Annotated in this window: 42 protein-coding genes and 4 tRNA genes (1 of these 46 running past the window's edge); 37 read left to right on the forward strand and 9 right to left on the reverse strand. The window is 65.3% G+C overall.

The window, feature by feature from the left end:
- Positions 1-77 precede the first annotated feature (77 nt).
- The 11 genes from U5709_RS07670 (at position 78) to U5709_RS07720 (ending at position 17,050) form a co-directional block, all read left to right on the forward strand.
- Positions 78-154: transfer RNA gene (locus U5709_RS07670), tRNA-Asp, on the forward strand.
- A gap of 127 nt (positions 155-281) precedes the next feature.
- A complete protein-coding gene (locus tag U5709_RS07675) occupies positions 282-968 on the forward strand; it encodes an HAD family hydrolase (protein ID WP_321972212.1) in 687 nt (228 codons plus the stop codon).
- 104 nt (positions 969-1,072) lie between these two features.
- Positions 1,073-1,921, forward strand: a complete 849-nt coding sequence (locus U5709_RS07680) for an adenine glycosylase (RefSeq protein ID WP_321972213.1) — start codon at positions 1,073-1,075, stop codon at positions 1,919-1,921.
- A gap of 323 nt (positions 1,922-2,244) precedes the next feature.
- Positions 2,245-3,564, forward strand: coding sequence for an O-acetylhomoserine aminocarboxypropyltransferase/cysteine synthase family protein (locus tag U5709_RS07685; protein WP_321972214.1), 1,320 nt, complete (start codon positions 2,245-2,247; stop codon positions 3,562-3,564).
- 300 nt (positions 3,565-3,864) lie between these two features.
- A complete protein-coding gene (gene glgB, locus U5709_RS07690; RefSeq protein WP_321973131.1) occupies positions 3,865-6,186 on the forward strand; it encodes a 1,4-alpha-glucan branching protein GlgB in 2,322 nt (773 codons plus the stop codon).
- A gap of 144 nt (positions 6,187-6,330) precedes the next feature.
- Entirely contained in the window at positions 6,331-8,766 is a 2,436-nt protein-coding gene (locus U5709_RS07695; protein WP_321972216.1) for a glycogen/starch/alpha-glucan phosphorylase, read from the forward strand.
- 69 nt (positions 8,767-8,835) lie between these two features.
- Positions 8,836-9,984, forward strand: coding sequence for a glucose-1-phosphate adenylyltransferase (locus U5709_RS07700; protein ID WP_321972217.1), 1,149 nt, complete (start codon positions 8,836-8,838; stop codon positions 9,982-9,984).
- Between the two features lie 2 nt (positions 9,985-9,986).
- On the forward strand, positions 9,987-11,081 hold the full coding sequence (glgD, locus tag U5709_RS07705; RefSeq protein ID WP_321972218.1) for a glucose-1-phosphate adenylyltransferase subunit GlgD: 1,095 nt from the start codon (positions 9,987-9,989) through the stop codon (positions 11,079-11,081).
- A 24-nt stretch (positions 11,082-11,105) separates the two neighbouring features.
- Positions 11,106-12,605 (forward strand): glycogen synthase GlgA, encoded by a 1,500-nt coding sequence (gene glgA, locus U5709_RS07710; protein WP_321972219.1) that lies wholly within the window; start codon positions 11,106-11,108, stop codon positions 12,603-12,605.
- Positions 12,606-12,668: 63 nt separating this feature from the next.
- Positions 12,669-15,878: a 4-alpha-glucanotransferase gene (locus tag U5709_RS07715; RefSeq protein WP_321973132.1), complete on the forward strand. Its 3,210-nt coding sequence runs from the start codon at positions 12,669-12,671 to the stop codon at positions 15,876-15,878.
- A 245-nt stretch (positions 15,879-16,123) separates the two neighbouring features.
- Positions 16,124-17,050, forward strand: a complete 927-nt coding sequence (locus tag U5709_RS07720; RefSeq protein WP_321972221.1) for a hypothetical protein — start codon at positions 16,124-16,126, stop codon at positions 17,048-17,050.
- 151 nt (positions 17,051-17,201) lie between these two features.
- Here the strand turns inward: U5709_RS07720 and U5709_RS07725 are convergent, their stop codons facing one another.
- Both U5709_RS07725 and U5709_RS07730 read right to left on the reverse strand, forming a co-directional pair.
- Positions 17,202-17,966, reverse strand: a complete 765-nt coding sequence (locus U5709_RS07725; protein WP_321973133.1) for a ChbG/HpnK family deacetylase — start codon at positions 17,964-17,966, stop codon at positions 17,202-17,204.
- Between the two features lie 72 nt (positions 17,967-18,038).
- Entirely contained in the window at positions 18,039-18,347 is a 309-nt protein-coding gene (locus tag U5709_RS07730) for a hypothetical protein (RefSeq protein WP_321973134.1), read from the reverse strand.
- 274 nt (positions 18,348-18,621) lie between these two features.
- Here U5709_RS07730 and mfd point away from each other — a divergent pair, with 274 nt between their 5' ends.
- From mfd to U5709_RS07805, 15 genes are all read left to right on the forward strand, one after another.
- Entirely contained in the window at positions 18,622-22,083 is a 3,462-nt protein-coding gene (mfd, locus tag U5709_RS07735) for a transcription-repair coupling factor (protein WP_321973135.1), read from the forward strand.
- Between the two features lie 327 nt (positions 22,084-22,410).
- A complete protein-coding gene (locus U5709_RS07740) occupies positions 22,411-26,400 on the forward strand; it encodes a penicillin-binding Tp47 domain C-containing protein (RefSeq protein WP_321973136.1) in 3,990 nt (1,329 codons plus the stop codon).
- A gap of 116 nt (positions 26,401-26,516) precedes the next feature.
- The gene (locus U5709_RS07745; RefSeq protein ID WP_321973137.1) at positions 26,517-28,418 is read left to right on the forward strand and encodes an FMN-binding protein; all 1,902 of its coding nucleotides are present in this window, start codon (positions 26,517-26,519) and stop codon (positions 28,416-28,418) included.
- Between the two features lie 79 nt (positions 28,419-28,497).
- Positions 28,498-28,893, forward strand: a complete 396-nt coding sequence (locus tag U5709_RS07750; RefSeq protein ID WP_321972228.1) for an FMN-binding protein — start codon at positions 28,498-28,500, stop codon at positions 28,891-28,893.
- Position 28,894: 1 nt separating this feature from the next.
- Positions 28,895-29,920 carry a 4Fe-4S binding protein gene (locus tag U5709_RS07755; protein WP_321973138.1) on the forward strand — a complete coding sequence of 342 codons (1,026 nt, stop codon included), beginning with the start codon at positions 28,895-28,897 and terminating at the stop codon, positions 29,918-29,920.
- Between the two features lie 14 nt (positions 29,921-29,934).
- Positions 29,935-31,026: an FAD:protein FMN transferase gene (locus U5709_RS07760; protein WP_321973139.1), complete on the forward strand. Its 1,092-nt coding sequence runs from the start codon at positions 29,935-29,937 to the stop codon at positions 31,024-31,026.
- 9 nt (positions 31,027-31,035) lie between these two features.
- Complete coding sequence (locus U5709_RS07765) at positions 31,036-31,440, forward strand: NusG domain II-containing protein (RefSeq protein WP_321972231.1); 405 nt, start codon at positions 31,036-31,038, stop codon at positions 31,438-31,440.
- 13 nt (positions 31,441-31,453) lie between these two features.
- Positions 31,454-32,710: a Gx transporter family protein gene (locus U5709_RS07770; protein ID WP_321973140.1), complete on the forward strand. Its 1,257-nt coding sequence runs from the start codon at positions 31,454-31,456 to the stop codon at positions 32,708-32,710.
- Positions 32,686-33,522 carry an energy-coupling factor ABC transporter ATP-binding protein gene (locus U5709_RS07775; protein WP_321973141.1) on the forward strand — a complete coding sequence of 279 codons (837 nt, stop codon included), beginning with the start codon at positions 32,686-32,688 and terminating at the stop codon, positions 33,520-33,522. The genes U5709_RS07770 and U5709_RS07775 overlap by 25 nt, the downstream gene beginning before the upstream one ends.
- Complete coding sequence (locus U5709_RS07780) at positions 33,519-34,253, forward strand: energy-coupling factor transporter transmembrane component T (protein WP_321973142.1); 735 nt, start codon at positions 33,519-33,521, stop codon at positions 34,251-34,253. The genes U5709_RS07775 and U5709_RS07780 overlap by 4 nt, the downstream gene beginning before the upstream one ends.
- Before the next feature lie 174 nt (positions 34,254-34,427).
- A complete protein-coding gene (locus U5709_RS07785; protein WP_321973143.1) occupies positions 34,428-35,477 on the forward strand; it encodes a hypothetical protein in 1,050 nt (349 codons plus the stop codon).
- A gap of 201 nt (positions 35,478-35,678) precedes the next feature.
- Complete coding sequence (gene mazG, locus U5709_RS07790) at positions 35,679-36,665, forward strand: nucleoside triphosphate pyrophosphohydrolase (protein ID WP_321972236.1); 987 nt, start codon at positions 35,679-35,681, stop codon at positions 36,663-36,665.
- Between the two features lie 86 nt (positions 36,666-36,751).
- Positions 36,752-37,369, forward strand: a complete 618-nt coding sequence (locus tag U5709_RS07795; RefSeq protein WP_321972237.1) for a hypothetical protein — start codon at positions 36,752-36,754, stop codon at positions 37,367-37,369.
- Positions 37,370-37,420: 51 nt separating this feature from the next.
- A complete protein-coding gene (locus U5709_RS07800; protein ID WP_321972238.1) occupies positions 37,421-38,458 on the forward strand; it encodes a phosphatase in 1,038 nt (345 codons plus the stop codon).
- Positions 38,459-38,482: 24 nt separating this feature from the next.
- Positions 38,483-38,567, forward strand: a tRNA-Leu gene (locus tag U5709_RS07805).
- 704 nt (positions 38,568-39,271) lie between these two features.
- Here U5709_RS07805 and U5709_RS07810 read toward each other — a convergent pair.
- The 5 genes from U5709_RS07810 to U5709_RS07830 form a co-directional block, all read right to left on the reverse strand.
- Positions 39,272-40,552: an IS256 family transposase gene (locus tag U5709_RS07810; protein WP_321973144.1), complete on the reverse strand. Its 1,281-nt coding sequence runs from the start codon at positions 40,550-40,552 to the stop codon at positions 39,272-39,274.
- A gap of 101 nt (positions 40,553-40,653) precedes the next feature.
- On the reverse strand, positions 40,654-40,923 hold the full coding sequence (locus U5709_RS07815) for a hypothetical protein (protein WP_321971335.1): 270 nt from the start codon (positions 40,921-40,923) through the stop codon (positions 40,654-40,656).
- Positions 40,924-41,148: 225 nt separating this feature from the next.
- Positions 41,149-41,225 (reverse strand) — tRNA-Glu (locus U5709_RS07820).
- A 226-nt stretch (positions 41,226-41,451) separates the two neighbouring features.
- Positions 41,452-42,420 carry a hypothetical protein gene (locus U5709_RS07825; RefSeq protein ID WP_321971336.1) on the reverse strand — a complete coding sequence of 323 codons (969 nt, stop codon included), beginning with the start codon at positions 42,418-42,420 and terminating at the stop codon, positions 41,452-41,454.
- Positions 42,421-42,433: 13 nt separating this feature from the next.
- The gene (locus U5709_RS07830; protein WP_321973145.1) at positions 42,434-43,555 is read right to left on the reverse strand and encodes a response regulator receiver protein; all 1,122 of its coding nucleotides are present in this window, start codon (positions 43,553-43,555) and stop codon (positions 42,434-42,436) included.
- A 333-nt stretch (positions 43,556-43,888) separates the two neighbouring features.
- On the opposite strand from U5709_RS07830, the gene U5709_RS07835 reads away from it, so the two are divergent.
- The 5 genes from U5709_RS07835 to U5709_RS07855 all read left to right on the forward strand — a co-directional run bounded on the left by U5709_RS07835 (position 43,889) and on the right by U5709_RS07855 (position 50,729).
- Positions 43,889-45,103, forward strand: a complete 1,215-nt coding sequence (locus tag U5709_RS07835; protein ID WP_321971338.1) for an iron-containing alcohol dehydrogenase — start codon at positions 43,889-43,891, stop codon at positions 45,101-45,103.
- 264 nt (positions 45,104-45,367) lie between these two features.
- Entirely contained in the window at positions 45,368-46,210 is an 843-nt protein-coding gene (locus U5709_RS07840) for a PRD domain-containing protein (protein ID WP_321973146.1), read from the forward strand.
- 81 nt (positions 46,211-46,291) lie between these two features.
- Positions 46,292-47,698, forward strand: coding sequence for a PTS transporter subunit EIIC (locus U5709_RS07845; protein ID WP_321971340.1), 1,407 nt, complete (start codon positions 46,292-46,294; stop codon positions 47,696-47,698).
- Between the two features lie 82 nt (positions 47,699-47,780).
- Complete coding sequence (locus tag U5709_RS07850; protein ID WP_321971341.1) at positions 47,781-49,199, forward strand: glycoside hydrolase family 1 protein; 1,419 nt, start codon at positions 47,781-47,783, stop codon at positions 49,197-49,199.
- Between the two features lie 75 nt (positions 49,200-49,274).
- Entirely contained in the window at positions 49,275-50,729 is a 1,455-nt protein-coding gene (locus tag U5709_RS07855) for an FGGY-family carbohydrate kinase (RefSeq protein ID WP_321973147.1), read from the forward strand.
- A gap of 321 nt (positions 50,730-51,050) precedes the next feature.
- Here the strand turns inward: U5709_RS07855 and U5709_RS07860 are convergent, their stop codons facing one another.
- A complete protein-coding gene (locus tag U5709_RS07860) occupies positions 51,051-52,601 on the reverse strand; it encodes a UDP-N-acetylmuramyl-tripeptide synthetase (protein ID WP_321973148.1) in 1,551 nt (516 codons plus the stop codon).
- A gap of 147 nt (positions 52,602-52,748) precedes the next feature.
- On the opposite strand from U5709_RS07860, the gene U5709_RS07865 reads away from it, so the two are divergent.
- From U5709_RS07865 to nagB, 4 genes are all read left to right on the forward strand, one after another.
- Positions 52,749-52,824 (forward strand) — tRNA-Val (locus tag U5709_RS07865).
- Between the two features lie 61 nt (positions 52,825-52,885).
- Positions 52,886-53,638, forward strand: a complete 753-nt coding sequence (gene rph / locus U5709_RS07870) for a ribonuclease PH (protein ID WP_321971344.1) — start codon at positions 52,886-52,888, stop codon at positions 53,636-53,638.
- A 117-nt stretch (positions 53,639-53,755) separates the two neighbouring features.
- The gene (rdgB, locus tag U5709_RS07875) at positions 53,756-54,358 is read left to right on the forward strand and encodes an RdgB/HAM1 family non-canonical purine NTP pyrophosphatase (protein WP_321971345.1); all 603 of its coding nucleotides are present in this window, start codon (positions 53,756-53,758) and stop codon (positions 54,356-54,358) included.
- A gap of 285 nt (positions 54,359-54,643) precedes the next feature.
- Positions 54,644-55,378, forward strand: a complete 735-nt coding sequence (nagB, locus tag U5709_RS07880; protein ID WP_321971346.1) for a glucosamine-6-phosphate deaminase — start codon at positions 54,644-54,646, stop codon at positions 55,376-55,378.
- 234 nt (positions 55,379-55,612) lie between these two features.
- Here the strand turns inward: nagB and U5709_RS07885 are convergent, their stop codons facing one another.
- A complete protein-coding gene (locus tag U5709_RS07885; RefSeq protein ID WP_321971347.1) occupies positions 55,613-56,704 on the reverse strand; it encodes a Xaa-Pro peptidase family protein in 1,092 nt (363 codons plus the stop codon).
- Positions 56,705-56,888: 184 nt separating this feature from the next.
- Here U5709_RS07885 and U5709_RS07890 point away from each other — a divergent pair, with 184 nt between their 5' ends.
- Entirely contained in the window at positions 56,889-57,188 is a 300-nt protein-coding gene (locus tag U5709_RS07890; protein ID WP_321971348.1) for a Veg family protein, read from the forward strand.
- Positions 57,189-57,215: 27 nt separating this feature from the next.
- Positions 57,216-57,671, forward strand: the 5' portion of a protein-coding gene (locus U5709_RS07895) for a 4-diphosphocytidyl-2C-methyl-D-erythritol kinase (RefSeq protein WP_321971349.1). It continues 426 nt past the right edge of the window; the window shows 456 of its 882 coding nt (coding positions 1-456); it begins with the start codon at positions 57,216-57,218; its stop codon lies beyond the right edge, outside the window.

A 57,671-nucleotide genomic window follows, 5' to 3' on the forward strand; every position in this document is an offset into this window, starting at 1 on the left:
TCTCGCAAAGTATTTTGAAATTCCTACTAGACATCGTGTCGCGAGGTGTGTAATAATAATCCTCGCGCAAGGCGCACGGGGTGTTAGCTCAGCTGGTTAGAGCGCCGGCCTGTCACGTCGGAGGTCGAGGGTTCGAGTCCCTTACATCCCGCCATTGCACTGAATGGGGCCCTCTTCGGAGGGCCCTTTTTCGTGCTGAAAAGACGAGAGGAATGTCCCTCTGTCTTATCTGGCGCGGTATGATTACGTGCAAGTCGCAGCTCACGAGACAAGGCCCTCGCATGCAGGCAGGTTTCACTACAACCAAGATCGCCGTGTTCGACTACGACGGCACCTCCGTTGACGGGCAGTCGGGCTCGCTTTTTACCACGTACCTGCTCACGCACGGCATGATGTCGCTGCCGCGCGCGCTGCGCCTCGGTTGGTGGGGCATCCGCTACAAGCTGCACCTGCCGTTCAGACAAGACGAGGCTCGTGAGCTTGTCTTCGGCGCCCTGGGCGAGATGACGCCCGAGCGAATCGCGCAGGTTATGCGCGATTTCCACGACGAGGTCCTAGGCAAGAAGTACCGTAAGGCGGCTATCGCCGAGGTGACGTGCCGCCGCGAGGAGGGTTGCGTCACGCTGCTCGTCTCGGCCACGTTTGATATCATCGCCGACGCCGCGGCCGAGGTGCTGGGCGTCGACGCCGTGCTGGCCACCCACATGGAGCGCGACGAGCAGGGCCGCTACACCGGCCGCGTCGAGGGTACCGTTGTGGCGGGCGATCAGAAATTCCGCGCCGTCGCCGATTGGTGCGATGAGAAGTTCGGCGCGGGCGCGTGGAAGCTCGCTTACGCCTACGGCGACCACCACACCGACGAGGACCTTCTTGCCCGCGCTGGCACCGCGTTCGCCGTCTGCCCCGGCCAGTCCCTCAAGTCCATTGCCAAGAAGCGCGGCTGGCAGATCCTGGATTGGGACGACTAGTGCCGCAAGGCAAAAAAACGCAGCCGTACGAAGGCGATAAATCGCCGGTAAACGAGGTTTCGGCGACTTTTGGCGATACTGAGCTCGAGGCTTTTCGGACCCGTGTGCGCGAGCAGGGGCGCGAGCTGTACCGCGACCTGCCATGGCGCCGCACGACCGATCCGTACAAGATCTGGATCAGCGAGGTCATGCTGCAGCAGACGCAGGTGAGTCGCGTGGATGGCCGCTGGCAGCGCTGGCTCGCGCGGTTCGACAGCGTAGGTGCGCTGGCCGCGGCCGACGTGGCAGACGTGCTCGACGAGTGGCAGGGACTGGGGTACAACCGGCGTGCGCTCGCCGTGCATCGCGCGGCGCAGGCGATTGTGGCCGCGGGCGGGGAGTTCCCGCAGGAGGCGTCGGCGCTCACTTCGCTGCCGGGAATCGGCCCCGCGACGGCGGCGGGCATCCGCGCTTTTGCCTTTGACCTGCACGGGGTTTATCTGGAGACGAACGTGCGGACCGTCATGCTGCACGAGCTCTTCGCTGGGCGCGAGGACGTTTCGGACCGGGAGATCGTGCCCTTGGTCGAGGCGACGTGTCCGCCTGACGGCGGTTTTGCGCGCGCAGGAGGCGGCGTCGGTGACGTGGACGGTGTGGACGACGCAGACGACCCGCGCAGCTGGTATTACGCGCTGCTCGACTACGGCGCCTACCTCAAGCGGACGGTGCCGAACCCGTCGCGTCGGTCGAGCGGCCACGCGCGACAGTCGCGCTTCGAGGGATCGCGCAGACAGAAGCGCGCCGCGCTTGTGCGGGCGCTTCTTGCCAGGCGAGAGGGCGCGAGCATAGACGCGCTGGTAGATGCCGTGGTTGCGGAGGGCATCGAGCTCGACGCCGCTCTTGCCGCAGACCTCCTCGTCGAGCTTTCCGCCGAGGGTTTTTGCCACGAGACAGACAATCTCTGGCGTCCCTAGCCGCTGCACCGGGTGACAGGTTTCTGGTGCGGACAAAGGGGCAGCCCCTTTGCCCACGTTCCTGGTGGACAAAGGGACTGTCCCTTCTGTCCGCACGTAGAACCCGTCACTACATGCTGCACAAAATGACAGGTTCGGTGTGCCAACGGCGGATTCTCCTGTCGCGGCATCCGGGTTATCGCCTTAAGCGATAATGAATTGCCACAATCGCGGGGCTACGCTCGCGTCGCGCCGCGCCGTACTATTCAAAACATCGAAAATACGCGCCGCCGAGCCCGAAACCAAACCAAAATCAGCGGCGGCTCAACGAAAGGAATCTCAAAATGACGTTCAAGCTCAACCCCACCTTTGCCCAGGACCCCGCCAAGCACTTCGACACCCTGCAGATCCACGCCGGCCTCGAGCCCGACCCCGTCACCGGCTCCGCCGCGCTTCCGATCTACGCCTCCGCGGCCTTTCAGTTCGACTCCGCCGAGGACGGCGCCGCAAAGTTCGCCCTCTCCAAGCCGGGCAACGTCTACGGCCGCCTGACCAATACCACCACCGACTCCATCGCCGCCCGCGTGGCCGCCCTCGAGGGCGCTGCCGGCGCCGTCGCCGTCGCCTCCGGCCACGCCGCGGAGATCCTCGCCCTCACCAACCTGGTGGGCGCTGGCGACCACATCGTCGCCTCCGACTCCCTCTACGGCGGCACCTGGAACATCTTCCTTCACACCCTGGGCGACCTGGGCGTCGAGACCACCTTCGTCGAGAACAACAACATCGACGCCTTCGTGGCCGCCACCAAGGAGAACACCAAGCTCTGGTACGTTGAGACCATCGGCAACCCGCTGGTGGACGTGGCCGACGTGCCCGCCATCGTCGAGGCCGCCAACTCCCTGCCCGAGCCCGTGCCCGTGTTCGTGGACAACACCTTCGCCACGCCGTACCTCTACCGTCCGGCCGACGACGGCGCGGCCGTGGTCATCGAGTCTCTCACCAAGTGGATCGCCGGCCACGGTGTGACGCTGGGCGGTGCCGTCATCGATGCGGGCAAGTTCGACTGGAAGAAGACCCCGGGCAAGTTCGCCACCCTCACCGAGCCCGACCCCTCCTACCACGGCGTCGTCTTCGCCGACGCCGCCCCCGCCGCGCCCTTCTCCACGCGCGTCCTGGCCAACAAGCTGCGCGACTTCGGACCGACGCTTTCGCCGTACGCGGCCCAGCTCATCGGCCTCGGCATCGAGACGCTCAGCCTGCGCGTCCAGCGCCACTGCGACAACGCCCTGGCTGTGGCCAAGTTCCTGGAGGGCCACCCCAAGGTCAGCTGGGTGCGCTACTCCGGCCTGGAGAACGATCCCAGCCACGAGGTCGCGTCCCGCGTGCTCAAGAACGGCTTCGGCGGCGTGGTAGTCTTCGGCGTCAAGGGCGGCCGCGACGCGGGCCTCAAGGTCGTGGACAACGTCAAGCTCTTCACGCACCTGGCCAACGTTGGCGACGCCAAGTCGCTGATCATCCACCCGGCCACCACCACGCACTCCCAGCTCACGGCCGAGCAGCTCGAGGCCGCGCACCTCTCCGAGGACCTCATCCGCCTGTCCATCGGCATCGAGAACGCCGACGACATCATCGCCGACCTTGACCAGGCCCTCGCTAATGCGTAAGCGACTCCGCCAGCAAGAATAAACCGCGCGTCAGCCCCCGGAAGCCTCGGCTTTCGGGGGTTTCGCGCTCGCCAAAGGTCTGTCCCCAAACCGCTGCAGAAAGGGGACTGTCCCCAAACCGCTGGCACAAAATGACGGGTTCGCGGCGGTGGGGTGTTGCGCCTACCAGCTGCAATGCAGCGCTCGCGGAATGTCGCGGACGCGGCCCGCGCCGAACTGGTAAAACTGACTATATGTCAAAACGCGTTGGAAGCCGCAGGCGCCGGCCCGCGGCCAGGAATAAGCGATAGGAGCGCATCGATGGACACCCTCGACAGCAGCCTCTACCTCAGCAACGACGACCTGCACCTGCTCGGCAACGGCAACTGGTATCGCAGCCACGAGAAGCTCGGCGCTCACCCCGCCGTGGCCGAGGACGGCACCAAGGGCTACCACTTCGCCGTTTGGGCCCCGCACGTGCAGTCCGTCGCGGTCGTTGGCGACTTCAACGACTGGAACGAGACCGCCTTCTACCTCAACCCCGCCTCCTCGGGCGACGTCTGGGAAGGCTTCGTCCCTGGCGTCAAGGCCGGCCAGCTCTACAAGTACCTGCTCGTCTCCCACAGCGGCGAGAAGATTTACAAGGCCGATCCATATGCCTTCTTCTCAGAGCTGCCCCCGGGAACCGCCTCCATCACCTGCGACCTTGCGGGCTACGCTTGGAAGGACGCCTCCTACATGGCCGAGCGTGCCGAGCGCCCCATGCTCAAGAGCCCGCTCAACATCTTTGAGGTGCACCTGGGCAGTTGGAAACGCCATGGCGACGAGCCGCAGGGCGAGCCTCGCGAGGACGGCACATGGCCCGGTCCCGGCGATCCCTTCCCCGCGCAGCGCGGCACCCACTACACCTATGACGACCTCTCAAAGGAGCTCGTCGCCTACGCAAAGAAGATGGGTTACTCCCACATCGAGGTCATGCCCCTCTCCGAGCACCCCTTCGACGGCTCCTGGGGCTACCAGTCCACCGGCTACTTCGCGCCGACCTCGCGCTACGGCAACCCCAAGCAGCTCATGCACTTCATCGACGCCTGCCACAAGGCCGGCATCGGCGTCATTATGGACTGGGTCCCCGGTGGTTTCTGCGCCGACTCCCACGGCCTCGCCAAGTTCAATGGCGAGATGCTCTATGAGCACGAGATCCACCCCAACTGGGGCACCCACAAGTTCGACTTCAGCCGTGGCCAGGTCCGCAGCTTCCTCGTGTCCAATGCGCTGTACTGGGTCGAGACTTACCACATCGACGGTATCCGCATGGACGGCGTCTCCTCGATGCTCTACATGAACTTCGGCATCGACGACCCCGGCCAGAAGAGGTTCAACAAGTACGGCACCGAGGAGGCGCTCGACGCGTCCGCCTTTATCCGCCAGACGAACTCCGCGATGGGCCAGCTCCACCCCGACGTCATGATGATCGCCGAGGAGTCCACCGCCTGGCCGCTCGTCACCTATCCGCCTTCGGACGGCGGCCTCGGCTTCCACTTTAAGTGGGACATGGGCTGGATGAACGACACGCTTCATTACATGCAGACCGACTTCCCGTGGCGTCCGGGCAACCACCGCATGCTCACGTTCTCTTCCATGTACCAGTTCAACGAGAACTTCATACTGCCGCTCTCCCACGACGAGGTCGTCAACGGCAAGTGCTCGCTCATCACCCGCATGCCGGGCGACCAGTGGCGCCAGTTCGCCGGCCTGCGCGCGCTCGCCTTCTACCAGATGACGCACCCCGGCGGCAAGCTCAACTTCATGGGTAACGAGATCGGCCAGTACATTGAGTGGCGCTACTACGAGGGCATCGAGTACTTCCTCACCGAGTACGACACCCACCGCAATGAGCAGGTTTTTATTGAGGCGCTGAACAAGTTCTACAAGAAGAACCCCGCCCTGTGGCAGCGCGGCTACGAGTCCTCCGGCTTCGAGTGGCTCGACGCCGACAACTCCGACCAGTCCATCATCAGCTTCATCCGCCGCGGCGACGATCCCAAGGACGACCTGGTCATCCTCATCAACTTCGACATCAACCCGCGCGAGGACTTCCGCTTGGGCGTGCCGGAGTGGGGCGTCTACGCCGAGAAGTTCAACTCCGACGCCGCCGAGTACGGCGGCTCCGGCGTGGTCAACGAGGGCCGTTTGCGCTGCGAGGAGGTTGGCTGGAACGGCCGCGCGCAGTCCGTCGTCGTGCGCATCCCGCCTTTGGGCGGCATCGTGCTGCAGAAGGTGGCCACGCAGGCGAGGCCCAAGGCAAAGGGCGCCGCGGCCGTCAAGCACAAGGTGACCGCCAAGAAGGCTGCGGCCAAAGCCGAAAAACCTGCCACGACCACCACAAAGGCCGCAAAAACCGCTGCTAAGGCAACGCCCGTCGCAGAAAAAACGTCCGCCGCGGCAAAATCCGAACCCGCCGCAGCTCAGAAGGCCAAGACGCCCGCATCAGCGAAGAAGGCTCCTGCAAAGCCCGCGGCCCCCGAAACCAAACCCGCCGCAGCTAAGGAGCCTGCGAAGGACAAAGCAGCCGCGGCCGCCAAGCCGGCCAAAAAATCCGCAACCGTTAAGAAGACGGTCAAGGCTTCCGCAAAAACCAAATAATCGATGTAAAATCACGGGGCTGTCCTGCACAAGGGCGGCCCCGTTTCGTGTGTATCGGCACTCTGCCGCCGCAGCCACGATACCGCGCCGCGCACCCCAACCCGCGGCCACCAGTACCGCCAACGACCATGCAAAGGGAGAGAAATGGCCACTTACCAGCAGATTTTCAAGGACAAGAAGGACTTTGAGGAGCAGTACCGCGCCGCGTGCCAGGCCGAGCTCGGCAAGACCTTCGAGCAGTGCTCGCTGCTCGAGCAGTTCCAGGTGCTCGCCAAGCTCGTCGCCTCTAAGGGCAACGCCCAGCTTCCCGTGTCCCACACCACCGACGAGAAGAAGGTCTATTACTTCTCCCTCGAGTTCCTCATCGGCCCGCTTCTGGACAACTACCTCATCAACTACGGCGCGCGCGACCTCGTGGCCGACGCCATGAAGGACATGGGCTCCGACCTCGATGCCGTCTGCCGCCAGGAGGTCGACCCCGGCCTCGGCAACGGTGGCCTCGGCCGTCTTGCCGCGTGCTTCCTCGCTTCCATGGCCCACAACGGCATCGCCGGCTACGGTAACGGCATGCGCTACCGCTACGGCCTGTTCCACCAGGACATCGAGGGCGGCCGCCAGGTCGAGACCACCGACAATTGGCTCGCCAACGGCTTCCCCTGGGAGACCCGCAAGGACGCCTCCGCCGTTCTCGTGCGCTTCAACGGCCACGTCGTGCGCCACGAGGGCGCCGACGGCAAGTACTGGTTCACCGAGGAGGGCGGCGACCTCGTTCGCGCCGTGCCCTACGACGTGCCCATCATCGGCTACGCTGGCAAGGTCGTGAACAAACTTCGCCTGTGGTCGGCCGAGCCCGCCTCCGAGGACTTCGACCTCGACGCCTTCAACGACGGCGACTACGCCAAGGCCAACAAGTTCCGCTCCGACGTCGAGGCCATCTCGACCATCCTGTACCCCAACGACGCCGGCGAGCACGGCCGCCTGCTGCGCCTCAAGCAGGAGTACCTGTTCGTCTCCGCCGGCCTGCAGACCATCCTGCGCACCTATGAGAAGGAGTATGGCCCCAAGTGGGAGGACCTCGGCAAGCACGTCTGCGTCCACACCAACGATACCCACCCCGCCATGTGCGGTCCCGAGCTTATGCGCATCCTCGTCGATGAGAAGGGCGTCGACTTCGACCTCGCCTTCAAGATCGCGCACGAGACCGTCTCGTTCACCAACCACACCGTTATGCCCGAGGCCCTGGAGAAGTGGCCCATCAACACGTTCCGCAACCTGCTGCCGCGCCTCTACATGTTTATCGAGGAGATCGACCGCCGCTGGCGCGACGGCCTCTCCGAGAAGCTCGCTGAGGGCGCCAACTGGAACGACGTCCTGCGCAACACCGCCATCCTCTGGGACGGCCAGGTCCGTATGGCCAACCTCTCCATCATCTTCAGCCACTCCGTCAACGGCGTCTCCGCGTTGCACTCCGACATCCTCAAGCGCGAGACCTTCCACGACTTCGCCCAGATGGAGCCCGGGCTCTTTAACAACAAGACCAACGGCGTGACCCACCGCCGATTCCTCCGCGAGGCCAACCCCTCCTATTCCAAGATCATCACCGAAGCCATCGGCGAGGGGTGGTTGAACGACGCCGACGAGCTCAAGAAGCTCGAGGCTTTCGAGTCCGACGCCAGCTTCCTGTCCTCCATGGACGAGGCCAAGAAGGTCAACAAGGAGCGCCTCGCCGCTTACGTCAAGGAGACCTCCGGCATCGTCCTGGACACCAACATGGTCTTCGACGTGCAGGTCAAGCGCTTCCACGCTTACAAGCGTCAGCTCCTCTCGGTCTTTAAGGTCCTCGACCTGCGCAATCGCATCCTCGACGATCCGAACTTCGAGATTCAGCCCACGGCCTTCATATTCTCCGGCAAGGCCGCCCAGAGCTACACCTTCGCTAAGGAAGTCATCCGCCTCATCAACTCGCTCGCTGACGTCGTGAACAACGACTCCCGCGTCAACGAGAAGATCCGCGTCGCCTTTGTGCCCAACTTCGCCGTGTCCAACGCGCAGTATATCTACTCCGCCGCCGACATCTCCGAGCAGATCTCGCTCGCCGGCACCGAGGCCTCCGGCACCTCCAACATGAAGCTTATGATGAACGGCGCCCTGACCCTGGGCACCCTCGACGGCTCCAACGTCGAGATCTCCGAGCTCGTTGGTCCCGAGAACATCAAGATCTTTGGCATGAAGACCGAGGAGGTCGAGGAGCTCCAGCGCTCCGGCCGCTACTATGCCTGGGATATGTACAACAACGATCGTGGCCGCACCGGCCGCATCGTCGACCAGCTCACCGACGGCACCCTCGCCAACCTCTCCGGCAACTTCGAGTCCGTCCACGACCACCTCATGGTCGAGAACGACCCGTACCTCGTTATGGCCGACTTCCACTCCTACGTCAGGGCTTGGGAGGAACTCACTGCCGGCTACTCCGACCGCGCCGCTTGGAACAAATCCGCCCTCCACAACACCGCTAACGCTGGATTCTTCTCCAGTGACAGAACTATCGCGGAATACACCGCAGATATCTGGCACATTTAAACTTAGTTCGCAAACGGGGGGATGAGCCCTCATCCCCCCGTTGAAATTAGGTCTGAAAGGAGTGGGGGAATGAGCAAGAAGGAGTGCATTGCCATGCTCCTTGCCGGCGGGCAAGGCAGCAGGCTTGGTGCGCTGACGAGCAACGTAGCAAAGCCCGCGGTGTCGTTTGGTGGCAAGTTCCGCATCATCGACTTCGCGCTTTCTAACTGCGCCAACTCAAACGTCGACACGGTTGGCGTGCTCACCCAGTATCGTCCGTATCTACTGCACAGCTATATCGGCACTGGCGAGGCGTGGAACCTCGACGAGCGCGACGGCGGCGTTTCGATTCTGCCGCCGTACGCCACCCAGACCGGCGGCGCCTGGTACGAGGGCACCGCTGACGCCGTGACGCAGAACCTCGGTTATATCGAGCAGAACGATCCCGAGTACGTGCTCATCCTCTCGGGTGACCAGCTCTACCGCATGGACTACGCGGACATGCTCGCCACCCACAAGAAGAACAACGCGGACCTGACCATCGCCGTCATGCCCGTGCCTTGGGAGGAAGCGTCCCGCTTCGGCATCATCACCGCCGACGACGAGGGTCGCATTACCAAGTTCACCGAGAAGCCCAAGAAGCCCGATTCAAACCTCGCCTCCATGGGCATCTACATCTTTACCGCCGACCTGCTGCTCAAGGCTCTGCGCGAGGATGCCGTCGACCAGCAGTCCGAGCACGATTTCGGCAACAACATCATCCCGAAGCTGCTTGCCGACGACAAGCGCCTCTTCACCTACGAGTTCAACGGCTTCTGGCGCGACGTTGGCACCATCTCCTCTTACCACGAGACGAGCATGGACCTGCTGGGGCCGAACCCCGCGTTCGACATCTTCGACGACGACTTCCCCGTCATGTCCAACACCTCCACCCGTCCGCCCTCGTTCGTGGGCCGCAACGGCGAGGTCGACGACTGCCTCGTCTCCAACGGCTGCACCATCCTGGGTAAGGCCAAGCACTCCATCCTCTCGACCGACGCCTACATCGGCGAGCGCGCCACCGTTGAGGATTCCGTGCTGCTGCCCGGCGCCGTGGTCAAGGACGGCGCGCACGTCGTCCGCGCCATTCTTGGCGAGAACGCCGTGGTAGAGGAGAACGTGAGCCTCGGCTCCGTCGACGCGACGAAGGACACTGCCGTCATCGGCAACGACGTCGTTGTCGGGAAGGGGGAGAACTAATCATGCAGAAGGTCATTGGCCTCATCACTTGTAACTACTCCGCCAAGGCCACCGGGCCCCTGACCGAGTACCGCCCGATCGCCTCCATGCCGTACCTCGGCCGTTATCGCTTGGTTGACTTCCCGCTGTCCAACATGGTCAACGCCGGCATCCGCACCGTGGGCATGGTTATGCCGTACAACTACCGCTCCATCATCGACCACGTCGAGTCCGGCAAGGACTGGGGCCTGGACCGCAAGAACGGCGGCCTGTTCATCCTGCCCGGCAGCGCCTTCGGCACCTCCCGCACCGGTGCGCGCTTCCTGCTGCGCGACCTCGTGCACAACAAGGTCTACTTCAACCGCTCGAACGCCGACTACGTCATCTTGTCGTCGGCCAACTTCGTCTACAACTTGGACCTCAACGATATGCTCGAGGCGCACAAGGCTTCCGGCGCGGACATCACCGTCCTCACCGCCACCGCCCCGCGCGTCAACGAAGACGTCGTCGGCTTCAACGTCGAGAACGGCCGCGTCCAGTCCTCGCACAACGGCGTCAAGTTCGGCGACACCGCCTTCCTCGACTGCTTCATCATCAGCCGCTCGCTGCTGCTCGACATGTTCGACTGGTACGCGCCCACCGACTACCTCGATCTCTTCGAGGCCATGGCCGGCGACTTCGGCCGCGTGAACGTCCAGTCCTACAACTTCGACGGCTTTGTGGCTCCGGTCTTCAACAAGAAGGAGTACTTCGAGTCTAATATGGACTTCCTGGACCCCAAGGTCTCCAACGAGGTCTTCCCGGCCGACCGCATCATCCACACCAAGGCGCACGACAACGCCCCCGCCAAGTTTGAGATCGGCTCGCGCGTCACCAACTCCCGCATTTCTTCCGGTAGCCGCATCTATGGCTCCGTGAGCGACTCCATCTTGGGCCGCAGCGTCGTGGTCGAGGCCGGCGCCACCGTGCGCAACGCCATCATCATGCAGGGTTGCGTCGTCAAGAGCGGCGCCCGCGTCGAGAACGCCATCGTCGACCGCGGCAACGTGGTCCCCGCCGGCACCGAGCTGCGCGGCACCCCCGACGACGTCCTTGTCAAAGAGAAGGCACGCGACTAGCACTACGCAGAAAGCGAACAGAACATGACTAACTCCGCCAAGCGCAGGAAGATCAGGGTGCTGTTCGCGGGCTCCGAGGCCGTCCCGTTCTCCAAGACGGGCGGCCTCGGGGATGTCGCGGGCTCGCTCCCCCGTGCTCTGAAGCACGCGGGTGCCCGCGCCGCCGTGATCACCCCGCTCTACGATTCCATCCCGCAGGAATACAAGGACCGCATGAAGCACGTGGGCGATTTCTACGTGCCTCTGGCCTGGCGCTCTATCTACTGCGGCATCGAGAAACTCAGCCTTCAGGGGCTGGACTTCTACTTCGTCGACAACAAGGACTACTTCGGTCGCGACGGCCTCTACGGCTACTTCGACGACGGCGAGCGCTTCGCCTACTTTGCCAAGGCCATCTGCGAGGCCATCGCCCGCATCCCCGAGCTCGAGTGCGATGTTCTGCACTGCAACGACTGGCAGACGGCGCTTTGCCCCGTCTTCCTTCGCGAGTTCTACCGCGACGTCCCGCAGTGTAACAACGTGAAGACCGTCTTCACCGTGCACAACGTCAAGTTCCAGGGTCAGTACGGCGATAAGGTCCTCGGCGAGATTTTGGGCCTCTCGCACATCCCCGCGGCTGCTGATCAGCTCCGTAGTGACAAGGACTCCATCAACTTTATGAAGGGCGCCCTGTGCTATACGGACTGGATCACCACCGTGAGCCCGAGCTACGCCAACGAGCTGCAGATGCCGTTCTACGGCGAGGGCATGGATGGCATCTTCCGTCGCCGCTCCAGCATCCTGTCCGGCATCCTCAACGGCATCGACCAGACCATCTGGAACCCGGCGTCCGACGCCATGATTCCCGCCAACTACTCGCAGGGCGAACTGGCCAACAAGGCCGAGTGCAAGCGCGCGCTGCAGGAGGAGTGCGGCCTGGATCAGGACCCGACGCGCCCGCTCATCGTGTCCATCGGTCGTCTTACCGACCAAAAGGGCTTGGGCCTCGTGCGCTACTCCATGGATCGGCTTATGTCCCGCGGCGTGCAGGTCATTATCCTGGGCACCGGCGACCACGACCACGAGGAAGCCTTCAAGTACTTCCAGTCCAAGTACCCCGGCAAGATGTGCGCCAAGATTGCCTTCGACAACGCGCTTTCTCACCGCATGTACGCCGGCGGCGACATCCTCCTCATGCCGTCCGAGTTCGAGCCCTGTGGCCTTTCGCAGATGATCGCCATGCGCTACGGCACCCTGCCTGTAGTGCGCGAGACCGGCGGTCTGCGCGACTCTGTGGCTCCGTACAACAAGTTCACCGGCGAAGGCACCGGTTTCTCGTTCGCCAACATGAACGCCGACGAGATGGCCGACACTTTGTTAGGTGCGTGCGAACTCTTCTGGACTGATAAGCCCGCTTGGGATAAGTTGGTTGATAACGCCATGAGCGCCGACTTCAGTTGGCGCCGCGCGGCGAACGACTACATGGACATCTACCACTGGCTCCACCCGGAGATCATTCGGTACAACAAGAGGAGAGATAGGTAACCTTTGAGAGCTCGTCATGTTACCTCAGAGAAGGAGTATAGGACTCCATTCGGCGCCGCCCAGTTGGGCGGCGTCGTTACGCTTGGCATCGATATTTGGGACGACGACGTCACGTTCTGCACGCTGAGGGTGTGGACCGATGCCCACGGAGAGCAGCTCATCGAGATGCGCGGCGAGGAGCACAGCGACCACCTGCACTTCTCGGTGGACTATAAGCCCGCCGAGACCGGCATCGTGTGGTACAGCTTCGACATCGAGGCCTCCGACGGCTCGGTGTGGCGCTACGGCGCCCGCCCCGGCTGGACCACGGGCGAGGGCGCCTTTGCATACGGCGACCCGCCTTCTTTCCAGCTCACCGTGTTCGAGCCGCGCGCGACGCAGCCCGACTGGTACAAGAACGGCATCGTCTACCAGATCTTCCCCGACCGCTTCGCGCGCGGCGAGGGTTGGCGCGAGCTTGCCGAGAAGGCGCTGGAGAACCACCAGAGCGGCCCCGAGCGCGTGCTCGTGGAGGACTGGGACACCCCGGTGACGTACAAGCGCAAGTCCGAGACCAACCTCGCCATTGCGCGCTGGGACTTCTACGGCGGCACGCTGGACGGTATCCGCAGCAAGCTCGGCTACTTAAAGGGCCTGGGCATCACGGTGATCTACCTCAACCCGATCTTTGATGCGGCAAGCAACCACCGCTACGACACGGCCGATTACCTGCGCATCGATCCGATGCTGGGCGACGAGGCCGCCTTCGGGCGCCTGTGCGACGAGGCCGCCGAGATGGGCATCTCCGTTGTTTTGGACGGCGTGTGGAACCACTGCGGGCGCGATTCCAAGTACTTTAACCGCGATGAGAACTACCCCGAGCCGGGCGCCTGGCAGGCGCACAAGGACGGGGCGGACTCGCCGTACGCCAACTGGTTCACCTTCAACGACGACGACACGTATGCCGGCTGGTGGGGCAACCAGGACATGCCGGCCTTCCGCGCCGATAGCGAGGACTATCACGAGCTTATTTGCGGCCGCGACGGCGTGGTGCGCAAGTGGCTGCGCGCCGGCGCCGCCGGTTGGCGCATGGACGTGGCCGACGAGCTCACCGACGAGTTCATCGCGCAGATTAAAGACGCCATTCTTGCCGAGAAGGAGGACGGCGTCTTGATCGGCGAGGTGTGGGAGGACGCGTCGAACAAGACCGCCTACGGCAAGCTTCGACAGTACTTCGAGGGCAAGGAGCTCGACGGCGTCATGAACTACCCGCTGCGCGCGGGGCTTCTCGACTACGTATGCGGGCACATCGGCGCCTCTGAGCTGGCCTCCCGCCTGGAGCAGCTGCGCGAGAACTACCCGCGCGAGGCCTTCTACAGCTGCCTGAACCTTTTGGGCAGCCACGACCGCGAGCGCCTCTTTACCATGCTGGGCAACGCGCCGGACCCCGACTCCATGAGCGAGGCGGAGCGCGCGGCGTACAAGCTGGACGACGGCCAGGCGGGGCTTGCCATGAGCCGCCTTTGGCTCACCGTGCTGCTGCAGATGACGCTGCCCGGCGTGCCGTGCGTGTATTACGGCGATGAGCTGGGCCTCGAGGGCCTGCGTGACCCGTTTAACCGCGGGACCTTCCCGTGGGGCGGCGGCCGTCGCGACTGCTTCAACATCGTGCGCAACTGCATCGCCATCCGCAAGACCCTGCCGGTGCTGACCGACGGCGACTTCGAGCCGTTTTCCTCGGGCGACGACGTCTTTGGTTTCTGGCGCCGCGGCGAGGACGGCAGCCAGGTGTGCGTGCTCGTCAACGCGAGCCTCTCCGACTCGCACACGGTGCGCGTGCCGATGGTCGACGAGGGCGTGAGCGACGTCGTCTCCGGCATGGGCCCCAAGGTCGAGCACGGGCAGGCCGAGGTGTTCCTCTGGCCGCTCGGCACGGCGATCCTGCATTTCCACAAGGAGCAGCGCCTCCAGGCCCCGCTCGAGCGCGGTATGGGCGTGCTGTGCCACGTGACCTCGGTGCCCAACGGCGGCAAGCCCGGCACCATGGGAGCGCCGGCCAAAGCCTTCGTGGACTGGCTGGCCGCCGCCGGCGTGCGCTACTGGCAGGTCCTGCCCGTCACCCCGCCCGACAGCTTCGGCTCGCCGTACGCGGGCCTCGGCGCCTTCGCGGGCTCGACGGCGCTTCTTGAGCAGGACGAGGCCGCGACGCTCGCCGCGCTCAAGGGCTGCGAGAAAACGCGCGAGTACCAGCGCTTCTGCGACAAGAACGAGTACTGGCTCACGAGCTACGCGTGCTTTATGGCCATCAAGGACCTGCTCGGCCCCGGCGAGTGGCAGAAGTGGCCTGCCAAGTACCGCAGCTATACGCCGAAGCTGGTCAATGACCCGCAGCTCAAGGCCGGTGTGGCAAAGCACATGAAGCTGCAGTTCGCGTTCGACGCGCAGTGGAGCGAGCTGCGCGCCTACGCCAACGAGCGTGGCATCAGCATCATTGGCGACATGCCCATGTACGTCTGCGGCGACTCCGCCGACACCTGGGCCGAGCCGGACATCTTCGACCTCGACGCCGACGGCTACGCGGGCGCCCAGGCCGGCGCGCCCGGCGACGCCTTCGCGCCCGAGGGACAGATGTGGGGCAACCCCACGTACAACTGGGACGCGTTGCGCGAGCAAGGATACGGCTGGTGGCTGTGCCGCTTTAGCCGCGCGTTCGACGTGTACGACTACGTGCGCCTGGATCACTTCATCGGTTTCTCTTCGTACTACTCTATCCCCAAGGGCAAGAAGGCCTCCGAGGGCGACTTCAACTTCGGGCCGGGGGCTGACCTCTTCCGTGCGGCACACAAGCAGTTCGGGCCGCTGCGGTTTATCGCCGAGGATTTGGGCGCCATTACGCCGGCCGTCCGCGCTCTCGTGGCCGAGACGGGCATTCCCGGCATGGACGTCGTGCAGTTCAGCGACGGCGACGTGCGTGAGGGCTACGAGCCCAAGCCCGAGACCATCGTCTACGGCGGCACGCACGACAACCAGACCCTGCTCGGATGGGCCAAGTCGCGCTTCGGCGTGGAGGGCAGCGAGGCCAAGGAGCTGGTCTGTCGCCTTAGCCGCGACGTGCTGGCCACCGACGCCGACGTTGCCGTGCTGCAGCTCCAGGACGTGCTGGGCCTCGACGACGATGCCCGTATGAACGTCCCCGGCGTGGCCGAGGGCAACTGGAGCTGGCGCGCCGACGAGGCAGACGTGACGGCCGCGGCCGATTATCTCGCCGAGCTCGTGCGAAGAAGCGGGCGATAGGGGCGTCGTCCGATGCGTTTGCGCGGTCATCCGCGGCCGCGTGCAACAAACCCTGCAGTTAGGGTCAGAATCGAGGCTGATTTTGACCCCAATTGCAGGGTTTTATCTTTGGGAGGGAAATCGCTGGCCGTTCCCCGAATATTGGTGGCGCTTTTGCGCCCGCCGGGAAAAATCAGATCCCACTACAGCAGCTGAGCGGGGGCGATGCGATGGGCAGAGAGGTTGACGAGAGGGTGGCGCGGTGGATGGCGGCGTCCGAGCGCGACAAGACGTGCTACGTGCCGCAGAGCAAGCCAGAGGCGCGGTGCCTGAACCGCCGGGTTGGGCGTGATGTCGTGCGGCCGGCGAGGGGGCTGTTTGCCGGCCGGGAGATCTGGGAGTCTTTGGAGCCGGACGAGCAGGCGCTCCGCGTGATCCGCGGCATGGCGGGGCAGGCGCCGGGCATCGTTTTCTGCGGCCCGTCGGCGGCGCTTGTCCACGAGCTTGACGTGCCGTGGAGGGCGCTGTCGCAGATCCATGCCGCGCAGGCGCCGGGAAGGCATTCCCGCTCGTCGGACGAGGTCGTGCGGCATGAATACGCTGGCAAGACGCTCTTGGCCGACGGGGTGGAGGTCACGCCGTTTTGGCGCACGGTGGTCGATTGTCTGCGCTGGCTTCCGTTCGCCGATGCGCTGGCCGTCGCGGATTCCGCTTTAAAGCAGATGGGCTGCTCAGCGGAGCGGCTGGTCGAGATCGTGGAGGAAGAGGGCTTCGGGCTGCGCGGCAAGGAAGAGGCGCTCGAGGTGGCGCGGCATGCCGATGCAAAGAGCGCGAACGCCGGCGAGTCGCTCGCGCGCGGGACGATGATCGAGTGCGGCTTCGCTCCGCCCGTGCTGCAGTTCGAGGTGCCGGACGCCCTCGAGCCGTGGACATCGTACTTCGTCGACTATGCGTGGCTCTCGGAGGACGGGCGGCCCTTGGTTTTCGGCGAGCTGGACGGATATCGCAAGACGGAGAACCCAAGGTACATGGGCGGGCGCAGCGCGGAGCGGGTTCTTCTCGACGAGCGGAGGAGGGAGTCGCGGATTTCGCTGACCGGGGTTCCCTTGGCGCGGTTCACGCTCGCCCAGGCGCTCGACGAGTGGGGCTTCTCGCTGTTTTTGCAGTCGTACGGGGTGCCTACGGCCCGGTGAGGGCAGGCACACGCAACAAACCCTGCAGTTGGGGTCAAAATCGGGGGCGATTCTGACCCTAATTGCAGGGTTTGTTGTGGAGCGGGGCGATGAGGGGCGCGGCGGGCCGCTGGCGGGGTCTCTGGGAGACGCGGTGGGACGCCGCGGGCGCCTACAGGTCGCGGTAATCGATGAGGCGCAGGTCGGGTTGGGCCTCGAGCCACGCGCGGAGCTCGGGGTCGATGAGGGCGTCGACCTCCTGCACGCGCGGCGTGGTAAGAGACGAGTTCTGCAGGATGAAATTGTCCAGGTAGCCGGGGTGGCAGACGACCACGACGGTCTCGCCGTCGGTCATCGCCTCGACCGTGCTGCGGATAAACGCCGCGGGGTCGTAGTCTGGGGCCATCGAGCCCATGACCATGCGGACGGGCGTGTTTGCGCAGGTCACCACAGCCATCGGGTCAAAGCTCGCCACCTGTTCGCGCAGGCCGAGGTCGGCCGCGACGTCGTGGATTGCCTGGTTGAGGTTCTTGCTGAGGACGGCGTGGGCCTCGAAGTAGTCGGGCTCGCGCCCCACGACCTCGACGAAGCGGTTGTGCTGCGCGCGGATCTCGATGCAGGCCTCGTCGTAATCGACGAGCTCCTCGCCGGCCTTGAAGTGCTCGCGGAACTCGCGGCTGCTGTGGAAGCACCCGTCCGCTCCCAGCAGGCTGGGAATGCGCGCCGGGTCGGCGCAGGGGCGCCCCAGGCAGACGTTGGTGTGCTGGCCGATGGCGATGTCCGCGTCGGCGATCCAGCTGACGCCGCGGGCGGTCTCGGGCATGTTGGGCATGACGCCCACCGAGCGCACGAGACCGTCGTGCACGGCGCGCGCGATGCCGAGGTCGACGGCGTACGAGTACCCGATGTCGTCCGCGCGGATGAGCAGCTGTTTCATGTGGAACGCTCCTTGGAAAGGAGCGCGACGGGTCGCGTGGCCCGTCGCGCTCGGGGGGTCGTTAGTCGGATTCTACTTGCTTGCGGCGGCCTCCTCGGCGTCGGCGTCGAGCTCTTCCTTGGTGAAGCCGAAGAGGAACGCGATGGCAGCGGCAGAGATAAACGCCGCGGCGGAGGCGATGCAGCCCCAGACGAGGTTCGCGGTGCCGCCGGCATCGTAGCCGGTGATGCCGAGGATGTTCGTTGCGCCGAGCACGTAGGTGGTCACGTTGGTCAGCGCGGCGATGAGGCCTCCGATGTGGGCCAGGACGCAGGGGGCCACGGGGACCATCACGAACATGGTGTTGACGGGCACGAAGACGTTGGAGAGCATGTCGGGCACGATCATCACTTCTCGCCCGTTGCTTTCATTGTGAGTGTAACCCAGGCGCAAAAACGGGCGGATGCACCCCTTTGGGTGGCCGATGAGCGGGGTGTCAGCGGTCTTGCGGATCAAACCCTGCAGTTGGGGTCAAAAGTGGGGGCGATTTTGACCCCAACTGCAGGGTTTGTTGTGGAGCGGGGCGATGAGGCAAAGGGACAGTCCTTTTGTCCACGGGGGATGTTGCGGCCGGCGGGTAAAATGAGGCGGGAAAATCGTGGGAGGGTGCCGCTTTATGCTGATCAACCGGGTTTCTCGCCAGATTATGAACACGCCGGAGCTCGAGCCGCTGGTGCGTGCGCTCGGCGCGGGCGATGACGCAACGCTGGCCGTCGCGCAGTCGGCGCGGCCGCTCATGCTGGCCGCTATCTGGGCAAACGCACCGCGGCCGTGCCTTTTTGTGGTGTCCGGTGAGGAGGCCGCCGACCGCGCGGCCCGCGCCCTCGCGGCGTGGCTCGGCCAAGACGTCGTCTGTCGCTACCCCGACCGCCGCGACTACCCGTGGAGCGAGAAGGCCCCTGACGACGCCGTCATAGGCGCCCGTTGTCGGGCCGTCGCGCGCCTGGCCGAGGGCGAGCGCTGCATCGTGGTGGCCTCGGCCCGCTCGCTGCTGCGCCGCGTGCCGCCCGTGGGCTCCGGCTACTACGCCTCGAGCACCTTCTCCGTGGGCGACGAGGTCCCCTTCGACGAGGTCCCGGCCCTGCTCGTGGGCATGGGCTACACCGACAACGGCGACGTGGCCGCCCCCGGCAGCTTCCATGTGCACGGCGACGCCGTCGACGTCTTTCCCGCGCAGGCCTCGGTTCCCGTGCGCATCGAGTTCTTTGGCGACGAAATCGACCGCGTGCGCCGCATGGTGGCCGCCACGGGCCAGACCATCGGCGAGCTGCAAAGCGTTACCGTGTCGCCGTGCCGCGAGATGGCGCTTACCGACGAGACCATCGGCCGCGCGGAGGAGGCCCTGTACAAGCGCGCGCAAAACGACACCGCATTGGCCGCTGATTTGGAGCTTATTTGTGCGCGAGCTGACCAGCCGTCGCTCGAGCGCTACTTGTCCGAGCTCTATGGCGGCACGGGCACTCCCATAGAACATGCAAGCGATTCGACCCTTGTGGTCCTTGCCGAGCCCCGCGCGCTCTTTGACGACTGCATGCACGCCTACGACGACATCAGCCAGGCGGCAACGGCCGCCCACACTTCGACGGCCGGCCTCTACACGAACCCCCGCCAGCTCGACTTCGGCCGCCAGCAGCGCCTCTCGTTCGCGTCCATGCTTCGCGCGGGCGCCGGTGCCGCCACGGCCTCGCTCGAGGTCAAGCGGCCGGGCGTCAACGGGTCGGACACGAAGCTCCTCGGCCGCGTCCGCCAGCTCGTCAACGATCGCTCCGCGGTCCTCTTCGCAGTGCCCGACCGAGCCGCCCGCGAGGCCCTTGAGCTGCGCTTTAATGACGAATCCATTCCCTTTGCCGAGTCGCTCGGCTCCGCGGCCGAGAACGCCCACGACGTCTGCGACGACGACGCGCGCTTCGATGCGCCGCCCCTGCCGCGCGACCGCGTGACCTTTATCGACGCGCCCGTGCCGGCCGGCGTCGTGCTTCCCGCCTGCCGCCTGGGCATTCTTTCCGTCGACGACCTGGCCTCGCGCACGGCCAAGGCCCGCCGCCGCGCCAAGCGCGTGGACCCCACGACCGTCACCTTCCCCTTCAAGCCGGGCGACTACGTGGTCCACGCCACGCACGGCATCGCGCTGTTTGCCGACATCGTGCGCCAGGAGGTCGGCGGCCGCGAGCGCGACTATTTCCTGCTCAAGTACTCCGGCGACGACAAGCTCTTTGTGCCGCTCGAGCAGGTCGACCGCATCACGCGCTACGTCGGCCCCGACGGCGACTCGCCGCGCCTCACCCGCCTGAACACCGCCGACTGGTCCCGCGCCACCGGCAAGGCCCGCAAATCTGCAAAGAAGCTCGCGTTTGACCTGGTAGACCTCTATACGCGCCGCTCGGCAGTGTTGGGCTTCGCCTTCTCGCAGGATACGCCGGCGCAGGAGGACATGGAGTCGGGCTTTAGCTACGACCTCACGACCGACCAGGCAAGCGCTGTGGCCGACATCAAAACCGATATGGAATCCACGAAGCCGATGGACCGGCTTCTTTGCGGCGACGTGGGCTTTGGCAAGACTGAGGTGGCTCTGCGCGCAGCGTTTAAGTGCTGCCAGGACTCCAAGCAAGTCATGATCTTGTGCCCCACGACGATCCTCGCGCAGCAGCACTTCGAGACGTTCTTTGAGCGGTTCGCGCCGTTCGACATCAAGGTGAGCGTGCTCTCGCGCTTTGTGACGCCGGCCCAGCAGCGCCGCGCGCTCGAGGGCTTCGCGGACGGCTCGGTCGATGTGCTCGTGGGCACGCACCGTCTGCTCTCGGCCGACGTTAACCCCTATGACCTGGGGCTCGTTATCATCGACGAGGAGCAGCGCTTCGGCGTGCAGCATAAAGAGCAGCTCAAGAACATGCGCGAGCAGGTCGACGTCCTTACCCTCTCGGCCACGCCGATCCCGCGCACCATGCAGATGGCGATGAGCGGCGTGCGCGACATGAGCCTTATCATGACGCCGCCGCCCGGGCGCCTCCCGGTCAAGGTGACGGTGGGGGAGTACGACCCCGACGTGGTCAGCGCCGCCATCCGCGCCGAGCTCGCGCGCAAGGGCCAGGTCTACTACGTGAGCAACCGCGTGCATACCATCGACGACGCCGTGGCGCGTGTGATGGAGGCTGCGCCCGAGGCCCGCGTGGGTGTGGCGCACGGCAAGATGAGCGCGCGAGAAGTTGAAGATATGATGCTGCAATTCGACGAGCACGAGATCGACGTGCTCGTGGCGACAACCATCATCGAATCGGGCATCGATAACTCGCACACAAATACTCTAATCATCGAGGATTCTCACCGCTTGGGTCTGGCGCAGTTGTACCAGCTCAAGGGTCGTGTTGGTCGCAGTAAGGTGCAGGCGTACGCGTATTTTATGTTCCCGGGAGAGACGCCGCTCACGCCGGAGGCCACTGATCGCCTTACGGCGATTAACGAGTACCAGGACCTTGGCAGCGGCATGAAAATTGCCATGCGCGACCTCGAGATCCGCGGCGCCGGCTCGCTTATGGGCGCCGAGCAGCACGGTAACCTCTCGAGCGTCGGCTTCGACCTCTTTACGCAGATGCTCGGCGAGGCCGTGGCCGAGGCCCGCGGCGAGACACGCGACGTGGAGCTCGCCGAGGTGAACATCAACCTGCCGGCGGACTTCTTCCTAGCCGAGGAGTATCTGCCGGAGGTCGACCGCCGCGTGCTCGCGTACCGCAAGCTGGCGGCCGCTGTGGACCTCGCCGAGGTCGATGAGCTGCAAAAAGAGACCGAGGATCGCTTCGGCGCGCTGCCGGTGGCCGGGCGCAACTTGTTTGACCGGGCGCGCGTGAGGATCCGCGGCCAGCGCCTGGGCCTCACCGCGGTGAGCCTGACGAACGGGCGTATCGTCTACCAGGGCGTCGAGGTCCCGCGCGCGACGGCCCTGCGCCTGCGCGGCGAGGGCGCGCTCAACTACCCCAAGACCAAGAAGCTCGCCTACCCCTTCCGCCGCAAGGATTCCGAGCTCATGCCCGTCGCCCTCGGCGTCCTCGCCCAGCTTGGCGGCGACGACGAGGTGGACGAGTAACGTCGCAAGTACCTCTCACGGCTTTGCTGGCCGCCGCGCCGCGGAGTGACGCTCGCCGGCCGGCAGTTGTTGGGCCAAAAATCGCAGTTGTAGCGCTTCAATCGGGGCAACATCTGCGATTTTTGGCCCGGGAACGGCGCCTGCGCCCGACGCGGGGCGCGAGCCGGGGCGTCCAAATGGAGCCGATGATTTTAAGTCATCTGGAGCTAACTTATGGTAGCTTTGTTAACCGATACTTACTCATCGTGGGATACCTATCGGCATCCGTAAGGTAAATCTCGCTCGGCGGTGCTATCTAGCTGCGCGAATGTACAGAGAAGGGGATATATGCAAGATCAAGAGAAGCTCCGGCGACACCTCACGTCGCTCGGAGGCAACGCCGCCCGAGGGGCGGTCGTCGCGGCGCTGGCGCTCTCGATGGTGCCGACCGCAGCCCTCGCGGAAATGACGACGGAGACCGGCTCCACTGCTACCAACACTGTGCCGGCCTCCGCCCAAGTCGAGGAACAAACGTCCTCTGAAGAGGATTATACCGCCGCCGTCCTCGCCTCCGCGACGGATAACGGCAGCTCAACCTATGATTTGAGCAAGATCGCCGACGGCACGTACGAGGGCACCGCTCAGGTGGCCGAGAACGGCTCCGAGGACAACGACGACGAGTTCGACGGCTACACCGTGAACGTAAGCGTGACCGTGGCCGATCACAAGATCGCCGGCGTCACGGTGGCCACCACCGCCCCGAGCGACTCCACGTCCTACGTGAACAAGGCCCTCACCGGCACCAAGAAGAGCCCGACCGGCATGTCCGATCGCATTGTGGCCGACCAGTCCACCAGCGTGGACGCCGTTTCCGGCGCCACCTTTACCTCCGAGGCCATCAAGGAGGCCACGGCTAACGCCCTGGCCAACGCCAAGACCGAGGAGACCCCCGTCGCCGACGAGTACACCTACGGCTACGCGTCGCTGACCTGGGCCGAGTACTGGGCCAACGAGGCCGTGTACAACGCCGGCTCCACCGCGACCTCCGACGAAGTCGACCGCGACACGGGCTCCGTCCAGGAGCGCGACCGCGGCGCCTTCGACGTGGTTACCCGCGCGACCTCCAACCACGGCCTGCACCGCGGCAGCTTCCAGTGCACCGACGTGATTGAGACCGCCGAGGGGGTCGAGATCAGCCCGTCCTACTATCCGAACAAGACGTCCTTCGTCGACGTTGACGGCAAGACCTGGACCATCAGCGGCGGCAAGGTGTCCGACGGCACGAACACCTACACCATTGCCGGCCACAAGGTGACCGGCACCAAGTACGTGCCCGTTAAGGTGAAGACCGCCGACCTCGAGGCCTTTAAGGCGACCCACGCGTTCTACGCCAACGGCACCGAGCTCGCCGGCGGCTTCTCCGAGAACAACCTCTCGGCCTACACGGGCGTCGTCGCCTCCGTCGACGAGAACACGAACGGCCTGAAGGAGGTCACCAAGTCCGGCGACGCCTTTATCTTCTCGGCCGCCAAGTCCGGCAGCACCTCCGGCATTAAGGACCAGGACCTCAAAACCGCGACCGGCATCACCGCTACCGTGTGCCGCACGACCGAGGCCGACACCGAGAACGCCGACACCTTCCACACCGGATCCTTCGGCGAGTTCCTGCGCGTCGACCTCTCGGGCGACTACGGCGACCTGGGCGCCAACATGCAGTCCGTGACCTGGACGTATTACGGTAAGGACGCCAGCCGTTCCACGGCCCTGGCCACCTACGGCACCAAGTTCGCGGCCGACAACTGGATGCACAAGAACTTCGGCGTTCAGCTGGGCCTCACCGAGTCCGCGCGCTGCCAGCTCCCCGAGGGCACCGACGGCACCGGCTACTGGACCGTGACCGTCCACGCCCTGGGCTACAACGACTACACCTACAGCTTCGAGGCCACCTCGGACAACATCTACACGGCGCCCACGCCCGTGACCGAGGAGACCAAGAAGGCGCTCCAGGACCTCTACGACGAGGCCTCCGCCCTCAAGGAGTCCAACTACACCGCCGAGTCCTGGAGCGCTTCGGCCATCGCGACCGAGCTCGCCGAGACCAAGGAGCTTCTTGACAACACCGAGCTGACCGAGACCGCCGCGTCCGAGCAGCTCACGCACCTGCAGGCCGCCGTCGACGCGCTGGTCAAGGCGCACCCCGTCGCCGGCGACTACCTGGTGATGAACATCCCGTACAGCGACTTCTACGCCGCTGAGACCGCGAGCAACACGACCTCCGTCGACGTCTTTACCTCCGCGACCAAGTCCAAGACCACGGGCAACCTCTCGGCCGGCACCTACCACACCGAGGACGGCTCCGAGATCTCCGGCGTGACCTTTGCCGTTAAGGTGACCGATTCCGCCGAGGGCATCGACTGGAGCAAGTTTACGCAGGTCGAGGGCACCGACGCCCTGGCCACCGCCGCTTCTTACTCCTACAGCTACGTGTCTGACGACGAGGCTCCCGCCACGTACAAGGAGATGAGCGCCGACGCGAGCGGCAAGGTCTCCTTCGGCAAGACGACCGGCGCCGAGGCCACCGTGCTCGACGGCTCCGCCGACGCCGAGTTCTCGACCGAGACGAGCTACGGCGACTACGAGCTCGACTTCCACGCGGACACTTCCGTGTACGAGACGCTCAAGGGCGCGACCGTTTACGGCGCCGTGGTCAACACCACCGACGGCTACGGCTACGGCCTGCGCAGCCTCGAGAACATCTGGAAGACCGACAAGCACGGCCTCGAGTTCGCTTGGTGCACCGGCTTTACCTCGCAGGTCCACGGCTGCCCGACGAGCTCGGAGCACTACAAGTCCATCATGGGCAAGACCATCGGCAGCGTGACGGTGTACACCTCCGCCGGCTCCTATCAGATTAACCTGGGCGACGGCATCTACGTGCCCCTGAAGAGCGCCGACGTGAGCGTTTCCGCCGCCGACGCGACCGACGCGAACCCGACCGTGAGCGTTGAGGCCAACCTGCCCGAGGGCTTCCAGGCCGTCTACACCATCGACGGCGCCGAGGTCTCGCCGGCCACCGGCCGCTCCGCGCTCTCCTTCGACGTGAGAAACCTCTCCGTGGGCCAGCACACGCTGAAGGCCACCGATAAGTCCGGCAAGTACGCCGCGGTGAGCGACACCTTTGTCCTCTCCACCGACAAGACCGTGGCCGCCTATGACGTTGCGAGCGCCGGCCTGGTCAAGGCCGAGGGTGCGACCGACGCGCAGCTGGCCAACTACCTGGGCAACATCGCCACGGTGAGCGTCAACGGCACCGACTACAGCGCCACCGGCCGCGGCGCGGCGCAGATCATCGATGCCAAGACGGGCGCCGTGAACACCGGGGCGACCTCCGGCATGGGCAACGCGGCCAAGAATGTCTTTAACGGCTACGGCACCTACACCATGACCGTTAAGGCCACCGGCTACAACAAGGACGTCGAGTTCACCTTTACCTACGAGGCCGACAAGGCTGCGCTGAAGTCCGCCATCGCCAACGTTGAGAACGACCTCGCCGAGGCCGACTACAGCAAGACGAGCTGGGCCGCCCTGAAGTCCGCCGTCGAGGCCGGCCAGAAGGTCGTGGACAACGTGGCCGCCACCGACGAAGAGGTCGCTGCCGCCGCGCAGGCCATCGCCGACGCCCGCGCCGCGCTCGTGGCCAACCCGCTGATCGACCTCAAGGCCTCCATCGAGTCCGCCGAGAAGCTCTCCGAGTCCGACTACACGATCGCGACCTGGAAGAACTTCGCCTCCGCTCTCGACGATGCCAAGAAGGTGGCCGCCGACGCCGCCTCCACCGACGCGCAGGTGACGGCCGCCGCCGAGGCCCTGGCCAACGCGCGCAAGGCCCTGGTCCACGCCGCCACTGCGAGCGACGTGACCGACCTCAAGGTCGAGATCGGCCGTGTCGACGTGCTCGCCGAGTCCGACTACACCGCCGACTCCTGGAAGGCCTACCAAGCCGCCCTCGCCGCCGCCAAGAAGGTCGAGGCCACCGAGGGCGCGTCGCAGGACGAGGTCCAGGCGGCCACCAAGGCCCTGGCCGACGCCCGCAAGGCGCTCGTGAAGAACGCGGCCGAGCAGGAGACCGACAACGTGGTCAACGACGTAGTGAACAACGACGTGGTCAACAACACCAACACCACCACGAACGCCGCGTCCGCGAGCGGCACCGGCGCCTCCGGTAGCAAGAGTCTCCCGAAGACCTCCGACGCCTCTCTTGCCATGGGCGGCGTGGCTGGTCTCGGCGCGGTTATCGCCGGCGTTTCGGCGACCCTGCGTCGTCGCTTCAAGCGCTAATCAAAGCGTGAACTTGTGCCCCTTGCATGGCGAGGGGCACATGCAGGCCCGCAGCAGGCTCGATTGCCGCTGCGGGCTTGCCTTGCATGTGCGGATGAGCATCGCAGGAGAGGTCTATGAGCTCAAAAGATTCAAATAACGAGCAGGTAAAAGAGGGCGTTGGTGCCAAGCTGGCGTCAGTGGCGTTTCTTGCCCCCACAGCCGTCGCCGGCGTGGCCATAGCGGCCGCCGTGGGCAACTACGTGCCCGTGGCATACGTGGCGCCCGCGGTTGCCGAGCAGGTGCAGGCGTCTGTGGCGGCGGCCGAGCTCAAGGAGGTCGACACCTCCGAGGTCGAGAAGGAGTCCGCGGAGGGGCTGGCCACCGAGACCGACTTCGGCATCGACCTCTCGAACGTCAAGGACGGCACCTACACCGGCTCGGGCACGGGTTTCTCGGGCACGATCACGGTGCAGGTCACCATCCAGGGCGGCAAGATCACGGCCATCGAGATTCTCTCGAGCGGAGACGACGAGTCGTATTTCGGGCAGGTCAGAGGCCTTGTGGACACGGTGATCGCGCAGCAGTCGCTGGACGTGGACACTGTCTCGGGCGCGACGTATAGCTCGCGCGGGCTTCTTGCCGCCATAAAGAACGCGCTGCTTCAAGCCACCGGGCAGGAGCCGGAGGCCCTAAACGAGGCGCTTGGCGCGAGCCTGACCAGTGCAAAGACCATGGCCGCTGTGGAGAGCGCGGTCGACGCGCCGAACGGCTTTGCCGACGGCAGCTACGAGGGCTCGGCCGAGGGCTACAACGGCCCCGTGACTGTGCGCGTGACGGTGGCGAGCGGAAAGATCGCTTCCATCGACCTGGTGAGCCACGAGGACGATGCCCAGTTCCTTTGGGCCTGGGCGCAGATCCCGGGCGATATCGTGAGCGCGCAGTCGACCAATGTGGACACGGTCTCGGGCGCGACCTACTCGTCGAAGGGCATTATCGCCGCGGTTCAGCAGGCGCTGAAGAAGGCCGCGGCCGCAGCGGGCAACAAGACCGACGCCGATGCAGACACGGCCGGCGCCGACGGCAAGAAGGACGACGCGGCGGGCTCGCAGGACGGCTTCGACGCCGACTCCGGCGGTGGCTCCGGCGGCGGCGAGACGGCCGACGGCGGCGCGGGTGACAACGGCGCGAGCGACGGCGGATCCGGATCGGATACCGAGGCCGCGCACTACGAGGACGGCGCCTACACCGGGTTCGCCCTGTGCTCCGACGGCGACGAGGGGAACTTCGAGCCTTACTACGTCGCCGTGACCATCGAGGTCAAGGAGGGCAAGGTCGCCGGCATAAAGAGCATCCTGGGCACGAACGTCACCACGGACGCCTCGCTGCCCGAGGTCCTGGACCCGTTCAACGCCGATAACCAGACCTACTTGGACTACGCCGTCAAGGGCCGTACGGTAAAGAAGGTCTGGTACGAGGGCGTGGAGGCCCAGCTCCTGGCCGGCAAGACGCCGTCGAAGATCGATGTGGTGAGCCGCTCCACGTACTCCTCGCGCGCCATCGCCAAGGCGTACCAGGCGGCGCTCTCGCTCTCAGAGGAGGCGTACAAGAAGGCGCACCCGGAGGACGAGAAGAAGGACGAGTCGGAGACGACCGGCGGTTCCTCGAGCACGGGCGATGCCGGCGGGTCGGGCGACGCGGCTGGCGGATCCGGCGCCGCAGGCGACGGGTCGGCTGCGTCCGGCGACGGTGACGGTGCTGGTTCTGGCGCGGGCGCGGGCGCGGGCGGCGGCTTGGACGACGGTGCGGGCACCGGTTCGGCGAGCGGTTCGGGCAGCTCAGCGGCCGATTCAGAAGCGGCCGACGGCGCGGCCGGTGCGGCAGGCCCGGCCTCCGGCGACGGCTCCGGCGCGGCCGACGGCTCCGATGCGGACGCGCCCGACGTTGCGTCCGGTGCGCTCGCGGAAGACGCCGCCGTGGCCGCCTCGGATGCCGCCGCATCGTCTCTTGCCGCCGAAAGCGAGGCGGCCAATGAGTAGCGAGCATTCGGGGATTCTCTCCCGTAATCGAAACTTCTTAATCAAGTGCGTTAATGCCGCCGCGGTAGTAGGTGTGGTTGTGGCCTATAACACGTGGGCCTATGGCGTCCTTGCGAACGACATGGCCGTTACCGCCCGCATGGAGGAGGAGGCTGAGGCGGCCCGCGCGGCGTCTGACGTGCGTGGCCCGTACGCCACCGACGGCGACTTCTCCGGCTCGGCGCAGGGCTACGGCGGCACCGTGACAACGTCGGTCACCATCGAGAACGGCTACATAATCGGTGTCGACGTGATCGAGCACTCCGGCGAGACCGAGGCTTACTTTGAGCAGGCCGAGTCGCTAATTCAGGACATTCTGGAGACGCAGGGCACGAACGTGGACACCGTTTCGGGCGCCACGTTCTCGTCGGCGGCCATTATCAACGGCACGAACGAGGCCCTCAAGGCAAGTGGCGTCGCTGGGGCCGGTGAGTAGCATGGCGCAGAATAAATCGCTGGCCAGCGCCATAAAGAAGGACCTTGGCATTCTGCGGGCGCCCAGGGGCGCGGCTCAGGAGCGGCGTCGGCGCGAGCTTTTGCACCGCGGGCTCCGTTGGGCCATTCAGATTGCGTTTCTCGCGGCGTTTCCCGGCGTGTGGAGCGCGGCCTTTACCGGTGTGCGCGGCATTTGCCAGTCGCTTGGCCAGGCCCAACCCATCCAGCTCACGAGCTTTGTTGCGCTGCTTATCGTTTTGCTGGTGTTTACCTGCGTGTTCGGGAGATTCTTCTGCGGCTTTGCGTGCGCGTTCGGTACGTTCGGCGACATGGTATACGCGCTGGCCACGCCGCTTCGCCGCCTTTTGCGTCTCGACGGCAAGAAGCTCCCGGGCGGCGCGCGACGCGTGTTGCAGCTGCTCAAGTACGTTGTGTTGGTGTTAATCGCCTGGTTGTGCTTCGATGGACGCTGGGGCGATGTCTCGTCCTTCTCGCCGTGGACCGCGTTCGCCGGCATCCGCGCCGGTTCGCTCTCGGGCATCTCGGCGCGCGCGCTGGCCGTGCTCGGGGCAATAGCCGTGGGCATGGCCTTTGTGGAGAGGTTCTTTTGTCAGTTCCTCTGCCCGTTCGGAGCCGTGTTCTCGCTGCTGCCGGTGCTGCCCGTCTCGCTGTTCCGTCGCAACCGCCCGAGCTGCGCGCCGCGCTGCAATCGCTGCCAGGACCGCTGCCCGGTGGGCGTCCACCCCGACCGCGGCGACCTGCGCTCCGGCGAGTGCATCGCGTGCGGCCGCTGCGCCGACGGTTGCCCCATGGCCAACGTTTCTTTGCTGAGGATACAGACGGGCGTCGATGCCGCCGCCGGTGCCGTCGCCCACAGCGGGGCCAAAAATCGCAGTTGTACCGCTTCAAACAGGCCAACATCTGCGAAATTTGGCCCGGGAACGGGTTTTAGGATTATCGGTACAGAAGTTACCCTTACGCTACTTAAGGCCGGAATCCTCGCCGCGCTCTGCTACGCTTTTGCGTGACGAAAGGATTTGTTTTGCTCACGCATGGTTTTAGCTGCTCAAACGGTGTTTCTCGCCGTGGATTTTTAAACTTACTGGCAGGTTTTGGGGTCGCAGCCGGCGGGCTTTCGCTCGCGGGCTGCGGCTCGTCGTCTGCGGCCGCCGGCTCCACCAACGCTGCCGGCGGCGATGAGGGCACGGTCCATGCCTCTGCCGTATCCGACGACCAAGTCGCCTCCCGCACGCTTTTTGTGTTCGACACCGTGGTCTCCATCTCGGCGCAGTGTAGCGAGGAGCTGCTCGACACGGTGGCCGAACGCTGCAATTACTTTGAGAGCAAGTTCAGCCGTACCGTTGAGGGTTCCGACATCTGGAACATCAATAACGCAAAGGGCGCGACCGTGAAGGTGGCCGCCGAGACGGCCGAGTGCATCACGCGCGCGCTCGAGTACGCCGAGGCCTCGGGCGGCCTGTTCGACATCACCATCGGTGCGGTCTCGAGCCTCTGGGACTTCGTCGAGGGCGTTAAGCCGACGGAAGAGGCCGTCGCCGCGGCGCTTCCCCACGTTGGCTACGGTTGCGTGGAGGTCGACGGCGATAAGGTCACGCTTTCCGACCCCGACGCCATGCTTGACCTGGGCGGCATTGCCAAAGGCTACATCTGCGACGACCTCGTGCGCATCCTTCGCGATGGAGGATGCGCCAATGCGTCGCTCAGCCTTGGCGGCAACGTTTACGTCATGGGCATGAGCTTCGACGGCGACGAGTGGAACGTGGGCGTGCAGGACCCCAATGGCGAGGCCGACACCGTCATAGCCACCATCCCCGCGACCGACGTGAGCCTTGTGACCAGCGGTTTGTATGAGCGCTGCTTCGAGCAGGACGGCATCAAGTATTACCACATCCTCGACCCGCGGACCGGCTACCCGGTAAAGACCGACCTCGAGAGCGCCTCGATTCGCTGCGAGAGCTCGACCACGGCCGACGCCTACTCCACGATCCTCTTCCTGCTCGGGCACGATGCCGCGGTGAGCCTGGTGGACGCAGACGACCGCTTCGAGGCCGTCTTTGTGAACGATGCCGGCGCGGTGACACAGTCCTCCGGCAACCTGTTCACCATCCTTTAGGGGGCGCACGTGGCAAGAAACGCAGCGGCGCCGAACCGCAAACTGAACATTGCGCTGGTAGTGGCCATCGTTTTGGTGGCTGTGGGCGCCTTTGTGGGCACGCGGCTGCTCGCGGACGGGGGCAACGCCGAGACGGGCGCCGAGGTCGTGATCCGCGACGCGGACGGCAACGAGCGGCGCCTGCCCCTGTCGCAAGACTGCGAGACGACCGTGGCGACCTCCGCCGGAACCAACGTGGTGCAGGTCAAGGACGGTAAGGTGTGCGTTCGGGAGGCCGACTGCCCCAACCAGGACTGCGTCGAGCAGGGCTGGATTTCTGACTCGAGCCAGCAGATCGTGTGCCTGCCGCATAAGCTCACGGTGAGCATCGAGGGCCCGAACGCGACGTCAACCTACGATGTAATTGGACGCTGACGTGCGCAAACGCGTGGACATCGAACGTCTTGCGAGCATCTCGCTCTTGGCGGCGGTGGCGCTCGTTTTGTCGTATTTGGAGACGATGATCCCGCTGCCCGTGGCGTTGCCCGGCGTCAAGCTTGGGCTCGCGAACGTGGCCGTGGCGATAGCGATGTTTTCGCTGGACGTGCGGGCGGCCGGGGCCGTTGCGGCGGTTAAGGTGCTGGCGTCGGGGCTGCTCTTCGGCTCGCCGATGATGCTCGCGTACAGCTTCGGTGGCACCGCGCTGGCGTTTGTGGGCATGGCCGCGCTGACGGCGGTGCCGGGCGTGGGGCTCGTGCCGGTGAGCATGGTGGCGGCAATTTTGCACAATGCGGGCCAGCTCGCGGTGGCTGCCGCGATGCTGGGGACGTCCTCGGTGTGGATCAACCTGCCAGTGCTCGCCGTGGCGGCGTGCGCGACCGGCGGCGTTACGGGCGCTGTGGGCCAGGCGGCGCTGGAAAGCCTGGCGGGCGAGGGCGACGGGACCGGTTGCGAGCCGCGCCCGGTCGTCGATTGCACGCCTCTCGGCACCATCGTCGCAGGCGAGCGCGTGGCGTTTATCGGCGCGAACGGGAGCGGCAAGACGTCGTGCGCGTTGCAGCTGGCGGGCCTGGCGCAGGCCGACGGCGGGGCTGTGAGCGTGGTGGCCGGCCGCCGCGCGGGCGTTTCTTTCCAGGACCCGGATAGCCAGATCGTGGCGCCGAAGGTCCGCGACGACGTGGCGTTTGGTCCCGAGAACCGCGGCACAGACCGCGAGCAGATGATTCAAATCGTCATTAAGGCGCTGGTAGATGCTGGTGCTGAGGATTTCTTGACGCGCGAGGTTGACTCGCTTTCCGGCGGGCAGAAACAGCGCGTGGCCGTGGCGGGGCTTCTTGCCCTGGCGCCGGGCCTCGTGGTGTTCGACGAGGCCACGGCGATGCTCGATCCCGCGGCGCGCGCGTCGTTCGAGCGCCTCGTGGGGCGACTGTGCGCGGCAGGCGTGGCCGTGGTGCAGATTACGCAGATCATGGACGAGGCGTTTCTTGCCGACCGCGTTGCGGTGTTTTGCGAGGGCGCCATCGTGTTTGTGGGAGCGCCGGCCGAGGCCTTGCGCGAACCAGGCCTGCTTGCGTCGTGCGGCGTCGAGGCGCCGAGGTCGGCACAGGCCATTTTTGCCGTGCGGGAGTTGGGCGTGAACGTGGACGAGGCCTCTGACCTCGACGAGGTTGAGGAGGCGATATGTCGCTGGCTTGCCGAGGCATAAGCGCCGGTTACCCCGGTGGGGGAGCGAACGTGCTGCGCGACGTGTCGCTCGAGGTCGCGCGCGGACGTGTGCTCGGCGTGGCCGGGCCCTCCGGCTGCGGCAAGACGACGCTCCTGCGCTGCCTGGGCGGCACGCTCGCGCCCGCGGAGGGCCGTGTGGAGGCCGACGGCTTTATCGCCGTGGTTCAGCAGATGCCCGAGCAGCAGCTCTTTGCGCCGACCGTGCTCGATGAGGTGATGTTCGGGCCGCGCAACCAGGGCCTGGGGGAGGACGGGGCTCGCGAGCGGGCGACGTGGGCACTCGAGCTGTTTGGGTTCGATGTGTCTGACGAGGCGTTTCTTGCGCGCAGCCCTCTTCGTTGCTCCGGTGGCGAGAAGCGCCGGATCGCTCTGGCGGACATGGTGGCCATGCGGCCCGATTACCTGCTGCTTGACGAGCCGACGGCGGGCCTCGACCCGTCGCAGGCGCGCGGCCTCGTGGGCGTCGTGCGCCGGCTGGCGGCGGGCGGCATGGGCGTCGCGGTGGTCTCCCACGACATGGATATGCTGGCCGAATGTGCTGATAACCTGGTGATTATTGCCAATGGCGTGGTTGCCGCGCTGGGCGAGGCGGGGGCGGTCCTAGGTGACGTCGAGCTTCTGCGGGCGTGCGGCCTGGAGCCGAGTTACGTGTGCGAGCTGGCGGCGAGGCTGCGGGCGCGCGGCGTCGACCTGCCTGTTGGAGTTTGCACGGCCGAGGGGCTCGCGGCGGCCCTCGCGGCGGCGCGCGCAGCTGGGCCCGCGGCGCCCGCAGCGGGGGAGGCGGTGCGATGAGCTACGGCGTTTACCTGCAGCGCGATACCTTCGCGCACTCCCTGGACCCGCGGGCAAAGATCTGCTTCGTGGTAGCGTTCCTTATCGCGGCGTTTCTTGCCAATGGGTGGCTTGAGCTGGGATTTGTTGCCGTGGTGGCCGCCGGCATGCTTGCGGCGGCGGGCATCGGCGCGCGTCGTGCGCTCCGCACGTTGCGGCCCTTCGTGTGGATCATGGCGTTCGTTATGGTCTTCAACTCGGTCTTCTCCGCGGGCGGCGTCATTTACGCGGCGCAATCGGTGGCAAGATTCGCGCTCGTCCTGCTCGGCAGTTCGACCCTCATGGCCACGACGTCGCCCACCGAGCTCACCGACGCGACGTCGATGCTTCTCTTGCCGCTGCGGCGCCTGGGCGTGCGCGTGGACGACACCGCGCTCTCGGTGAGCATGACGCTGCGCTTCGTGCCCGTCGTGCTCGAGGAGTTTAAGCGCGTAAAGGCAGCTCAGGAGGCACGATTGGCCCGGTTCGACCAGGCCTCGCCGCTTGCCCGGGCGCGCGCCTACGTGCCGGTGATGGTGCCCCTCTTTGCCGGGGCGCTTCGTCGCTCGCAGACCCTCGCGCTTGCCATCCGCAACCGCGAGTACGGTGAGTGCGGCCGGCCGCGGACCTGCATCCGCGCCTATTCGCTTGGGGCCCGAGACCACGTGGTCCTCGCGGCTGCCGTTCTTCTCCTGACCGTCATCCTTCTCTAACCGTGCCGCCCGGCCCGTCGTTGGGCCAAAAATCGCAGTTGTATCGCTTCAATCGGGGTAACATCTGCGATTTTTGGCCCGGGAATAATTTCAGCCAGCTAAATCCAAAATTACTGCTTTGACCTGCGGATTTTGGGGGAGAATGTCTCCACCGAAGCGGCGAGGGAGGCGGGCGTGCACAAGCTCAAAAAGAAGGTCGACGAGCAGGTAAGGATTTCGTTTGAGGAGGATGAGGCTCGCGGCGCCTGCCTTGCCACGTACAGCGAGGCGGTCCACAAAGACGTCCAAGCGCGCATTGCCGCAGGTTACGACATCGTTTCTCCCTTACCGGGTCTGTATGCCCGCGGCGATTTCTGGCGCGGGCTTACTCCGGAGCAACAAGCCATCGCAAAGATGCGCGGCTTGGCTACTCGTCACCCCGATTGGATATTCCGCGGCACGTCGGCGGCTGTGCTTCTCGGCCTTTCGGTCTCGCATCGGCTGCTGGATGTGATTGAGGTCGCGAGTCCCCACGGCACAAAGAGCCGACGCGCCGGCGGCGTGCGCACGCGCCATGCGGACGTGGATGAGGAGCCGTGTGCATTTGCCCGGGGGCTTCCTGTGACGCCGGTCCTGCGCACGGTGTTCGATTGCTGCCGGGAGCTGCCGTTTCGTGACGCCGTTGCCATCACCGACTCGGCACTAAGGCTAGGGCTGGTGAATAAAGATCAGCTCGTGGCCTACGCGAATGACAAGAGGCGCTGCAGGGGCGTGGCGGCTGCACACCATATCGCGGGTTTTGCTGACGGTAGGTCGGGCTCCGGAGGCGAGTCCATGGCTCGCGCGGCTATGTGGGAGCTCGGCTTTGTTGCGCCCGAGCTGCAGGCGGAGTTTGCCGACCCCATGAGCGGACGGCGATACTTCGCGGACTTTTGCTGGCGAACCGAGGAAGGTCGCGTCATCGTCGGCGAATTCGACGGAGGCGAGAAGTACGTTGACCCGCAGATGAGCGGCGGCCGATCGGTCGCGGGCGTTATGCGGGCCGAGCGGTTGCGCGAGTCTCGCCTGACGGCGCTGGTAGATGCCGTTGTGCGCTTCTCACCGGCCATGGTCGCCGATTCGGCCGAGTTCGCGCGCCTGCTGGACACGTTCGGCGTTCCCAGAGATCACCGCCCGCTGATTAACGTGGCGGACGCCGCGCCGTTCTATGACGAGGTCCCTCTCTCGGCATACGGGATCATGTAGGGGCGGCGAGGCTGCCGGCGCCGCCGCTGGCGGCGCTGCTGCCGGCGGCGCTGCTGGCAGCGCGTCCCGGCCGGCCCGTTGTTGGGCCAAAAATCGCAGTTGTACCGCTTCAATCTGGTTAACATCTGCGATTTTTGGCCCGGGAACTGCCGGCCGCGCTTTGGCGATAATGGTGCAAGCAAGTTGTTGAGAGGAGCACGGATGAGGTTCGAGGCAGGCAAGTTCGGCCAGCCGGAGTGCGTGGTCGGACGGGTGGGCGGCGGCTCTGGCGAGCGGCGACTGTCGGACCTGGTGGATGAGCAGAACGCGTCGCGCGTCGATGCTCCCACAAATCATCCTCAGGTAGATCGCCTTATTCGCACCATTTGGCGCCTGCGCCAGCCCGACGGTTGCCCGTGGGACCGCGAGCAGACACACGCGAGCATCACCAAAAACATGGTCGAAGAGGCTTACGAGGCGGTCGACGCCATCGAGGCCGACGATGCGGCGCACCTCTGCGAGGAGCTCGGCGACGTGCTCGAGCAGGTGCTTCTCCACGCGCAGATCGCCTCCGACGCGGGTGAGTTCGATATCGACGACGTGGCGCGCGGCCTCAATGAGAAGCTCGTGCGCCGCCATCCGCACGTGTTCGGCGACCTGGCGGCCGAGGTCGAGGGGCGGGCGCCTGCCGGCTACGACGAGGCCCGCCCTGAAGGCACGGCGCCCGACGCGCCCGCGGTCCTCGACATCTGGGATGACGTGAAGCGCCTCGAGCGCGAGGCGCGAGGGGAGCTCGCCAACGGTCGCGTGGCCGGGCTTCTCGACTCCGTGCCGAGCAGTTTACCTGCGCTTATGCAGGCGCAGAAGATCTCCAAGCGCGCGGCCAAGGCCGGCTTCGAGTGGGAGACCACGGCCGATGTGTGGGCCAAGGCGGCCGAGGAGCGAGCGGAGTTCGAGGCCGAGGAGCCCGGCACACAGGCGGCGGCTGTCGAGTTCGGCGACCTTCTCTTTGCGCTGGTAAACGTCGCGCGCAAAGAGGGGATCGACGCCGAGGAGGCGCTCGCCGCGTCAAACCGCAAGTTCCGTGCGCGCTGGGCCCGCATGGAGGAGCTTGCGCGCGCGGCCGGGGCCGACGTGGAGTCTCTCTCGACGGCCGAGCAGAACGACCTTTGGGACCGTGCGAAGGCTGAGGAGAAGCGCGCCCGATAGCGGTGTGCGGCGTGCCCTCTGGTATAAATGAGTCGATGCGTTGCCTGCGGGCAGCCTGCCAAACATACCCAAAACGAAGCGGCAGCATGACGAACACCAATGACAACACGAGCCTGAGCAAGCCTAAGCCTCTGAGCGAGACCGATGTGCGCGCGGCCGCGGGCGCCGCTCGCGAGGCGCGTCGTACCGCGACGCCTCGGACCCGCCGCGCGGCCGGCGTGCGCAAAGCTCGCGTGGCGCCCGATCATGCGGGCGAGAACTACCCCGTCAAGGAGCGACGCGAGGCGAGCACCGAGCGGACCATCAACACCAATGGTTTTTTCTCGACAATCGGCGACTTCGTGATTCGTTTTCGCTTTCCGTTGCTGATGGCGGTCCTTGTTATTGTCTTGCTCGCGAGTCTGTATGGGCCGCTGAAGTCGTATTACCACGCGTGGCGCATCGGCGACGGACTCCGTGAGCAGCTCGAGTCGTACAACCAAAGCAATGAGCAGGCGCGCAACGACATCGAGGCGCTGCAGACCGAGGAGGGCATCAAGGACGTCGCCCGTAAACGTGGCTACGTTGAGGAGGGCGAGACCAAGGTGGTCGTCGAGGGCCTGGACGAAGGCTACGATTCCGATGGTTCGGGCACGTCCGGGTCCGATGAGCCTTGGTACATTCAGTTTGGCGATAAGTTCTTCAATTACGTTCCGTCCAACTAGGCGCTCGGAGCATATGCGCGTTTGAGGGCGCTTTTCAAAAAAGGTGCGAACATGAGGCGAGTTGCCTGCATTGATATCGGGACCGTGACGGCGCGCCTGGCCGTGGCCGACGAGGAGGGCGAGCGCGTTTCTCGGCTGGCCAAGACGTCGACGATCTGCAACCTGGGCCAGGATGTGGACCGGACGCGACGCCTGGCGACCGACGCCATGCAGCGCGTTTTTGCCTGTTGCCGCGAGTACGTGGCGAGCGCCGGTGCCGCTGGGGCCGAGGGCATTTGCTGCACCATGACAAGCGCCGCGCGCGATGCCGAGAACTCCGCCGAGCTTGTGGCTGCGCTGCGGTCACTGGGGCTCGAACCCGAGGTCATTCCGGGCAAGGTCGAAGGGGCGCTCACGTTTTTGGGCGTGGCCCAGAACTTCGGGGGTAAGAGAATCCTCGTGGCCGACAACGGCGGCGGCTCGACCGAGCTCGCGTGCGGCGTGCTGCGAGACGGTGTGCTTGACCTGGGCTTTGTTGAGTCGACGAACGTCGGTTGCCGGCGGATTACTGACAAGTTCCTGAGCGGCGACGAGCCGCCGAGCAAAGCGGACCTGGCAGCGGCGCACGAGTTCGCGGCAAGCTTGTTCGAGACGGCGATTGAGCGAGGGGGGCTGCGGGCCAGCGGAGCGGCGGGCAACGCGGGCGCCGACGATAATGCTCCGGAGCGCCTCGTCGTGTGCGGCGGCACCGTGACGACCCTCGTCGCGCTCGACCTCGCGCTTGAGCCCTACGACTCAAGCCGCGTGCATTTGGCTACTCTGAGCAGGGAAAAGGTGGCTGAGCTCGAGGCGCTTCTTGCCAGCAAGACGGTTGAGGAGCGAGCGGCGATGGCGGGAATCCAGCCCAAGCGCGCGCCCGTGATCTTGGGCGGCGCGGTGGCCATCGACGAGCTTTTGGCCCAGACCGGCTTCGAGGAGCTCACGGTGAGCGAATCGGATTTGCTGTTCGGGCTCTCGCTGGCGGCAGCGACGGCGCTGCCCGGCACCGAAGGCGAGAAGTCGCCGGTCGGTTGGAAGCCGACGATGCGTCCGGTTGCCAAAGTCGGTTAAACTGTTTAGCCGTGGTGCGCACCTGGGGGTGTGGCGGAATTGGCATACGCAGCGGCCTTAAAAGCCGCGGCCGAAAGGATTGTGGGTTCGAGTCCCACCGCCCCTACCATCTTAGCTTTAGAAACAGCCCAGCAACCTGCGCTTTTGGGGGAAGCAGAGGTCTGTCACCAATGGCAGGCCGGACGGTTAACGCTAGACTTGCGCCCAACTGTTGGCTCCTATCGCCCAGTCAACAATCTGCGTGGACGGGAAGTCGTACAAAACGACGCCATCCGCCTTGTTCCCCTCGCCGTTGTAAGCCGCGATCGGGTCTTCGTCGAAGAATTGCGCATACACCTCTTTGACGTAATCCTGCGAGCCTTTGGTCGGGTTTTAAGGTCAAATCTGCAGCTCAGGTTAACGTAGACCGCCTTTTGCGCAACGGTCCCTTGGCGCCTGTTGTAGGGGCCGTTCATGTTCACGTTCTGCATGAAGTCGTTGCCCAGAACGATTCTGCCCCCCCTGACGTCTTCGACGGTCGTGTCGTCATTCCTCGTCGCAGAAACATTAAATTTCTGATAGAGGTTGGAGAGGGCGTCGGTAACCTCGGACCCGAAATCGCCCTTCTTTTTCTGAACGTTGACGATGACAAACTCGCCCGAGCGCTCGCTCAGGTACGCCTGGAACTTTGCGAACGCGCTCTCAAACGCCAACGTAGCCGGCGTCGCGCCGTCCTCCGAGCTATCGGCGCGGGTAGTGTCGGAAAAGTTGGTGTAAGCGCCCGGCCGAAGGCCGGCGCGGCCCCGTCCAGGGCCTGAAACCTATTCGCACATGTTAGTTGCCCTCGACCCTGTCGGCAAGCTCGACGGCGGCCTCGAGGGCGCGCCTCGCTGCCGCCGTGTCCGCCGCGCTCGGCGCCGGTCGCGGCGGCGCCGGCTCCCCCTCGGGCGGCAGCTCGCGCATCCTGGCCTCCGAGAAGTAGCGCGAGGACGACCACGCCTCGTCCATGTCGCACATCACGGCGCCCGCCAGCCGCATCAGCGACGCCTCGGACGGGAACACCTGCACCACGCGCGACCTGCGCTTTATCTCGCGGTTGGCCCTCTCCTGCACGTTGTTGGTGCGCAGGCGCTTCCAGTGCGAGGCCGGCAGGTCGAGGTAGGCCAGCGCGTCCGGCTCGGCGCCCTCGAGGACGTCGGCCGCCTTGGGGCAGATGCCGCGCAGCATGTCGCAGGCCGCGTGGTACATCGCGACGGCGGCGGCGTCCTTGGCGCGGAAGACGGGCGCCACGACGCGCGCGACCCTCTTCCTCAGCTGCCAGGAGCCGGCCTCGCGCGCGCAGTCGCGCACGAGGCGCGCGACGCAGCGCTGCCAGGCCGCGCCCTGGAAGACCTCGCCGATCGCCCCGGTCAGCCCCTTGTGGGCGTCGGAGACCACGAGGCGCACGCCGGCGACGCCGCGGTCGCGCAGCGATCGCAGGAACCCCAGCCAGGAGCCGTGGGACCCGGTGTCCACGACCGCCATGCCGAGCACCCGCCTCCAGCCGCCCCCGTCGCAGCCGATGGCGGTGACGACCGCCGCGGGGGCGACGCGGCCCTCCCGGCGGCACTTCACGTAGGCGGCGTCCAGCCACACGTAGGGCATCGCGGCGCCCGAGAGCGGGCGGCCCACCAGCTCGTCGACGTCGGCGTCCAGGCAGGCGCATATGGCGCTGACCTGGTCCTTGCTGAGGCGGGGCACGCCCATCCTCTCGGCGACGCGCCGGACCTTGCGGGTGCTCGTGCCGCCGGCGTACATCTCGGCCACCGCGGCGGCCAGCGCCCGGTCGACCCTCTGGCAGCGCTCGATGACGTCCTCGGGGAAGAAGCTGCCGCCCCTGGGCTTGGGCACCCTCGGCGCGAGCTCGCCCACGCAGGTCTTGGGCATGCGCTCCCGGTAACCGTTGCGGGAGTTGCCCGTCTCTCCGCACGGCTGGTCGGCCTCGGAGTCCATGATGCCGTTGGCGACCTGCTCGGCGAGCAGCCTCAGCAGCTCCTGCATGTTGATGAGCCCGTCGTCGAACCTCGGCATCGCCGCGGCCGCCTGGGCGGCGGCCCCCTCTGCTATGCTTTCCATGCGGTCCTCGCCCTTTCTTCCGAACCTGACTTGTCGTGATTTCAGATTCTAGGACGGGGCCGCGCCTTTCTCACGGGCGGCCTATCGGAGCGTTTCGCCCCTTACACCAACATTTTCGACGCGATCTCGGCGCGGTCGTAACAGGTGCAAATGAACGGCCACGTGTCTCCGCGATAAAGGCCAAAGTCGCCCTTTTCGTGGTCGTAGCGCAGGTTGAAGGCGCGGATTGCGTTGTTGAGCTGCTCTTTGATGTCCCAACCCTGGCGCTCAGCCAAATTTGCCGTTTTAGCCCGTGTGTTGAAGCGGGCCGCGTCGCGGGTGCCCGGGATTGTCAGCTGAGAGACCTTCACGGCGGGGCCGATCGTCGACATCCAGTCCGCCCTGCCCTCGGCAAAGGCCTCGGACGGCAAGTTGAGGGCCGTCAGTGCCGAGACGGCGAATCGCCAATGCCGCCGAAGCCAAGGGGCGATTTTGTCCTGGATGCGGTTTGAGCCGGCGAGGAAACAGTTCTATCCCCGTTTTAAAGACTCTGTTTCCGGCGTTGGACGCGTGCATATGAGAAGAGCCCCGTTACTGAGGCTCTTCTTGCGATGCGATGGTGCCCCCAGCGGGATTCGAACCCGCGATATCCACCTTGAAAGGGTGGCGTCCTGGGCCACTAGACGATGGGGACTTAAAATAAGTATACAGGAATCGCCTGAAGCGGGGGTCTGCGGATTGCCACTCCTAAGAACGAGGGTTTTGCGTCCTCGGAATTGCGGCCACAACGCAAAACCCTTGATTCGAGGAATAGATCCTCCTTGTTTTTTGGGTTTTGCGTGATGGCACCAAAACGGGGGACGCAAAACCCTCAAAACCAGGAGGGCGGCCGGCGCGACCCTGCCCGCGAGCCGCGGGGTCTACCAGTCGAGGTCGTGCGCGTAGGCGTAGGCGCGCGCGTCAGCATCAAGAAAGTCCTGCTCGCCGCACCACGCCACAAAATCGGGCGTGTCGGCGATGATGACCTCCGCCTCGTGCACGGCGCACAGCGCCTCCTCGAAGCTACCGACCGCATACACCGGCCGATCGGGCAGGTAGACCTCCACAAAGATGGGCCTTAGCAGCGCGTATGCCGCACCCTGCGACAACTGCGCGTATCCCCTCAGTGCCCTTCTTGCCGCCGGCATCCTGTCCAACTTGTACAGCAAGAGGCACCGCGCCAAATTCGACCACACGTTGCCTTGCGAGAAACGCGCGTCCAGGCGGTTCAGCCCCTCCTCGTCCTCGAGCCGCGCGTACGCCAGCGCCGCCGTGTAGCGCGCGCCCAGCGGGTCGCCGTCCTTCTCGGTAACCGCGAGCAGCGATTCCGCGGCGTCGCGCGCCATCTTCCATCGGGCGCTGTCGCCGCAGGTCCGGGCAAAGGCGGCGCGCAGCCGCAGCCGGGGCCTATCCTCAACGTTTGCCCAGCTCAGCGTATCAAACGGCTTCGAATCGCCGTCCATGTAGAGCCTCTCGAGCGCCCGCAGGTCCTCGAGCAGGCCGTCGAAGTTCTCGTACGACGCCAACTTGGAGAGAAGCAGCGCGTCGAGGCAATCCCCGCCGAGCTCGATCGCCTCGGCACACGCCTTCCTGAGCTGCTCGAAGCGCTTCTTGCGGGCCGCTATGTACTGGTCGTCGTCGAGCAGGTCGTCGTCGTGCGTCGACTCATCGAACCTGGCCATGGCTCGCCCGAGCACCGCGTAGGCCTGCTCGGTCGGCGTGCTTATGCTTGCCTGCGGGTTGGCTCGCACGCTGAGCAGCAGCTCCTCGAATGCCGCGTCGGACATCTCACCGATTTGCGCTCGCCGCCGAGCGGCGCAGCGGGCAATAAGTTCCTCTTTGAAGTTCATCGCGGCCGACCTCCTAGTTGTCGAAGCCGGCGGGGCCACCGAAGCCGCCGAAGCCGCCGGCACCGCCGAACTGCCCCGGCTGCCCTTGTGTCCCGTACTGGGCCTCGAGCTGCTCCTCGAGCAGTCGGCATTCCTCGACCGCCTTCGGCCGCAGCTTCGCCGTGTTCTCGGCGACCCACGCCCCCAGCACGCCGCGCCCGCTGCTGTCGCTGCCCTCTTGCAGCAGCACCACGGCCTCGGACAAGGCGATGACGAGCTCATCTTCGCTGTACGGCTGCACGTTCAGGCGCGCGAACTCGCCGTCGGGCAGTTCGTTTTGCCTCAGCAGCGCCACGGCGCCGTTGGGGTAGCAGCGCAGGATCTCGGCCAGGTGCGTACGCGCGAGCGCCGGCTTCTGCTGCCGGTGCGCCAGAGCGAGCCGTGCGATGAGCAGCCACGCGTCGTTGGCGCCGCGGGAGGGGCAGAGCGTGCGGTAGCGGCGGGCCAGCTCGTCGAGGCCGGCCTCGTCCTCGAGCTTTGCCAGCGCGAGCGCCAGGGTAAAACGGGCGTCGGACAGGTCGCTCGGGTCGACCTCGAACAGCTTCTCGCAGGTCGCGATGGCCGCGCGATTTCGCCCGCCGATCAGCTCGTATTCGGCAATGGAGGCGAGCCAGCGCTGGTAGGGGCGCATGGCAAGCTCGGCGGCCAGGTTGCCACGCTCCATGTCGCCGAGGTCGCGTGCCCCGTCGCGGGCCTTCTCGCAAACCTCGCGCACACGCGGCTCCTCGGACTTGAGGAAGGCGGCGCGCTCGCTCGGGGTGGGCAGGTTGTTGGACGAGCGCATGCGGATGGCGTCGAAGCAGTTAGGGTCGAGCGCGATGGCCTCGTCGAGCAGGTTCTGACCGCGAACGACGAGCTCACCGGCCTTGTCGCCCATGGAGAAGGGCAGCTCGTGGTCGATGACATCGCACGCAAGGGTGACGAGGTAGAACGCGCGGTCGGCGTCGTCTTGCGGCAGTTTGTCGCGTTCCTGCGAGAAGCGCCGGCCAAAATCGGCGAACGTCCGCATGGCAGCGAGCGGCTCGGCTTGGTCAAGCTCGCGAATAAACCGCAGGCCAAGGCGTTGATAATCTTCTCTTCGCGCGTTGTGCGCCATGGCCGCCCTCCTCGTGCTCGACGCCCGCCCGCGCGGCGAGCGGGTATGCGTGTCTACAAGTAATTAAGCATACCCCCAACGGGCACGTCCCTATACGTTTTGCGGACCAAAAACCGCACACGTATAGGTGAGCGGCCTTGCGCCGCGCGCACAACCGCCGGTGGTATCCTTTGTGCGTATGGGCTGAGAAATCTCAATAAAGCCCAGCTAGAGGTCCTAATTTGCCAAACAGAGTCGAGAAGCGTCCCGCGTCCGGCTCGATTGGAAATCCGCCACGGGGGTGGCGGCACGAATCCGCCACGGGGGTGGCGGCATAGGAATTGGAGGAGAGTTATGGGACGTTTTACCAACCCGCGCGATCTGTATTTTGGTGAGGGCGCCCGCCACGAGGTCAAGAACCTCGCCGGCAAGAAGGCCATCATCGTCACCGGCGGCGGCTCCATGCGTCGCGGCGGCTTTTTGCAGGACGTGCAGGCCGACCTCGAGTCCGCTGGCTTTGAGGTCCAGCTCTTTGAGGGCGTCGAGTCCGATCCTTCCGTCGAGACCGTGATGAAGGGCGCCGAGGCCATGAAGGCCTTCGAGCCCGACTGGATCGTCGCCATCGGCGGCGGCTCCCCGATCGACGCCGCCAAGGCCATGTGGCTGTTCTACGAGTACCCCGAGGAGACCTTCGAGCAGGCCGTCGTGCCCTTCTCGTTCCCCACGCTGCGCACCAAGGCCCACTTCTGCGCCATCTCCTCGACCTCCGGCACCGCGACCGAGGTCACCGCGTTCTCCGTCATCACCGACTACGCCAAGGGCATCAAGTACCCGCTGGCCGACTTCAACATCACCCCTGACGTGGCCATCGTCGACCCCGAGCTCACCTACACCATGCCCGCCAAGCTCTGCGCGCACACCGGCATGGACGCCCTGACCCACGCCATCGAGGCCTACGTCTCCACCGCCGGCTCCATGTACACCGACGCCAACGCCCTGCACGCCATCCGCGAGATCGTCGAGTGGCTGCCCAAGTCCTACAAGGGCGACCAGGAGGCCCGTCAGCACATGCACGACGCCCAGTGCATCGCCGGCATCGCCTTCTCGTCCGGCCTGCTCGGCATCGTCCACTCCATGGCCCACAAGACCGGCGCCGCGTTCTCCGGCGGCCACATCATCCACGGCTGTGCCAACGCCATGTACCTGGGCAAGGTCATCCAGTTCAACGCCAAGGACGCCACCGCCAAGACCCGCTACGCCTTTATCGCCAAGGAGGTCCTGCACCTGGCCGGCGAGACCGAGGACGAGCTCGTGGCTGCTCTGGTCCAGAAGATCCGCGACCTCAACGACGTCCTGGACATCCCGCAGGGCATCAAGAACTACGGCGAGGGCGGCGCGAAGGCCGACGCCTCCATCATCGATTACGACGAGTTCGAGTCCAAGAAGTCCGAGGTGGCCACCAACGCCATCGCCGACGCTTGCACCGGCTCCAACCCGCGCCAGCCCTCCCAGGAGGAGATGGAGAAGCTGCTCGAGTGCGTCTACAACGACGTGGACGTCGATTTCTAAAGCAGCCTGGTCATAGGTAGTTTTGGGCCCCGTCGGTTCGCGCCGGTGGGGTCTCTTCGTGACTAAACGTTCAAAACGAACAGTCCGGTGAACGGTATTTGTTACCCGATGAGCGGTTGCGTGAGAATTTTTTCACAACAACCAATTTCCGGCTGCTATAGTGCGTACCGGATGAAGTGTTACTCCGTCTCGGAGGCATTATTTGTCCTCGTGTCGCTGCCGCTGGGGAATCGGCAGCCATATTTTTGTGTCACGGGGAAACACATGCGCATCCTTCAGACTCTCAACAACAACGTAGCCATCGGCAGTGACGACCGGGATCGCACCTGTGTCGTGTTTGGCCGCGGCATCGGCTTTCCTAGGGCCCCCTACGACCTGAGCGACGAGTCGGTCATCGTCCGCCGCTTCTACGAGTTCGACGAGTCCCTGGTCCCCATGGTCGCCAACCTCTCCGAGGACGTGCTGACCGCCGCCTCCGAGATCGTCCAGGAGGCCCACTCGCAGCTCAACTTCACGCTCAATCCCAACCTCGCCTTCACGCTCTCTGACCACCTGAGCTATGCGCTCTCCCGCATCCGCAACGGCATTAGCCTGGAGATTCCGCTGGAGAGCGAGGTCAACTACGTCTACCCGCGCGAGCTCGCCGTCGGCCGCTTCGGCCTGCAGGTCGTCAAGCGCCACTGCGGCGTGGAGCTGCCGGCAACCGAGGCCACGGCCATCGCGCTGCATCTGGTCAACGCCGAGGGCAGCTCCGGAGGCTCCGGTAACATCGACCTTGTCGTCAAGAGCACGGAGATTATCGACCGCATCATCGCCATCGTTGAGTCCTGCCTCGAGAAGACCATCGACCGCGACTCGTACTCCTATATGCGCTTCGTCATGCACTTGCGCTTCCTCATCGCCCGTCTGATGGGCGAGAAGAGCGACCCCACCGCCGGGAGCCGCGTCTCCGTCCTTTTGCCGCATGTCCGCGCCGAGTTCCCGCAGGCCGTCGCCTGCGCCGAATACATCAGCAAGTACCTCAGGGAGGCCTATGGCTGGAACTGCTCCGACGACGAGCTGCTCTACCTGATCCTCCACTCCAATCAGTTCATCACTGGCCAGTGAGACAGCACCATTAGCACGACAAGCGCCACCTGCACCATCAGCAAGTCCGCACCGTAAGCAAGGAAAGGAAGAAGGGGAAGTATGGATCCGAAGAACACTGCTGCTGAGATCCTCGCCAACGTTGGCGGCAAGGAGAACGTCAGCGACGTAAGCCACTGCTTCACGCGCCTGCGTCTTGTCCTCAAGGACGAGTCCAAGGCCAACAAGGACGTCGTCGAGCACATCGAGGGCGTCATCCAGGTCGTCGAGGCCGGCGGCCAGTTCCAGGTCGTCCTCGGCGCCAAGGTCACCAAGGTCTACGACGAGATCTGCCCCATGATCGGTATTGAGGGTTCCGGGGAGGTCTCTCCTGACGGCGACGTCTCCAACGGCTCCATCGGCAACCGCATCCTGCAGACCGTCTCCAAGATGTTCACCCCGCTGATCCCGGCCATCGCCGCCGCGGGTCTCATCAAGGGCTTGCTCACCGCTGCCAAGCTCATCTGCTCGCAGCAGGGCATCGACATCTCCACCAATGATACCTACGTGCTGCTCTACGCCGCGTCCCAGATCATCTTCTACTTCATGCCGATTTTCCTCGGCTACACCGCCGCCAAGGCCCTGAAGTGCAACGAGATCATCGCTATGGTGCTCGGCGGGTTCCTCTGCTACCCGCAGGTCGACACCATCATCCAGGACGTCGCCACTGCCACGACCATCTATGGCCTGCCGGTCGTCAAGGCTGCCTGGACTATCGGTGAGTCCACCAAGGTCTTCTCCTATACCGAGTCGGTCATCCCGATCCTTCTCGCCGTTCTCGCCCTCATGTTCCTCGAGCGCAGCCTGAAGAAGATCATCCCGGAGATCCTCCAGATCATCTTGGTCCCCGGCCTCTCCATCATCATCATGCTGCCCGTTACCCTCGTGGTCCTCGGCCCCGTGGGCATCTACATCGGCAACGGCATCCAGGCTGTCTACTACGCCCTTATGAACTTCAACGCCATGCTCGGCGGCGCCGTCGTCGGCGGCCTCTGGGGCGTTCTGGTCATCTTCGGCGCCCACCGCGCCCTTCTGCCCGTCGGCCTCAACGACGTGGCCGTTTCCGGCAAGCAGAACCTGCTCGCCTTCGCTGGTGCCGCTAACTTCGCCCAGGGCGGCGCTGCCCTGGGCGTCATGCTGAAGACCAAGAGCGAGGAGCTCAAGGGCGTCGCGGCTTCCGCCGTCATCTCTGCCGTCCTCGTCGGCATCACCGAGCCCGCCATCTACGGCTGCAACCTGCGCCTCAAGAAGCCGATGGTCTGCGCTATCGTCTGCGGTGCCATCGGCGGCGCCATCATGGGCCTCGGCGGCGTCTATGGCGATGCCTTCGCCAACAACGGCGTGCTCACCATCTTCACCTACGCCGCCTTCGGCATGACTCAGTTCGCGTTCTACCTGGTCGGCTGCGCCGTTGCCTTCTTCGGTGCCGCTGCCGCCACTTACTTCGTGGGCTTCGAGGACCTCAAGTAGTCCTTCTCCGACCTACGCGTGTACCCCGGCGGCCCGGGTCATCTCCTCTGGGCCGCCATTCTTCTAGAGAAAAGAGCAGCGTATGCAGCAGGGATTCCCGAAGGACTTCCTCTGGGGCGCCTCCTCCTCCGCCTTCCAGATAGAGGGCGGCTGGGACGAGGGAGGCAAGGGCAAGACCGTCGCCGACTTCAACTCGTTCAAGCGCTCCGACAAGCAGGCGGACTCCAAGGTGGCCAGCGACTTCTATCACCACTGGAAGGAGGACATCGCCCTGATGGCCGAGCTCGGCCTCAAAGTCTATCGCTTCTCCATCAGCTGGGCGCGCATCGTCCCCGACGGTGACGGCGAGGTCAACCCGGAGGGCATCGCCTTCTACGACCAGGTCATCGACGAGCTCATCGCCAAGGGCATCCAGCCCTTCGTGACGCTCTACCACTTCGACCTGCCCTACGCCCTTGTCGACAAGTACAACGGATGGGCAGACCGCCGCTGCGCCCTGGCCTTCGAGCGCTACGCGCGCATCTGCTTCGAGCACTTCGGCGACCGCGTCAAGTACTGGCAGACCATCAACGAGCAGAACCTGATGATTCGCGTCGACGAGCGCATGAACATCTACGTGGACGACCCCCTCGAGGCCGACCGCCTGCGCGCCCAGATGGACTACCACATGTTCCTGGGCAACGCCCTTGCCTCCGTGGCCTGCCACGAGCTCGTGCCCGGCGGCAAGATCGGACCGGCCGTGAGCTCCACCTGCACCTACCCACTGACCAACCGTCCCGAGGACGTGTGGGCCGCGCGCATGAACGACTACCTCAAGACCGGCTACGCCCTCGAGATGTACCGCTATGGCAGCTACTCGGACCTCTACATGCGCTACCTCGAGGAGCGCGACATCGTCCCCAAGGCGTTCCTTGGCGACGAGGAGATCCTGAAGGCCGGCGTCTTGGACTACCTGGCCGTCAACTACTACCGCACCCTCTGCGCGAGCGCCCTGCCCGCCGACGAGGAGCACCCGGCCGGCAGCCGCGTCTACCGAGGCAACGAGGTCGACTTCGACCAGTACGGCTGGTGCCGCGACGAGCGCAACGAGAACCTCGAGGCCTCCGAGTACGGCGCCCAGATCGACCCCATGGGCCTGCGCATCGTCCTGAACGACTACTACATGCGCTGCCGCGTCCCGATGATCATCACCGAGAACGGCCTGGGCGCCCCCGACACCCTCGGGGCCGACGGCTCCGTCCACGACCCGTACCGCATCGACTACCTGCGCCAGCACATCGAGGCCTGCGAGCTCGCTCTGGGCGACGGCGTGCCCCTGATGGGCTACTCGCCGTGGTCTGCCGTCGACCTGCTGAGCTCCCACCAGGGCTTCCGCAAGCGCTACGGCTTCATCTACGTCGACCAGAACGACCAGCAGACGGGCACCCTGGACCGCTATCCCAAGGACAGCTTCCACTGGTACAAGAAGGTCATCGCCACCAACGGCGCCGACCTCGCCTAGCCCTCGGCCCCGGCCGATCTGTTCAGGCGCCCGGGACCTCCTGTTCCGGGCGCCTTTCCCACAAGGAGGCGAGACATGAACGTGCTCGTCATTGACGTGGGCACCTCCAGCATGTGTGGCATCGTCTTTCAGGGCGGCGGGAAGGTCTTCGTGGCTCAGTCCGCCTATCGCCCGGACTACCTGGCCGGCGGCGTGGTCGAGCAGACCGCCGAGTCGTTCCTCTCGGCCCTTGCCACGTGCTGCTCCGAGGCCGCCACGTTCGCAGCCGAGAAGGGCCTTGAGATCGGGCTCGTTTCGCTGACCTCGCAGCGCTCCTCCATCACCGCCGTCGGCGCCGACGAGCGCCCGCTCATTCCCTTCGTGATGTGGCAGGACACCCGCAACGCCGAGCTCGTGGACGAGCTCGGGCAGTCCGGCAAGCGCATCTTCGAACTCTCCGGCACCAAGGTCAACACGGTCTTCTCGGGTACCAAGATGGGCTGGATAGAGCGGAACCTGCCCGAGGTGGCCGCGGCGGCCGTCCACTACTCCACCATCCCCGAGCTGCTCATCCACGAGATGTGTGGCGAGTGGGCCTGCGACCAGACCTACGCCAGCCGCTCGAGCCTCATGAACATCCGCACCCGCAGCTGGGACCCGGAGCTGCTGGAGCTCTTCGGCGTGCCCGCCGGGAAGCTTTCCCGCATCATCGCCCCCGGGCAGGCCGCGGGCGGCGTGAGCGCGACCTTCTCGGCCGCCACGGGGCTCGCCGAGGGCACGCCCGTAGTGAGCGCCGGCGGCGACCAGCAGTGCGGTGCCCTTGGCCAGGGCGTCGTTGCCCCCGGGGTCGTCTCCGCGGTTGCTGGCACCGGCGCCTTCCTGGAGACCGCGGTGGATGCGGTGCCCGAGGGCCTCGCGGACAACGTGGTCTGCAACGCGTCGGCGCTGGCCGGACAGTACACGCTGGAGGTGAGTGTGCCCGCGTGCTGCTCCGCCCTCGACTGGTACCGCCGCACGTTCTGCCCAGACATGGGCTTCGACGTCATCGCTGAGGTGGTGGCCGCGGAGCACGGGAAGTGCGCCCCGAGCCTCGTGCTACCGCACTTCCAGGGCCGCGGCACCCCCGACTGGAACCCGCGAGCCCGCGGCGTCTTTGCGGGCCTTGACCTCTCGGTCACGCGCGAGAGCCTGCTCTACTCGCTTCTCGTGGGCATCTTCACCGAGGTCCGCATCAACCTCGACAGCTTCGAGAGCTACGTGGCCCTCGAGCGCGGCAGCATCTCCGGCGGCCTCACGCAGGCCCCGGCCATCAACCAGCTGCAGGCAGACGTGTACGGCTTTGGCCTTACGCGCCAAGAGGACCCCGAGTCCACAGCCCGCGGAGCGCTTGTCTCGGCGCTCGCTGGCCAGGGCTTCTGCGCCTCGGCCGAGGAGGCTTGCGCGCAGGTCTCCGCCGGCATCGCCGTTGAGTCCTTCGAGCCTGACGCTGAGAAGCACGCCCTTCTCGACATCGTCAAGGCCGACGCGGAGGCGCTCTACGCCGCCATGTAGGCAGCGCCTTGTTGCGGCAAGGCTTCGCATGAAACAACGCCTCGCAGGTCGCCTGACCTGCGAGGCGTTTATCGTTGACGCGCGGGATGGCCCGGGAACTCCTGCTCGCGGAGGAGAAGGTGCGTTGGTGGGTGAGCCTGTTGTGCGCGAAGTTGATAAGCGTCGCCACGCGGCGGCTCGGCGTGGAGACAGGCTCCTTGCGACCGGATGCTTCGTTGTTGGGCCGAAAATCGCAGTTAAACCGCTTCAAACAGGGTGACATCTGCGATTTTTGGCCCATCTGTGTGGATAAGGGTCGTACGAGAGGCTGCGGGCCGGGGGTTAGCAACCGGTGTCGTAGGCGGCCACGTGGCGCTCGGCGAGACTGGAGTCGGTCTCGACGGGGGCGTAGCCGTCGGCCATGTGCTGCGTGGCGTCCGAGCCCTTGGCAAGAAGCAACACGACGGCGCGGCCTCCGTCGGCGATGTGTTCGGCGGCCAGGTCGAAGGCGCGCGCGGCGGCCTCTTCGCGGTCGAGCACGGTCTCGTGCGCGAAGCCTTCGGGCAGCGACTCTTCCATCTGGCGGCAGATCTCGGCCGGGTCCTCGGTCCAAGGGTCGTCGGTGGTCAGCACAATACGGTCGACGTACTGGGCCGCGACTTCGGGTAGATCGTGGCGGCGCTCGACGGCCTTGCCGCCCACGGCACCGAAGACGGCGATGAGCTGCGCGCCCGCAAAGGACTTCTTTACGGCGCTGAGCAGGGAATCGAAGGCCATGCGGTTGTGCGCGTAGTCGACAACGGCGGTGAGGCGGCCGTCGGCGCTGCGATAGAACTCCATGCGGCCGGGTACGCGCGTGACGGCGAGGCCGTTAACAATTTGATCTACGCTGAGTCCCAGCTGCTCGGCGCAGACGGCAGCGCACAAGGCGTTGCTCACCGAGAAATCGCCGGGGAAGGGGAGCGTGGCCGCGCGGCTCTTATCGCCGAGGTGCAGGGTAAAACTCATGCCGAGTTCGGAAGTCTGCAGGTCAGAGGCCCAGGCGTAGGCGTTCATGCGCTCGAGGCCAAAGGTGAGGATGCGCTCGGCGGCGCCGGCTTTTGCCGCGGCCAGGATCTGGTCGGCGTGGTCAGAGTCGAGGTTGACCACGGCCTGGCGGCACTGCCCAAAGATCCGCAGCTTGGAGCTGAAGTAATCGTCAAAATCCTTATGCTCGACGGCGCTGATGTGGTCGAGGCCGATGTTCAAGAAGCAGCCGAGCTCGAGCCCGACGCCGTAGCTGCGGTCGTACTTGAGGGCCTGGCTGGAGACCTCCATGACGAGCGCGTCGAGGTGGGCGTCGCGGGCGTTGGCCAGGTGGCGCCAGAGGTCCGGGGCCTCCGGGGTCGTGTTGCGAGAAGCGCCGTCCTCGACGCCGTCGTAGGTCTCGACGGTGCCGATGATGCCGCAGCGGCCCTCGCCGCGGGCGTGGTCGAGGATGGAGCGGAGCATATATGCGCAGGTAGTCTTGCCTTTTGTGCCGGTGATGCCGACGAGCGGGACGTCGCGGTCGGGGTGGGCGAAGGCCGCGGCGGAGGCGAGCGCCATGGCGCGGCGCAGGTCGCCTTTGGCAACGACGAGGGCGGGGAGGTCGGGCTCGGCGGCGGCAAGGTCGGTTGCCAGCGTTTCGGTGCACAGGTAGGCCACGGCGCCGGCCTCGTGCGCGCCGGAAAGAAACGCTGGGCGGAACGCGGCGCCCTTGCAGACGAAGAGGTCGCTTGCGCGGACGGCACGCGAGTCGCAGGCCGCGCCGGCGATGGCGGGGTCGACCGCAGAGGCGCCGGCGCGCAGCTCGACGTCGATGCCGGCGTTTCTCAGCCCGTCGGCCAGCCGTGAAAGAGTCAAAGTATCCATGGCTCCCAGTATACGACTGCGCGCCCCGTCCCCGCGCCCGCCCGCCACGGGTTACAGTCATTGGTGGGAGGTAAGCTTGGCCTGCCACCAATGACTGTTGCCCATGGCAGGCGCAGCGGCGGGGCGTGTGATAAACTTCAAAGGACTGGGCGATTGGCGCAGCGGCTAGCGCAGGTGCTTTACACGCACAAGGCCGGGAGTTCGAACCTCTCATCGCCCACCAGGTAAATTCGGCCCCTGGCCTGCGGTTTCGCGGCTGGGGGCTTCTTGCTAGGAGGGTTTTCATGGCAGATTCCAAGGCAAACGACGCCGAGCGCGAGCGGAGCTTTGGCCGCGCGTTCGACGAGATGCGCCCGGTGCAGCTCACCCCCAACGTGATGAAGAACGCCGATGGGTCGTGCCTCGCCGAGTTCGGCGACACGCGGGTGCTCTGCACGGCGACGGTTGAGGAGGGCGTGCCCAAGTGGCGCCGCGCGAGCCACGGCTGCGGGTGGGTCACGGCCGAGTACGCGATGCTCCCCGCGTCAACAAACCGAAGGTCAAAGCGTGAGTACAACGGCCGCAAGGGGCGCAGCATGGAGATTGAGCGCCTCATCGGGCGCAGCCTTCGCAGCGTCGTGCGCATGGAGAAGATGGGCGAGATCACCATCACGCTGGATTGCGACGTGCTGCAAGCCGACGGCGGCACGCGCACGGCGTCCATCACCGGCGCGTGGGTCGCGCTGCACGACGCGCTCATGGGGCTCGTGCGTGCCAACAAGATCAATCGCCTGCCGCTGACGGGGCAGGTCGCCGCTATTTCCGCAGGTATCGTGGACGGGCGTGCGTTGCTCGACCTCGATTACCCGGAGGACAGCCACGCCGACGTGGACCTGAACCTGGTGGGCACCGACGCGGGCGGCATCGTGGAGGTGCAGGGCACGGGCGAGCACTCGACGCTCACCCGCGCCGAGCTTGACCAGCTGCTCGACCTCGGCCAGGCGGGTATCGCGCGCCTAGTGGAGCTGCAAAACAACGTCACCGGCTTCCGCTTGTAGGGCGACTGCAGGGGAGAAGGTCTGTCCCCAAACCGCTGCAGAAAGGGGACTGTCCCCAAATGGCAGGTTGCCCCACCCGCATCGGGTGACAGGTTCGTCGCTAGAAAGGATACGAATATGGTCGATAAGAACACGGTCGTGGTGGCCACGGGCAACGCACACAAGGTCGTCGAGATCGAGGCGATTCTCTCTCGCGTGCTGCCCGACGTGCGCTTTGTTGCCTTGGGAGAGCTCGGAGATTTCCCCGACCCGGTGGAGGACGGCGAGGATTTTGCCGCCAACGCGCTCATTAAGGCGCGCGCCGCGCAGGAGCAGGCCGGCTGCTACCTGGCCGTGGCCGACGACTCCGGTCTCTGCGTCGACGCTCTCGACGGCGCTCCCGGCATTTACTCCGCGCGTTGGGCCGGCGAGCACGGCAACGACGAGGCTAACAATGAGAAGCTGCTGGCAGAGCTTACCGACGTGGCCGATGCGGATCGCGGCGCCCACTTCCATTCGAGCGTCGTGTTCGTGCGCGGCGACGAGGTCCTCGTGGGCAACGGTGATTGCCCCGGCACCATCGGTCGCGTACCCCGCGGCAACAACGGCTTCGGCTACGACCCGCTCTTTTGGCCCGATGAGACTCCCAGCCGCACCATGGCCGAGCTGGCCCTCGACGAGAAGAACCGCATCTCTCATCGCTTCCACGCGCTGGAGGACCTGGCCTCGCAGCTGGCGTAGCCGCACCTGCCATTTGGGGACAGTCCCCTTTCTGCAGCGGTTTTGGGACAGACCTGTGCCGGGTGACAGGTTCGTTGTGCAGCACGTAGAACCTGTCACCCGGTGTTGCGCAAAATGGCAGGTTCGCCGCTTGTGTGGTAGCAGAATAAAGTGCCAGTTGGGTGGCGATTTTTCGCGCAAAATAGAGTCCAGCCACGGACGGGCAGGGGCCTCGACGCGGCGTGCTTCTCTTCACATCGCCGCGCCCGCGCCCTGGCGGTGCGCAAACCGAAAAGGAGTGTCGCCATGAAGATCATCCACGCCAAGGACTACGCGGACATGAGCCGCAAGGCCGCAAACATCATTTCCGCCCAGGTCATTCTCAAGCCTGATTGCATCCTCGGCCTCGCTACGGGCAGCACGCCCATCGGCGCTTATCAGCAGCTCATCAAGTGGTATGAGAAGGGCGACGTCGACTTCGCGCAGGTCAGCACCTATAACCTGGACGAGTACCGCGGCCTTTCGCACGACGACCCGCAGAGCTACCACTTCTTTATGCGCGATAATTTCTTTAACCACATCAACATCGACCTGTCCCGCACCCACGTGCCCGACGGCTCCAACACCGACGCCGCTGCCGCTTGCGCCGAGTACGACCGCATGGTCGCCGCCGCCGGCTATCCTGACCTTCAGCTTCTGGGCATCGGCAACAACGGGCACATCGGCTTCAACGAGCCGGACGACCACTTTAGCGCCGGAACCCACTGCGTCGACCTTACCGAAAGCACCATCGAGGCCAACTCGCGCCTCTTTGACAACATCGACGACGTGCCGCGCCAGGCCTACACCATGGGCGTGCAGACCATCATGTATGCGCGAATGATTGTTATTGCCGCCAGCGGCGAGAAGAAGGCCCAGGCTGTGCGCGATATGTGCTTCGGCCCCGTGACCCCGAGCTGTCCGGCGTCCATCCTGCAGCTCCACACCAACTGCGTGGTCGTGGCCGACGAGGCTGCGCTCTCGCTTTGCCCGGAGGCCTAAATCGAGCTACAAAGAAGGGCCTGAGCTGCCCTTCTTTATGCAGCTGCCCGACGCCGCTCCCCCACGGCGCCGGGCATTTTTTGTGAATGGCCGGCCTGCGGTTTAGGGACAGTCCCCTTTTTGCACACGAAACGCCGTTTCGAGTGATTCGCCCAATGATTCGGCGACGAGGCCGCAGTGCTCATGCGTGTGCAAAAAGGGGACTGTCCCCAAACCGCAGGCTGGCCTCCCTTGTCACCCGTGGCAGGTGAGGACGGTGAGGACCTTGGGATAGTGGTTGAGAATCTCGCAGCCGTGTTCGGTCACGATGAGCAGGTCCTCGATGCGCACGCCGATGTCGCCCGGCAGGTAGATGCCCGGCTCGATCGAGAAGCACTGGCCGGGCCGCACGCCCTCGTGGTGGGCGCTCGAGACGTCGCCGGGCTCGTGGTCCACGAGGCCGATCTGGTGCCCGAGGCGGTGGGTAAAGTACGGTCCCCAACCTGCGTCCTCGATGATGCGGCGCGCCGTCAGGTCGATCTTGGCGAATTCGACGCCCGGGGCCACGATGGCCTCGGCGGCCTCGTTCGCACGGCGCACGGTGTCGTACACGCGGCGCTGGTGCTCGGTCGGCTCGGCGGTAAAGAACGTGCGCGTCATGTCCGAGCAGTACCAATCCTGCTTGCAGCCCACGTCGAACAGCACAACATCGCCCAGCTCAAAGGGGGTGTTGTCCGGCTCGTGGTGAGGGTCTGCGCCGTGGTCGCCAAAGCTTACGATGGGGCTGAACGAGTGGTCAGAGGCGCCGAGGCGTCGATACTCCGTGAGCAGGCCGTCGGCTATCTGAGCCTCCGTAATGCCGGGGCGCAGCTGCGCCACGAGCCACTCCATCGCCCGGTCGTTCGTGGCCGAGGCCGCCCGCATGAGGTCCTGCTCGCGCGCGTCCTTGAGCGAGCGCGCGTCGTCGACGGCGCCGGAGGCCAGGCGAAAGCCCGCGGCCGCGCCCGCCTCCATAAGAGGCACGAGCCATCGCGCGGCGAGCTCCTTATCGACGCCGAGCGTCGTGCCGTGGTCGCAGACGGCGGAGACGAGCGCCATGGGGTCCTCGGTGTCGTCGAAGGTGCGCACGTCGGCGCACGCGTCGCCCACCGCGGGGAAGAGGCGGTTGCAGAACATGACGGGGCGGCGGCTCTCGTCGCAGCTCACGTACAGGCCAAGAAAGCGCTCGTAGGGCTCGGTGTAGTAGCCGCACAGCCACCAAATCGAGAGCGGGTCCACGAGCAGCATCTGGGAAAGCCCGAGGTCGCGCAGGTTTGCGCGGACGCGGGCGAGGCGGTCGACGTTCATAGTTAGCTCCTTTCAACTCTTGCCAGTGTACGACAGGACGTGGACAAAGGGGCTGTCCCTTTGTCCACGCCGACGGGTGTTGTTGATGTGTCAAGCAATGTTTGAACGACGCAGGTTGGCGCCGGGCGGGTATAATGAAAATTTGTATGACTAGAATTTGCACCTGCGGGTGTTGGAGGCTGATATGGAAAACGAGACCCCTTCCGTCAACCGTGTTGACGACATTCGCGACCGCCTGGGCGAGTTTAAGGGCCAGCGCATCAAGGTCAAGGCCAACATGGGCCGCTCACGCATCGTCGAGCGTGCCGGCACCCTCGTGGGCGCTTATCCGTCGCTTTTCATTGTTGAGGTCGAGGAGCGCCGCGGCCGCACTGCGCGCCAGTCTTACCAGTACATCGACATTCTCACCGGCACCGTCGAGCTTTACGACACCGATTCAGGTGAGAAAATCTTTGATTACTCTGCTGCGGAAGAGCAGCAATAACAAGCAAATAAAGATGAGGTGAGAGCCGTGGTCGGTCGCCAGATCGTGTATGCTCCGTGCAAGGTAAACCTGCATTTGGGTATTCGCCCGATGGTGGATGAGCGCGGCTATCACTATGCCGAGTCGGTTATGGCGCCCGTGGGCCTCTTCGACGAGATCGTCATTGATGACGCTCCGTTCTTCTCGGTGAGGCACACGCCGTCGCTTGAGGTACCGCCCGAGAAGACGTGCGTGTGGAAGGCCGCGACGATGCTCGCACAGGAGCTCCATTGCGGACTCAACCTGCGGATAGACATCAAGGTGAGCATCCCCGAGGCCGCTGGTCTGGGTGGCTCGTCGGCAGACGCGGGCGCCGTCCTGCGCGCGTTGGCTGAGCGCTGGGGGCTCGATCGCTACGATTCGCGCGTGGTCAACGTGGCCCGTCGCGTGGGCGCTGACGTTGCGTTTTTCCTGAATCCGCAGCCGTCGCTCTTTATTGGGGCG

It is taken from the genome of Paratractidigestivibacter sp. (genome assembly GCF_963660155.1).
Taxonomy (GTDB): Bacteria; Actinomycetota; Coriobacteriia; order Coriobacteriales; family Atopobiaceae; genus Paratractidigestivibacter.

Coding starts and splice junctions, on each gene's coding strand:
- U5709_RS07885 (WP_321971347.1), bottom strand. CDS start 56,704: ATGAACGTCGACCGCCTCGCCCGCGTCCGCGCAAACCTGCGCGACCTC.
- U5709_RS07755 (WP_321973138.1), top strand. CDS start 28,895: ATGGCGCAGAATAAATCGCTGGCCAGCGCCATAAAGAAGGACCTTGGC.
- mfd (WP_321973135.1), top strand. CDS start 18,622: ATGCTGATCAACCGGGTTTCTCGCCAGATTATGAACACGCCGGAGCTC.
- U5709_RS07860 (WP_321973148.1), bottom strand. CDS start 52,601: ATGGATACTTTGACTCTTTCACGGCTGGCCGACGGGCTGAGAAACGCC.
- glgB (WP_321973131.1), top strand. CDS start 3,865: ATGGACACCCTCGACAGCAGCCTCTACCTCAGCAACGACGACCTGCAC.
- U5709_RS07675 (WP_321972212.1), top strand. CDS start 282: ATGCAGGCAGGTTTCACTACAACCAAGATCGCCGTGTTCGACTACGAC.
- U5709_RS07810 (WP_321973144.1), bottom strand. CDS start 40,552: ATGGAAAGCATAGCAGAGGGGGCCGCCGCCCAGGCGGCCGCGGCGATG.
- U5709_RS07775 (WP_321973141.1), top strand. CDS start 32,686: ATGTCGCTGGCTTGCCGAGGCATAAGCGCCGGTTACCCCGGTGGGGGA.
- U5709_RS07855 (WP_321973147.1), top strand. CDS start 49,275: ATGAACGTGCTCGTCATTGACGTGGGCACCTCCAGCATGTGTGGCATC.
- U5709_RS07700 (WP_321972217.1), top strand. CDS start 8,836: ATGAGCAAGAAGGAGTGCATTGCCATGCTCCTTGCCGGCGGGCAAGGC.
- U5709_RS07695 (WP_321972216.1), top strand. CDS start 6,331: ATGGCCACTTACCAGCAGATTTTCAAGGACAAGAAGGACTTTGAGGAG.
- rdgB (WP_321971345.1), top strand. CDS start 53,756: ATGGTCGATAAGAACACGGTCGTGGTGGCCACGGGCAACGCACACAAG.
- U5709_RS07725 (WP_321973133.1), bottom strand. CDS start 17,966: ATGAAACAGCTGCTCATCCGCGCGGACGACATCGGGTACTCGTACGCC.
- U5709_RS07840 (WP_321973146.1), top strand. CDS start 45,368: ATGCGCATCCTTCAGACTCTCAACAACAACGTAGCCATCGGCAGTGAC.
- U5709_RS07740 (WP_321973136.1), top strand. CDS start 22,411: ATGCAAGATCAAGAGAAGCTCCGGCGACACCTCACGTCGCTCGGAGGC.
- U5709_RS07850 (WP_321971341.1), top strand. CDS start 47,781: ATGCAGCAGGGATTCCCGAAGGACTTCCTCTGGGGCGCCTCCTCCTCC.
- U5709_RS07845 (WP_321971340.1), top strand. CDS start 46,292: ATGGATCCGAAGAACACTGCTGCTGAGATCCTCGCCAACGTTGGCGGC.
- rph (WP_321971344.1), top strand. CDS start 52,886: ATGGCAGATTCCAAGGCAAACGACGCCGAGCGCGAGCGGAGCTTTGGC.
- U5709_RS07745 (WP_321973137.1), top strand. CDS start 26,517: ATGAGCTCAAAAGATTCAAATAACGAGCAGGTAAAAGAGGGCGTTGGT.
- U5709_RS07795 (WP_321972237.1), top strand. CDS start 36,752: ATGACGAACACCAATGACAACACGAGCCTGAGCAAGCCTAAGCCTCTG.
- glgD (WP_321972218.1), top strand. CDS start 9,987: ATGCAGAAGGTCATTGGCCTCATCACTTGTAACTACTCCGCCAAGGCC.
- U5709_RS07815 (WP_321971335.1), bottom strand. CDS start 40,923: ATGTCGACGATCGGCCCCGCCGTGAAGGTCTCTCAGCTGACAATCCCG.
- U5709_RS07825 (WP_321971336.1), bottom strand. CDS start 42,420: ATGAACTTCAAAGAGGAACTTATTGCCCGCTGCGCCGCTCGGCGGCGA.
- U5709_RS07890 (WP_321971348.1), top strand. CDS start 56,889: ATGGAAAACGAGACCCCTTCCGTCAACCGTGTTGACGACATTCGCGAC.
- mazG (WP_321972236.1), top strand. CDS start 35,679: ATGAGGTTCGAGGCAGGCAAGTTCGGCCAGCCGGAGTGCGTGGTCGGA.
- U5709_RS07720 (WP_321972221.1), top strand. CDS start 16,124: ATGGCGGCGTCCGAGCGCGACAAGACGTGCTACGTGCCGCAGAGCAAG.
- nagB (WP_321971346.1), top strand. CDS start 54,644: ATGAAGATCATCCACGCCAAGGACTACGCGGACATGAGCCGCAAGGCC.
- U5709_RS07830 (WP_321973145.1), bottom strand. CDS start 43,555: ATGGCGCACAACGCGCGAAGAGAAGATTATCAACGCCTTGGCCTGCGG.
- U5709_RS07780 (WP_321973142.1), top strand. CDS start 33,519: ATGAGCTACGGCGTTTACCTGCAGCGCGATACCTTCGCGCACTCCCTG.
- U5709_RS07835 (WP_321971338.1), top strand. CDS start 43,889: ATGGGACGTTTTACCAACCCGCGCGATCTGTATTTTGGTGAGGGCGCC.
- glgA (WP_321972219.1), top strand. CDS start 11,106: ATGACTAACTCCGCCAAGCGCAGGAAGATCAGGGTGCTGTTCGCGGGC.
- U5709_RS07685 (WP_321972214.1), top strand. CDS start 2,245: ATGACGTTCAAGCTCAACCCCACCTTTGCCCAGGACCCCGCCAAGCAC.
- U5709_RS07800 (WP_321972238.1), top strand. CDS start 37,421: ATGAGGCGAGTTGCCTGCATTGATATCGGGACCGTGACGGCGCGCCTG.